The sequence below is a fragment of the Burkholderia sp. MS455 genome (assembly GCF_016899445.1).
GTDB lineage: Bacteria > Pseudomonadota > Gammaproteobacteria > Burkholderiales > Burkholderiaceae > Burkholderia > Burkholderia pyrrocinia_C.
Window position 1 is genome coordinate 2,038,209 of record NZ_CP041779.1, and the last position, 56,314, is coordinate 2,094,522.

Below are 56,314 nucleotides of genomic sequence, written 5' to 3' on the forward strand. Positions count from 1 at the left end.
CAGTTCAATGCAGCGTCGGCGGCGGGCCGTCCGGCGCCGAATCGGCGAGCGGGCGCACCGAGCCCTCGACGATGCGCGCACCGAAGTCGCGCACGAGCTGCTGGACGAACGGGTCGCCATGAATCTCCTGCTCGGCCTCGCGCTGGCGAGCCGCGCGCGCGGCCGCGTCGAGCGCCGCCGCCGTGCGTCGTGCAGGCCCGACCTCGACCGCCACTTCGACCGGCTTGCCGAGCGCATCGGCCAGCGCGGCCTTCAGCTTCGCGACCTGCGCGGCGTCCGCGTACTGCGGCACCGGCACGGAAAGTTTCAACGTGGTCGCATCGACAGCCGTCAGTTCGCTGTTGAACGCGAGCTGGTATGCGACGCCCTTGAGCGGCAGCCGCGCGGCCAGCGCCGGCCATTCGCCGTCGAAACCGACCGGATCGAGCGCGATCGCGGGCGGCAACGGACGCGTGTCGACCGGTGCGGCCGGACGCGCTTCCGCCGGCTGCGGCGCCACGCGCACATCGTCGGGACCGCTGTCGAACACGGGGACGAAGCCATCGTCGGGCCCGCCGAACATCTCGTCGGCGCTGAGCGGCACGTAGTCGTCCGGCGGGATGTCCTCCCACGGCGGCGAAGCCTGGCGCGAATCGGATGCTTGCGGCGCACGGGCGGCAGCGCGCGGCGTCGGCACCTGCACGGCAGGACGCGGCGCGGCCGGCTTCTCGGCGGCCGGCTGGACCGCCGGCTTCGGGGCGGCGCCTGCCCGCGCACGGTCGGACGACACACGCATCCCCGCGTTGCGCAGCACGTCGAGCGCGGCAGCGGCACCGCCTGCGCGCGATGCCGGACGCGCGGCGGGCTCGGGTGGCGCAGCACGCGGCACCGGTTCGGCCGGCGCAGCCGGTTCGTCGTTTCGTTGCGCAACGGCAGCAGCGGCAGGTGGCTCGGGTTCCTTGCGGGCCGGTGGCGGCATATCGCCGGCCGGCGCCGCTTGCGGCGCCGCATTCGCTTCCGGCTGCGGCGCCTCGACAACTTGTGCATCAACCGGAACCGGCGCGGACGCCTGGGCTGCAGCCGGCTTCACGGCCGGCCGGCTCGCTTCGGCGCCGGACTGCGCCGGCGCTGAACGCACAACCGGCGCAACGGGGGCAGCCGGTGCGGCAGCCTGCGGACGCACTGCGTCGGCGGCGGCAGCCAATACCGGCTTCGCCGCAGCGGCCGAAGCCGCGGCAGCGCGCGGGCCCGGCACTGCACGCGGCACGGACGGCTGGCCGCCCGGCGCACTGCCGGCGGCAACGGCCGGCTCGAACGCGAGCATCCGCAGCAGCGTCATCGTGAAACCGGCGTACTCGTCCGGCGCGAGGCCGAGCTCCGCGCGGCCGACCGTCGCGATCTGATAGAACAACTGCACCTGCTCGGGGCTCAGCGTCTCCGCGAAGCGGCGCAGGTCGGCCGCTTCCGGCCATTCGTCGAGCACCGAGCCCGGCGCGAACTGCGCCCATGCGATCCGGTGCAGCAGGCTCGCGAGATCCTGCAGCGCAGTCGAGAACGACAGGCTGCGCAGCGACATCTCGTCGGCAATCGCGAGGATTTCCGGGCCGCCGCCGGCCGCGAGCGCGTCGAGCAGGCGCACCATGTAAGTCTGGTCGAGCGCGCCGAGCATGCCCGACACGGCCGACTCGGTCACCTCGTTCGCCGAATAGGCGATCGCCTGGTCGGTGAGCGACAGCGCGTCGCGCATGCTGCCCTGCGCGGCACGCGCGAGCAGGCGCAGCGCCTGCGGCTCGAACGTGATCCGCTCTTCGCCGAGGATCCGTTCGAGATGCGACACGATGTGCCCGGCCGGCATCTGCTTCAGGTTGAACTGAAGGCAGCGCGACAGCACGGTGACGGGAATTTTCTGCGGATCGGTCGTCGCGAGGATGAACTTGACGTGTGGCGGCGGCTCTTCGAGCGTCTTCAGCATCGCGTTGAACGCGTGGTTCGTCAGCATGTGCACTTCGTCGATCATGTAGACCTTGAAGCGCGCATCGACGGGCGCGTACACCGCGCGCTCGAGCAGCGCGGCCATTTCGTCGACGCCGCGGTTGCTCGCGGCATCCATCTCCACGTAATCGACGAAACGCCCCTCGTCGATCTCGCGACAGGCACGGCACACGCCGCACGGCTGCGACGTGACGCCGGTTTCACAGTTGAGCGCCTTCGCGAAGATCCGCGACAGCGTCGTCTTGCCGACACCGCGGGTTCCGGTAAACAGATAGGCGTGATGGAGACGCCCGCCGTCGAGCGCGTGCGTGAGCGCCCTGACGACGTGCTCCTGGCCGACGAGCGAAGCGAAATCCTTCGGACGCCACTTGCGTGCGAGAACTTGATAGGTCATCGGGAAATTGTATCAGTAACGCTGCGTTGCGCCGACACGCGAAACGGTGCGAAAGACGGGCAAAGTGCAGGTAAAACGGAGTGTGACGCGGAAATAAAAAACGCCCTGCGAACGGGGCGAGAAGGAAGGTGACGAGCCCGACCCTCGGCACTGGCGGAAAACGATTGTGGCTGCTTCGTTCCCGACCTGACCAGGTTCACCGCCCCACCATGCGAGGAGGCCCGTCACGGCATATTCTATCACCGCTTCCGGACGAATGCGACCGTTTGTTCGCACCAATGCGAACAACCCTGCCAGCCGACGCGTGTTCAGTGCCCCAAATCGCTACATATATGCCACCCCCTTGTAATTCGCGAGCCGGCCTCCACCTGCGGGGCACAACGGTCGAACGTCGCGTCGTACCCCTACTCGCGTAGCGGCTACTATCGCCGCCCGCAGCAGATAGCAATTTAGGCTAATATGACGCCCGAACGACCCGCGAGCCGCGGCATGCAGCGCTTACGCCCCTCTTTCTTCCGGGGAGCGGAGTGACCTGCCGCGGCGGCCGGCAGCCTACGGCGGCCGGTACGCCGCAACGCGCAAGCAGGCAGTCCCCGAACCGTAAGAGGTATTGACCCAATGAGCGAACAGATCAAACACATCAGCGACGCATCGTTCGAACAGGACGTCGTCAAGTCCGACAAGCCCGTGCTCGTCGATTTCTGGGCCGAATGGTGCGGCCCGTGCAAAATGATCGCCCCGATCCTCGACGAAGTCGCAAAGGACTACGGCGACAAGCTGCAAATCGCGAAGATCAACGTCGACGACAACCAGGCCACGCCCGCGAAGTTCGGCGTGCGCGGCATCCCGACGCTGATCCTGTTCAAGAACGGCGCGGCCGCCGCGCAGAAGGTCGGCGCGCTGTCGAAGTCGCAGCTCACCGCATTCCTGGACAGCCACCTGTAATACCGGCAGTTCCGCGGACGTGTTGTCAACCGGCAACACGTCCGTCGTCAAGCCGCCGATCGGCCGCTCAAGCGCGAATCGGCCTATGCTAGAATTAAAAAACGTCTACAAGACGCATTTAAGTCTCTGAGCGCTTCCGCTCGCCCTCCTCCCTTATTTCTTTCGTCGCTTCTCCTCCCTGGCGGGTTCTCCGTATGCATTTATCCGAGCTCAAGTCTCTGCACGTGTCCGAACTGATCGAAATGGCCAATGGCCTCGAGATCGAAAACGCGAACCGCCTGCGCAAGCAGGAGTTGATGTTCGCCATTCTTAAAAAGCGCGCCAAGACGGGAGAGACGATCTTCGGCGACGGTACGCTCGAAGTGCTGCCGGACGGCTTCGGCTTCCTGCGCTCGCCGGAAATGTCGTACCTCGCGAGCACCGACGACATCTATATCAGCCCGTCGCAGATCCGCCGCTTCAACCTGCACACCGGCGACACCATCGAAGGTGAAGTCCGCACGCCGAAGGACGGCGAGCGCTACTTCGCGCTGGTGAAGGTCGACAAAGTCAACGGGCAGCCGCCCGAGGCCTCGAAACACAAGATCATGTTCGAGAACCTCACGCCGCTGCACCCGAACAAGCCGCTGGCGCTCGAACGCGAGATGCGCGGCGAAGAGAACGTCACGGGCCGCATCATCGACATGATCGCGCCGATCGGCAAGGGCCAGCGCGGCCTGCTGGTCGCGTCGCCGAAGTCGGGCAAGACCGTGATGCTCCAGCACATCGCACACGCGATCAAGCAGAACCACCCGGACGTCGTCCTGTTCGTGCTGCTGATCGACGAGCGCCCCGAAGAAGTGACCGAAATGCAGCGCTCGGTCGCCGGCGAAGTCATCGCGTCGACGTTCGACGAACCGGCCACGCGTCACGTGCAGGTCGCCGAAATGGTGATCGAGAAGGCCAAGCGCCTCGTCGAAATGAAGCACGACGTCGTGATTCTGCTCGACTCGATCACGCGTCTCGCACGCGCATACAACACCGTGATCCCGGCATCGGGCAAGGTGCTGACGGGCGGCGTCGACGCGAATGCACTGCAGCGTCCGAAGCGCTTCTTCGGCGCGGCGCGCAACATCGAGGAAGGCGGCTCGCTGACGATCATCGGCACCGCGCTGATCGAAACCGGCAGCCGCATGGACGACGTGATCTACGAAGAGTTCAAGGGCACCGGCAACATGGAAGTGCACCTCGAGCGCCGCCTCGCGGAAAAGCGCGTCTATCCGTCGATCAACCTGAACAAGTCGGGCACGCGTCGCGAGGAAATGCTGATCAAGCCCGAGATCCTTCAAAAGATCTGGGTGCTGCGCAAGTTCATCCACGACATGGACGAAGTCGAGGCAATGGAATTCCTGCTCGACAAGATTCGCCAGACGAAGAGCAACTCCGAGTTCTTCGACCTGATGCGTCGCGGCGGCTGATCGCCCCGCGCCGCAACGAACGGCCGCCCGCGCATCCTGCCCGGCGGCCGTTTTTTTGCCCCAACCTGAACGTGAACGTACAGGTTGATCTATAATCACGGCATCGCCCCGACCGAATCCCCCCCGATGCCGAACGACGCCTCCACCCCGCTGCTGACCGTGAGCGACGCCGCATCGCGGCTCGGCGTCACGCCGCGCACGCTGAAGTATTACGAAGAGCGCGGGCTCGTCACGCCGTCGCGCAGCGAAGGCCGCTACCGCCTCTACGACGAAGCCGATCTCGAACGCTTCGCGCGCATCCTGCGGCTGCGCGCGCTCGGCTTCTCGCTGCACGGCATCACCGAAATGCTGAAGCGCCCGCTGGAGGAAACGGGCGACGGCCGGCGCCGCTACTCGGACGCGTCGCTGCGCGACATCCGCACCGGCCTCGCCGAGCAGATCGACACGCTCGACCGGCGGATCGCGGCCGTCCAGCGCGAACTGAAGGAAGCCGTCGCGCTGCGCAAGGAACTGCAGCACGACATCGACTACGTCGAGCGGCGTCTCGCCGGCGAAAACCCCGATGCGCTGATCGCGCAGCGGCGGGCCGAAGCCGGCACGCGGCGCACTCGCAAGGATCGCGAATGAACGCGGTGCCCGGCCGCTCGCCGCTATGGAGCCGCGCGAACCTGCGCGCGGACCTGTTCCCGTGGGCGCTCGCGCTCGTCACCGGCATCGACTACTTCGACAATGCGGCCTTCTCGTTCTTCGCGAGCTACATCGCGGGCGGCATCAACGCATCGCCCGACGAACTCGTGTGGTCGTCGAGCGCGTACGCGGTCACGGCCGTGCTCGGCATCCTGCAGCAGCAATGGTGGGTCGACCGGCTCGGGCATCGCCGCTACGTCGCGGGCTGCATGCTGATGTTCTCGTTCGGCGCGATCGCGGCCGCGCTCGCCGACACGTCACTGGAACTCGCGTTCGCGCGAGGTTTCCAGGGCTACTTCATCGGCCCGATGATGGGCGCGTGCCGGATCCTGATCCAGATCAGCTTCAAGCCGCAGGAACGGCCGCCCGCGACGCGCGCGTTCCTGATCATGATCCTGCTCGGCAGCGCGCTCGCGCCGATCGTCGGCGGGCTGCTCGTCGCGCATTCGACGTGGCGCGCGCTGTTCGCGTGCACGGCGCCCGCCGGCATCGCGTTCGCGATCCTCGCGCTGCTCACGCTGCCCGATTCGGGCAGGACACCCGACGACGAACGCGGCTCCGGGCACTTCTGGCCGTATGTCGTGTTCGCGCTCGCGCAAGGTGCGCTGCAGATCGTGCTGCAGCAGGTGCATTACCAGCTCTACAGCGGCTCGCCGACGCTGATCCTGCTGACGATCCTGGGGATCGGCGCACTCGCATGGTTCGCGTATCACCAGTGGCATCACCCGACGCCGCTCGTGCGGCTGCATGCATTCCGCGAAAGGACGTTCCAGGTCGGGCTGCTGCTCTACATGTTCTATTACTACGAGACGACGGGTTTCAGTTACCTGACATCGCGGTTTCTCGAAGGCGGGCTCGGCTATCCGGTCGAGAACGCCGGGCGCCTGGTCGGCACGATGTCGCTGATCTCGGCCACCGCGCTGTTCGCGTACCTGCGCTACGCGAAATTCGTCACGCACAAGAAGTGGTTCGTCGTGCCGGGGTTCGCGATCGCCGTCACGGCCGCGCTGTGGATGACGCGGATGACGCCGCAGGTCGGCGAAGCCGCGCTGACCGTCCCGCTGCTGCTGCGCGGGCTGCTGCTGCTCTTCATCGTGCTGCCGGTGGCCAACCTGACGTTCCGGATCTTCGCGATCGACGAGTACACGCACGGCTACCGGCTGAAGAACATCGTCCGGCAACTGACGATCTCGTTCGCGACGTCGTCGGTGATCATCGTCGAGCAGCATCGCGTGGCCGTGCACCAGACGCGGCTCGTCGAACGTACGAACGTGTTCGACCCGATGTTCCAGCAGACCGTCGACGCCCTGACGCGCAGCTATGCGGCCGCCGGGCACGCGCTGAACGAAGCGCACGGCCTCGCGATCGCCGCCATCGCCCGCATGGTCGCGCAACAGGCGTCGTTCCTCGCGTCGCTCGACGGCTTTTACTTCCTGGCGGGCATCGCGCTCGTCGGCGGCCTCTTCGCGGCATGGCAAAAAGAGATCGATTGAGTTAAAAGACAGGCTTTGGATTTCCGTCCGCAGCCTCCATGCTCTCGAAACTCACCCGCTGGTTCGACGACCGCCGCCGCGACCGCGCGCTGCGCAGCCACCCGATCCCCGACGCGCTGTGGAAGGACACCGTCGAGCGCCTGCCGTTCCTCGCGACGCTGTCGCCCGACGCGCTCGGCCGGCTGCGCGAGCTGACGAGCCTGTTCATCGCGAAGAAATCGTTTTCGACCGCGCACGGGCTCGAACTGACCGACGCGATGATCGTCGCGATCGCCGCGCAAGCCTGCCTGCCGGTGCTGAATCTCGACCTGTCGCTGTACGACGGCTGGGTCGGCGTCGTCGTGTATCCGGGCGAATTCGTGATCCGCAAGACCGTGCAGGACGAGGACGGCGTCGTCCACGAAGTCGAGCAGGATGCGAGCGGCGAGGCATGGGAAGGCGGCCCCGTGATCCTGTCGTGGGAAGACGCGCAGATGACGGACGGCCATGACGCGTACAACGTCGTGATCCACGAGTTCGCGCACAAGATCGACATGGTCAACGGCGCGGCCGACGGCTATCCGCCCCTTTTTCGCCGCTGGCACGCGCCGCACCTCGACGCGCAGGCGTGGGCCGACGTGTTCGAGCATGCGTACGACCAGTTCTGCGCACGCGTCGACGCGGTGCCGGACCGCGCGTGGGCGCGCTTCGAGCGGGAATCGCTGATCGATCCGTATGCGGCCGACCATCCGTCGGAATTCTTCGCGGTGTGCAGCGAAGCGCTGTTCGTGCGGCCGAAAGCGTTCGAGTCCGAATTTCCGGAGCTGTACCGGCTGCTCGCCCGCTATTACCGGCAGGATCCGGCGGGCACCGGCGCGCTCGACGCACCGTGAAAATTATTCGTCAACCATCTGATTTTCTGGCATAATCGCCGTTTTTCGACCTTAGGCAAGTGGCTCGCGCCGGGCTTGGCGTCGTCTGGTATGCGCAATGTGCGCGCTCCAGCACGGCAAGCGGCGGGTTGGCTACCGCTCTCACCAAGGAAAGACCATGAAAGAAGGCATCCACCCGAACTACCGCGAAGTCGTCTTCCAAGACATGTCGAACGGCTTCAAGTTCATCACGCGCTCGACGATCCAGACGCGCGAAAACATCGAACTCGACGGCAAGACCTACCCGCTCGCCAAGATCGAAGTGTCGTCGGAATCGCACTCGTTCTACACGGGTCAGCAAAAGATCATGGACACGGCAGGCCGTGTCGAGAAGTTCAAGAACAAGTTCGGCGTACGCGCCAGCGGCAAGGCGAAGTAAGCTTCGCACCGCATCCGGTGGTTGCAACGCACCGGTATCGCACAAAAAGGGCAGCCCAGGCTGCCCTTTTTTGTCTCTGCTCGCCGGGAAAGCACCGGCCGGCACCCGGGCAACGACCTGACGCGCAACAGCCGGCGCGTCTACAATGCCGGATGCTCGAAACCGGCTCGACCGTGCGCACCCGCGCCGCCCGCCCGCCCATAACAAAACGCTCATCTGCATGAAGCCTGTCGTCCGTCTCACCGCCTCCGCCACGCGTGCGCTGCCGCGCTGGCTGCTGCTCACGCTCTGCTTCGTCTACGCCGCGTTCGGCCTGTTCGGCCGCGACCCGTGGAAAAACGAGGACGCGGCGGGCTTCGGCGTGATGTGGACGATGGCCAAGGGCGGCTGGCACGACTGGCTGCTGCCGAACCTGGTCGGCAAGTTCATCACGACCGACGGGCCGCTCGGCTACTGGCTCGGCGCGCTGTCGATCCGCGGCCTCGGCCCGTGGGTCGATGCAAGCAACGCGTCGCGCGTCGACACGGGCGTGCTGTTCTGCGTCGCGTGCGCGTTCGTCTGGTATGCGGCCTACCTGCTCGGCCGGCGCGCCGAGGTCCAGCCGTTCAAGTACGCGTTCGGCGGCGAGCCGGAGCCGCGCGACTACGGCCGCACGCTCGCCGACGGCGCGCTGCTGGTCCTCGTCGCGTGCTTCGGCCTCGCGGAACGCGGGCACGAAACAACGCCGCAGGTCGCGCAGTTCGCGTGGATCGCGATGCTCGTCTACGGGATCGTGCGCGGCATCGACAAGCCGATGCAGGGCGCGCTGTGGTGGGGCCTCGCGATCGGCCTCGTCGCGCTGTCCGGCAACCCGGTGCTGGTCGTCGCGCTGCTCGCCGGCACCGCCGCGCTGTGGCTCGTCACGCCCGAGATGCGCAACCTGCGCCTGCCGCTGGTCGGCGTGCCGCTCGCGGCCGCAATCTTCGCACTGTGGCCGCTTGCCGCGTTCGTCGCGGCGCCCGACGACGCCGCGTGGTTCTTCAACCAGTGGATCCACGGCAGCCTGATGCGCTTTTCGGGCCCGCCGACCGCCGTGCTCGCGTATGCGGCGAAGAACCTGCCGCTGTTCACGTGGCCCGCATGGCCGCTCGCGATCTGGGCATGGTGGAGCTGGGCCGGCATGCGCCGCCGCGCGCACATCGCGATTCCGCTGTCGGTCGCCGTGCCGCTCGTCGCGCTCGTGATCCTGCAGAGCCAGCAATCGAACCGCATGTACATGCTGTTGCTGCCGCCGCTCGCAGTGCTCGCGACGTTCGCGCTGCCGACCCTCAAGCGCGGTGCGATCAACGCGTTCGACTGGTTCGCGGTACTGAGCTTCACGATCCTCGGCACCTTCGTATGGCTCGTATGGCTCGCGTCGCTCACGGGTTTCCCGCATCCGCTCGCTCGCAACCTCGCGCGCCTCGTGCCGGGCTACGAACCGCATTTCAAGATCCTGTCGTTCATCTGCGCGGTGATCGTCACCGTGTGCTGGTGCGTGCTCGTGCGCTGGCGCGTCTCGCGGCAGCCGAAGGTGCTGTGGCGCAGCGTCGTGCTGTCGGGCGCCGGCACCACGCTCATGTGGGTGCTGCTGATGACGCTGTGGCTGCCGATCGTCAACTACGGCCGGACCTATCGCGATGTCGCGCAGCAGATCGCGCTGCACCTGCCGTCCGACTACGAGTGCATCTCGCCGGTGCGGCTTGGCGATGCGCAAATCGCGACCTTCGCGTACTTCGGCAACATGCACTTCGATTTCTCCGGCGACTGCGACGTGATCCTGCGCCAGGACCGTTCCGACTTCGGCGAACCGAGCGCGATGTCGCAATACGTGTGGCGTCTCGTGTGGGAAGGCCGCCGCGTCGCCGACCGCGATGAACGCTTCCGCCTGTACGAGCGCATCGAACGGCCGAAGACGCCCGTCAAGCGGCGCCCGCCGCGCCGCCGGGCAGCCGATTGACGATGTTCGGCGACATCCGCCGGATCGTCGGTCTCGCGTGGCCGGTGCTGGTCGGCCAGCTCGCGATCATCGCGTTCGGCGTGATCGACACCGCGATGGTCGGCCGCTACTCGGCCACCGATCTCGCCGCGCTCGGGCTCGGCTCGTCGATCTATGTGTCGATCTACATCGGCCTGACGGGCATCCTGTCCGCGCTGCAGCCGATCACCGGGCAACTGTACGGCGCGCGGCGCTATGCCGAGATCGGCGAGGAAGTCCGCCAGGCACTGTGGCTCGCGCTGCTGCTCGCGGTGCCCGGCTTCCTGCTGCTGCATTTTCCCGAGCCGCTGCTGCGCGTCGCGCACGCGCCCGCCGTGCTGCACGAGCGCACCGTCGACTACCTGCGCATCCTGTCGTACGGGCTGCCCGCCAGCCTCGTCTTCCGCATCTACAACGCGCTGACCAACGCGGCCGGCAAGCCGCGGCTTGCGATGATCCTGCAGATCGGTGCGTTGCTGCTCAAGTTTCCGCTCAACGTGTGGTTCATCTTCGGCGGGTTCGGCGTGCCGGCCCTCGGCGGCCCCGGCTGCGGGCTTGCCAGCACGCTGATCAACTGGGCGCTCGCGCTGATCGGCTATACGCTGCTCGCGAAGCTCGACGTGTTCGCGCCGCTCGCGATCTTCTCGCGCTTCTGCTGGCCCGTCTGGGAGCGCCAGAAGGCGATCCTGAAACTCGGCGTGCCGATGGGCCTGTCATACCTGATCGAGGTCACGTCGTACACGTGCATGGCGCTGTTCATCGCGCAGTTCGGCACGACGACGCTCGCCGGCCACCAGATCGCCGGCAACATCGGCGCGGTGCTGTACATGACGCCGCTGTCGATCGGCGTGGCGGCCTCGACGCTGGTCGCGCGCGCGCTCGGCGCCGGACGCCCCGAAGAAGCACGGCTGCTCGGCCGGCACAGCGTGATTTTCGCGTGCGGCGTTGCCGCGACATACGGCTTGCTCGTCTTTACGCTGCGCCCGCTGATCGTCGGCGGCTATACGCCGAACCCGGCCGTCGCCGCGGCCGCGATGCCGCTCGTCGCGATCGTCGCGTGCTACCACGTGTTCGATGCGCTGCAGGTCACGTCGGCGTTCGTGCTGCGCGCGTACAAGGTCGCGATCGTGCCGACCGTGATCTATGCGGTCGCGCTGTGGGGCGTCGGGCTCAGCGGCGGCTACGTGCTCGGCTTCGATGTGGGCGGCATCGCGCCCGCATGGCTGACCGGCGCGCGCGGCTTCTGGTTCGCGAACACGGTCAGCCTGATGCTCGCGGGCGCCGGGCTCGTGTTCTACCTGCGCCACGTAAGCCGCGCGCACGTATCGACTCAGCCGGCCTGACGCGCTGCCCGCTACGCATCCGCCAGCACGTCGGCCGCGTGATAGGACGAGCGCACGAGCGGACCGGCAACGACTTCCCTGAAACCGAGCGCCAGCGCCTCGTCGCGCCACGCGGCGAATGCGTCCGGGCTCACGTAGCGCCGCACCGGCAGATGGTGCTCGGACGGCGCCATATACTGGCCGAGCGTCAGCACGTCGACTTCGTGCGCGCGCAGGTCGCGCAGCGTGTCGCGCACCTCGTCGTCGCGCTCGCCGAGCCCGAGCATCAGCCCCGACTTCGTCACGAGCGTCGGCCGCGCGGCCTTCGCCTGCGCGAGCAGTGCGAGCGAGCCGCGATAGTCGGCGCCCGGCCGCGCCGCGCGATACAGCGACGGCACCGTCTCGATGTTGTGGTTGAACACGTCCGGCCAGGCCGACGACAGCGCGTCGAGCGCGCGCGCGACGCGGCCGCGGAAGTCCGGCGTCAGCACCTCGACGCCGATACCCGGCACGCTCGCGCGCACCGCCGCGATGCACGCGGCGAAATGCGCGGCGCCGCCGTCGCGCAGGTCGTCGCGGTCGACCGACGTGATCACGACGTAGCGCAGCCCGAGCGCCGCGACCGCATCGGCCAGCCGCGCGGGCTCGTCGGGATCGAGCGGCTCGGGACGGCCGTGCGCGACGTCGCAGAACGGGCAACGTCGCGTGCACAGCCCGCCCATGATCATGAAGGTCGCGGTGCGCTGCGCGAAGCATTCGCCGATGTTCGGGCACATCGCCTCCTCGCAGACGGAATGCAGCCGATGGTCGCGCAGCACGGCAGCCATGTCGGCCACCGCCGCGCTCATCATCGGCCGCGCGCGCAGCCACGGCGGCTTCGGCAGCGCCGCGCCGGCCGCGGGCTCGACGCGCACCGGAATGCGCGCGAGCTTGTCGCGGCTTCTCGCGCCCGGCTGGCCGAGCGCCGTGAGGCTGGGTCGTTCGAGCGCGGCGGCCATCGTCAGTCTCCGAGAAACGCGACGATCAGGCGGTTCACGTCGGCGGCCGCCTCCATCTGCACCATGTGCCCGCTGCCGGCGATCACCTCGGCGCGCACGCCGTCCGGCAAGCCCCGCGCGTGCTGCGCGGGGATCACCTGGTCGCGCTCGCCCCAGATCACGAGCGTGCGCGGCGCGAGCGACGCGAGCCGGTCGCGGAACACGCGCCGCTGCGCCGCGCCGTCGAACGCGGCGTTCGCGATTTTCTCCAGCGCGGCCTGTACGCCTTCGAGCCGCTTGTACTTGACGAGATCCTCGACGAGCTGCCGCGTCACGAGCGCGTTGTCCGCGAACAGCGCACCGAGGTGCGGCTTCAGCGTGTTGCGGCTGTTGCCGGCGACGAAGCCGTCGATATAGACGCGGTTGATGTCGGTGCCGAGCCCCGCGCTCGCGATCAGCGTCAGCGACGCGACGCGCTGCGGCGCGCGTTCGGCCGCGGCCATCGCGACCGCGCCGCCCATCGAATGGCCGATCAGGTGCGCGCGGTCGATGTGCTGCGCATCGAGCAGCGCGAGCACCGCGTCCGCCAACTCATCGAGACTGCCCGTGTCGACCGCCTTGCCCGACTCGCCATGACCGGGCAAGTCGAGCGCCCATACGGGCCGGTGCGCGGCGAGGTCCGCGTGATTGAACAGCCAGTTGTTCAGGTCGCCGCCGAAGCCGTGGATCAGCACGGCGGGCGTGCCCGCGCCGTCGCCGAGCTTCAGGAAGCGCACCGTACGGCCGCCGATCTGCGCCTTCTCGGGCTGCGGGCCCGCCGCTTCGTCCGATGCCGCGCTCGGCACGAAATCGCGCTGGAACTCGGCGATCGCCGCATCGATGTCGGCATCGCTCGCGTCGGCCGCTGCGACGACGCCGAGCAGCGCGCCGACCGGCAGCGTTTCGCCTTCCTGCGCGACCTGCCGGCGCAGCGTGCCGTCGAACGCACATTCGACGCCCGACGAGATCTTGTCGGTCTCGACGTCGAGCACTTCGTCGCCCTTCGTCACGCGTTCGCCGATCGCCTTCAGCCAGCCGTTGACCTGCCCCTGCTCCATCGACAGCCCCCACTTGGGCATCGTGATCATGTGAATCGACATCGTGTCAGCTCCTCGTCTTCAGGACCGCCTGCGCAATCGCATCGGCGGACGGGATATACAGGTCTTCCAGCACGCTCGCGAACGGCGCGGGCGTATGCGGCGCGGTCACGAGCTCGATCGGCGCCTTGAGCGTTCGGAACGCGCGCTGTGCGACGAGCGCGGCGATGTCGGTCGCGATCGAGCAGCGCGGGTTCGCTTCGTCGACGACCACCACGCGCCCGGTGCGCGCCGCGCTTTCGAGGATGGTTTCCTCGTCGAGCGGCGACGTCGTGCGCAGGTCGATCACGTCGACCTGGATACCGTCCTTCGCGAGCTTCGCGGCCGCATCCATCGCGAGATGCACCATCCTGCCGTACGTGACGATGGTCGCGTCGTCGCCGTCGCGCATCACGTTCGCCTCGCCGAACGGAATCGCATAGGACTCCTCCGGCACGTCGCCCTCGCGCGTGTAAAGCAGCTTGTGCTCGAGGAAGATCACGGGATCGTCGTCGCGGATCGCCTGGATCAGCAGCCCCTTCGCGTCGTACGGCGTCGACGGGCACACGACCTTCAGCCCCGGGATGTGCGTGAACAGCGACGTGAGCATCTGCGAGTGCTGCGCGGCCGCGCGCAGCCCGGCGCCGTACATCGCGCGGATCACGACCGGCGTCACCGCCTTGCCGCCGAACATGTAGCGGAATTTCGCGGCCTGGTTGAAGATCTGGTCGAAGCACACGCCCATGAAATCGATGAACATCAGTTCCGCGACGGGCCGCATCCCGCACGCGGCCGCGCCGACCGCCGCGCCGATGTAGCCGCCTTCGGACAGCGGCGTATCGAGCACGCGCCCCGGAAACTTGTGGAACAGCCCCTTCGTCACGCCGAGCACGCCGCCCCACGCGTCGTCCTCGCCCGGCGCGCCCGCGCCGCCCGCATTGTCCTCGCCCATCACGATCACGCTGTCGTCGCGCGCCATCTCCTGCGCGAGCGCCTCGTTGATCGCCTGCGAATAAGTGATCTTCCTTGCCATGTCTGTCTCCTGGTATGTTCGGTTCGCCGTGCCGGCTGCGGTGTCAGGCCGCGCTCACGGATACGACACGTAGACGTCGGTCAGCAGGTCGGCCGCGTCGGGCAGCGGCGCGGCCTTCGCCTGCGCGACCGCGTCGTCGATCAGCGCCTTCACCTGGGCGTCGACCGCGCGCAGATCGTCGGTCGTCAGCGCTTCGGCGCGCACGACACGCGTCTCGAAATGCTTCAGGCAGTCCTTCTCGTCGCGCAGCTTCTGCACCTCGCCGGGTGCGCGGTAGGTCTGCGCATCGCCTTCGAAATGGCCGAAATAGCGCGTGAACTTCACCTCGACGAGCGTCGGGCCGCCGCCGTTGCGCGCACGCTCGACGGCCTCGCCGAGCGCTTCGTGCACCGCGAAGAAGTCGAAGCCGTCGACGATCACGCCCGGCATCCCGAACCCGTTCGCGCGATCGGCGATGTTGTCGGTCGCGACCGACCAGCTCGACGACGTCGCTTCCGCATAACCGTTGTTTTCGGCGACGAAGATCGCGGGCAGCCGCCACACCGACGCGAGGTTCATCGATTCGAAGATCACGCCCTGGTTCGACGCACCGTCGCCGAAGAAGCACACGCCGACGCCGCCGGTCTTCCGGTGCTTCGCCGCGAGCGCCGCGCCGCACACGAGCGGGCCGCCCGCGCCGACGATCCCGTTCGCGCCGAGCATCCCCATCGACAGGTCGGCGATGTGCATCGAGCCGCCCTTGCCGTGGCAGACGCCGGTCTTCTTGCCATAGATCTCGGCCATCATCCCGCGCACGTCGACGCCCTTCGCGATGCAATGGCCGTGGCCGCGGTGCGTGGTCGCGACGTAGTCGGCGAGGCCGAGGTGCAGCATCGTACCGACCGCGGACGCTTCCTCGCCCGCGTACAGGTGAACGAAGCCGGGGATTTCTCCGGTCGCGAATTCGACGTGCAGGCGTTCCTCGAATTCGCGGATCGTGCGCATCAGCCGGTATGCGTCCAGCAGCTTGTCCCTGCTGAGCTGGGTCGAAACGGTCATGTGTGTCTCCTGGGTAGGTCTGACTGCGAATGCCGCCGCGGCCGTGCCGCGGCGACGGATTGCACGGCCTGCGGCCGTCAGTGGAACGTGAAGCCGCCGTCGATGTTCACGGCCTGGCCGGTCACGTTGTCCATCGGTGCCTCCTTGACGATCGTCATGGATGTCGAAATGTCGTTCGGAAAAACGGAGGCTCAGTTGCGCCATGCGCCGGCATCGCGCAGCAATTGCCGCGAAGACGCGTAGCGCAGCGTGCGGCCGACGTCGACCGTCAGCGGCCCGCGCCAGTCGAGCGAAATCTCGTAGCGATCGCCGCGCGCAACCTCGATCTCGCGCTCGCCGTCGAACGCGAGCGTGCCGCGCTCGAACGGGATCGTCTGCCACGCGCCCGGTTCGAGCCGCTCGCAGCTGCGCATCACGACGCGGTCGACGCGGCCCGGCGCAATCGGTGCGACGAGCGGCGTGCCGGCCGTCTTGCCTTCGTCCGCGAAGCGCATCGCGAGCCCGTGCGGCGCGCTGCGCTCGAGCGGTGCCCATGCGCCGCCGAGCGCGGACAGGCCGATGCCGTCCGGTTCCGCGAACGTCAGGTAGAGCGAGTCGATGTCGTCGGGCCCCGAAATCGCGCGGGCGCCGATGAAGCGCTGTCGCGCCGCGCACACGTCGACGAGCGCAATCTCTTCGCGCCCCGGCCGTGCACCCGCCACGCAGCGCACGACGAGCCGCTTGTTGCGCGTGAACGCAACCTCGGCCGGCACGGCGCCGGTCGCGACGAGTCCGGCCGCGACGCCTGCGACGGTCGCCTCGCGATGTTCGGGAAAGGCGTTGTTGGTGCCGGTGGACAGCGCGACGAGCGGCGTCGCGCCGCAATGCGCGGCCACCGCGCGATGGGTGCCGTCGCCGCCGAGCACGACGATCAGCGCGACTTCCATCCGGTGCAGGTACGCGGCGCCGGCGTGCGTATCGGCGACGGTATCCGTGATCGGCAGGTCGATGAACTCGACCTCGGGCCAGCGCTCGTGCGGCGCGACCGCGCGATGCGTATCGAGCGCGCGCAGCAGCAGCGTCGCGATGCCCGTCCGGTCGCGCAGCGTCAGCACGCGCTCGACGCCCATCGCGCCGAGGCCGGCCAGCAGGCGCACGATCATGTTCGCCTTCTCCGCCGTCGGAAACACGGATGCATGCGTCGTGAGGCGGCGGATGTCGCGCCCCGATGCGGGGTTCGCGATCACACCGACGGTAACGGGCGTCGTCACGGGTTTGTCTCCATCCAGTTGACCGGCAGCGGCGCATTGGCGCCCGCTCCGGCCCTGCCTGTTTCGTCCGCTGCCATCGACGGGCTGCGGATCGTCGTCGCCGACGCGACTGCGCCGGACTTGCCCGTGATCTCTGCAAGCGGCGTGCCATCGTGTGTGCAATGACCGCGAAACCCGCGCGCACGCTGGCGCGGCGGGCATGCACGTGTTCCGGGTTCGCGACCGTGACCACGCAGCACGTGGCGAATCCACCCGTGCGTCTCACGTCGTCGTTGCGACGACGCGCTCGTCGCGACGCCTGCGCAAGCGCGCCGCGCTGCCTGCAAACCCTGCGTCGATGCGGCGTGGCGCATGCCGCGACAAGCCGGACGACCGCTGCGCGCCACGCATGCGGGCGTCTCAACCGCGCGAGACCGGGCGAGAGACACGTGAGACGAACGTCTCACGCGTGCTGCGTGCTGCGATGCAATGTGATCCGCCGGACCGGATGTGCTACAAGAACATCGAATTCCCCGCCGTACGGAACCGGAGCCGACCATGCCCTACGCCGTCCCCCAGGCCCAGCACGCCGACCGTGTGCTCGGCGCGCTCGCCGGACGCCTGCCCGCGCCGGCCGATTCCGCGCGCCTCGTGTCGTCGTGGCAACGTTCGCTGGAGCGCTACTGCCTCGACCCCGCTTCGTCGATCGGCCCGCGCGTGCTGACCGCGTCCGAGCTGCGCGAAGTGCGCGACAAGGAGGAAGCCTTCCTGCGTGCGTCGGGCCAGTGCCTGACGCGGCTGCACGACATGATCCGCGTCGCCGACTACTGCGTGATGCTGACCGACGCGCACGGCGTGACGATCGACTACCGGATCGACCGCGAGCGCCGCAACGACTTCCGCCATGCGGGGCTGCACATCGGCTCGTGCTGGTCGGAAAGCGAGGAAGGAACGTGCGGCGTCGCGAGCGTGCTGACCGATCTCGCGCCGATCACCGTGCACAAGACCGATCACTTTCGCGCGGCGTTCACGACGCTCACCTGCAGCGCGGCGCCGATCTTCTCCCCGGGCGGCGAACTGATCGGCGTGCTCGACGCGTCGGCCGTCCATTCGCCCGACGGCCGCGACAGCCAGCGCCTCGTCTACCAGCTCGTGCGGCAAAGCGCGGCGCTGATCGAGGACGGCTACTTCGTGCACAGCACCGCGCAGCACTGGATATTGTTCGGGCATCCGAACCGTCACTACGTCGAAGCGCAACCCGAGTGGCTGATCGCGTTCGACGAATGCGGCAATATCGTCGCCGCGAACCGGCAGGCTCGCGACGCGCTGCCGGCGCTGCGCGAACCGCGCCATATCGACGAGATCTTCGACGCAACCGAGATGCCGCTGCGCGATGCCGCGCGGCTCGACACGATCGTCGCGCTGCGGCTGCGCGCGACCGGCGCACCGCTCTATGCGCGGCTGCGTGCGCCGCTACGACGCGCCGGCCGCGAGCCCGGCACGGTAGCGCGGCGCGCGGGCACCGCGCCACGCCACGTCGGCGCGCTGACGCCGTTCCTGCACAGCAGCGACGCGCACATCGCGCAACAGGCCGAGCTCGCGCTGCGGGTCGCGAGCAAGCGGCTGCCAATTCTCGTGCTCGGCGAGACCGGTGCGGGCAAGGAAGTATTCGCGCGCGCGATCCACGACGCCGGTGCGCGGCGCGCGCGGCCGTTCGTCGCCGTCAACTGCGGCGCGCTGCCGGAAGCATTGATCGAGAGCGAACTGTTCGGCTATGCGGCCGGCGCGTTCACCGGCGCACGCAAGCACGGCGCGCGCGGCAAGATCGCGCTTGCCGACGGCGGCACGCTGTTTCTCGACGAAATCGGCGACATGCCGCTCGCGCTGCAGACACGGCTGTTGCGCGTGCTCGCCGACGGCGAGGTCGTGCCGCTCGGCAGCGACACGCCCGTGCGCGTCGACCTCGACGTGATCTGCGCGACGCACCGCGATCTCGCGCGCATGGTGGCCGACGGCACGTTCCGCGAAGATCTGTATTACCGGCTGAGCGGCGCGACGTTCGAACTGCCGCCGCTGCGCGAGCGCGCAGACGTGCGCGACGTGATTGCCGCCGTGTTCGCCGAGGAAGCGCAGGCGACCGGCCACGTACTCACGCTCGACGCGACGCTCGCCGAACAGCTCGCCGCCTATCCGTGGCCCGGCAACGTACGGCAGCTGCGCAACGTGCTGCGCTATGCGTGCGCGGTGTGCGACACGGCGCGCGTGACGCGGCGCGACCTGCCGGCCGACCTCGCCGCACAGCTCGGCGGCGCCCCGGCCGGCGCACTGCCCGACGACGAGCGCGGCCGCATCGTCGCGGCGCTCACCGCGCACCGCTGGCGGCCCGACGCGGCCGCGCAGGCGCTCGGCATCTCGCGCGCGACGCTGTACCGGCGGATCGCTAAACACCGGATCGTCGCGCCGCACCGCGCTTGACGCGCGGGCGCGACCGGCATCATGCCGCGTGCGCGGCCGCTTCGCTTGCGTTCCCGGCCTCACCGGCCGCTTCGTCGCGCTGTGCGAACACCTCGTGCGCGGCGAACAGCGCGTTGAGCGCGGCCGGGAAACCGGCGTAGACGGCCATCTGCATGAACACCTCGACGATCTCGTCGCGCGTGCAGCCGACGTTCAGCGCGGCCTCGATATGCACCTTCAACTGCGGCTGCGCATTGCCGAGCGCGGCCAGCGCCGCGATCGTCGCGATCTCGCGCGCTTTCAGGTCGAGCTGCGGCCGGCTGTAGATGTCGCCGAAACCGAACTCGACCAGGAGCCGCCCGAAATCCGGCGCGATCGGTGCAAGCGCCGCAATCACGCGTTCGCCCACTTCGCCGTCGATTTCCTTCAGTTTGTTCCAGCCGCGCGTATAACGATCTTCAACGAGTTGTTCCATCGTGTCCGTCCTGTTCCGATTGAGAGTGAGAAGGTGTCGCCCGTCGTTCCATATCGCGTTCCCGCGCCTCGTAGTACGCGATCTTGTCGCCGATCGCGTCGAGGCTCGCCTGCAGCTCCGCGATATGCACCCGCACCGCGTCGCGATGCGCAACCAGCAACCGGCGCCGCGCACCGAACGTCGGCTCGCCTTGCGCGCGCAGCGCCGCGAACTGCTGCATCTGCGCGATCGGCATGCCGGTCGCCTTCAGGCGCATCACAAACGCCAGCCAGTCAAGGTCGGCCGGCGCATAGAGCCGGTGCCCGGCCGCCGTGCGCGAAATCGCGCGCAGCAGGCCGGCCTGCTCGTAATACCGCAGCGTATGCGTCGACACGCCGGTCAGCTCGGCGACTTGCCCGATCGTCAGCGGACCGGTGGCGGAAGGTTTGGATACGGTTTTCGACATGGCAGGAACAAGGTTAGGAGTTAGAGTTCACTCTAAGTCAAGCCCTGTCGAACAGCCAGCGTCGCGATAACCCGCGATCCCCCCCGATACCGTAAAGAATGGTCAAAAACGCCGCCCGGCGCGGCTTTCGGCCTTTACAGCGACGCAAGCCTTCAGCAAGATTCGGTCAGCCTGTCTTAAAAAGGGCACGCATTTGTCCTATGCTTAACGGCGACGCCCGGCCAGGCCTCGCCCCGCCGTCCGTTGCAACAGCCATTCATCCGTCAGAACCAGGGAGCCTTTGCCATGCTGAAAAAGCTGCTGATGCTGTTCGTCGCGCTATCGCTGTCGCTCGCCGCAGGCTTTGCCGCGGCCGTCGAAGTCAACACGGCCGACCAGGCCGCGCTCGAAGCCGTGAAGGGTCTCGGGCCCGTCAAGTCGAAGGCGATCATCGACGAACGCACCAAGAACGGCCCATTCAAGGACGCCGACGATCTCGCAAATCGGGTGAAGGGCCTCGGCACGAAATCGGTCGGGCATCTCGAGGAAAACGGCCTGACGATCGGCGGCTCGTCGACGCCGCCGAAAGGCGTGAAGCTGTCGAAGCCGGCCGCGACGACGTCGGCCACCACATCGGCAACGACGTCGGCAGGCACCGCATCGACGTCCACCACGGCGACGGCCGGCACGACGGCTACGGCGCCGGCCCCGGCGGCAAGCGCGCCGGAAGCGGCAACGAAGCCGGCGAAGACCAAGCGCGCGTCGAAGAAGGAAAAGGCGGCAGCGGCCGCAGCGGCATCCGCCGACGCGGGTGCGAGCGCACCGGCCGCAGCGTCGTCCGCGAAGGCGGCGAAGGGCTCGAAGAAAAAGAGCAAGAAGGACAAGGCAGCCTCCGCCGCCGCGGCGTCGGGCGCCTGATGTGCGCCGCGCGCGCGACGGCGTGCGCGCGGCATTCGTTCAACGGGCGCCCTTATTGCGGCGCCCTTATCGGTAAAGGTGAAGAACCATGGGTCTCCTCGACATCGTAGGCGGTCTGATCGGCGGCCAGGCCGGCGGCAACTCGCAAAGCGCGCTCATCGCGACCGCGCTCGAATTCATCAACAACCAGCCGGGCGGCCTGAACGGCCTGATCGAGAAGTTCCAGAAAGGCGGCGCCGGCGAGGTCATCGGCTCATGGGTCGGCACCGGCGAGAACCAGCCGATCTCGGCCGACATGCTGCAGAACGTGCTCGGCTCGGACGTCGTCGGTTCACTCGCGAGCAAGATCGGCATCGATCCGGGTCAGGCCTCGTCGATCCTCGCGCAGGTGCTGCCGCACGTCGTCAACAGCGCGACGCCGAACGGCGAAGTGCCGGCCGGCGGCCAGATCGATACGTCGAACGTGCTCGGCACGCTGACGCAGCTCGCCGGCATGTTCGGCGGCAACAAGCAGGCCTGAGCCCGCGCCGCTTCGCGGCCCCCGCTTCATGGCCCAATCGGGCCGCTCCATATGCAAACACCCCGCCGAGGCGGGGTGTTTGTTTTTGCGCGCCCGGCGCGAACCGGGCGTGCGGCCGGTGGCCGGCGTTCAGTGAACGACGCGGTCGAACACGAACTTGCCGTCGTTGACGTCGACCGGAATCACGTCCTTCGGACCGAAGCGGCCCGCGAGGATGAGCTTCGCGACCGGGTTCTCGATCTCCTGCTGGATCGCGCGCTTCAGCGGCCGCGCGCCGAACACCGGATCGTAGCCGACCTTCGCGATCTGCTCGAGCGCCGCTTCCGACACGTCGAGCGCCATGTCGAGCTTCGCGAGCCGGTCGTGCAGGCGCGCGAGCTGGATCTTCGCGATCGACTCGATGTTGCTGCGGTCGAGCGCATGGAACACGACGACGTCGTCGATCCGGTTCAGGAACTCGGGGCGGAAATGCTGCTTCACCTCGATCCACACCGCGTCCTTGATCTCGTCCTGCGGCGCACCGGTCATCGCCTGGATCACCTGCGAGCCGAGGTTCGACGTCATCACGATCACCGTGTTCTTGAAGTCGACCGTGCGCCCCTGCCCGTCCGTCATGCGGCCGTCGTCGAGCACCTGCAGCAGCACGTTGAACACGTCCGGATGCGCCTTCTCGATCTCGTCGAGCAGGATCACGCTGTACGGCTTGCGGCGCACGGCTTCCGTCAGGTAGCCGCCTTCCTCGTAGCCGACGTAGCCCGGCGGCGCGCCGATCAGCCGCGCGACGCTGTGCTTCTCCATGAACTCGCTCATGTCGATGCGGATCAGGTGCTCTTCCGAATCGAACAGGAACGACGCCAGCGCCTTGCACAGCTCGGTCTTGCCGACACCCGTCGGGCCGAGGAACAGGAACGAGCCGTACGGACGGTTCGGATCGGCGAGACCCGCGCGCGAACGGCGGATCGCGTCGGCCACCGCGCTGATCGCCTCGTCCTGGCCGACCACGCGCTCATGCAGCTTTTCCTCGATGTGCAGCAGCTTCTCGCGTTCGCCCTGCATCATCCGCGACACGGGAATTCCCGTCGAACGCGACACGACTTCCGCGATTTCCTCGGCGCCGACCTGCGTGCGCAGCAGGCGCGGACGCGTCGGGTTGTGCTGCTCCTGCTCTTCGGCCTGCGTGACCTGCTTCAGTTGTGCCTCGAGCTGCGGCAGCTTGCCGTACTGCAGCTCCGCGACCTTCTCCAGCTTGCCTTCACGCTGCAGCCGCGCGATGTCCGCCCGCGCCTTCTCGATCTCTTCCTTGAGCTGCGCGCTGCCCTGCACCGCGGCCTTCTCGGCGGTCCAGATTTCCTCGAGATCCGAATACTCGCGGCCGAGCCGCTCGATCTCTTCCTCGATCAGCTGCAGGCGCTTCTGCGACGCTTCGTCCTGCTCCTTCTTCACGGCTTCGCGCTCGATCTTCAGCTGGATCAGCCGGCGGTCGAGCTTGTCCATCTCTTCGGGCTTCGAATCGATTTCCATCTTGATCTTCGAAGCGGCTTCGTCGATCAGGTCGATCGCCTTGTCGGGCAGGAAGCGGTCGGTGATGTAGCGATGCGACAACTCGGCCGCGGCCACGATCGCCGGGTCGGTGATGTCGACGCCGTGGTGCAGTTCGTACTTCTCCTGCAGCCCGCGCAGGATCGCGATCGTCGCCTCGACGCTCGGCTCGTCGACGAGCACCTTCTGGAAGCGGCGCTCGAGCGCGGCATCCTTCTCGATGTACTTGCGGTATTCGTCGAGCGTGGTCGCGCCGATGCAATGCAGCTCGCCGCGCGACAGCGCCGGCTTCAGCATGTTGCCCGCATCCATCGCGCCTTCGGCCTTGCCCGCGCCGACCATCGTGTGGATCTCGTCGATGAAGACGATCGTCTGGCCTTCGTCCTTCGCGATGTCGTTGAGCACGGCCTTCAGGCGCTCCTCGAACTCGCCGCGGTACTTCGCGCCGGCGAGCAGCGCGGCCATGTCGAGCGACAGCACGCGCTTGCCCTTCAGCGTCTCGGGCACTTCGCCGTTGACGATCCGCTGCGCGAGCCCTTCGACGATCGCGGTCTTGCCGACGCCCGGCTCGCCGATCAGCACCGGGTTGTTCTTCGTGCGGCGCTGCAGGATCTGAATCGAGCGGCGGATTTCGTCGTCGCGGCCGATCACCGGATCGAGCTTGCCCGAACGGGCGCGCTCGGTCAGGTCGACCGTGTACTTCTTCAGCGCCTCACGCTGGCTTTCGGCATCCTGGCTGTGCACCTGCGAGCCGCCGCGCACCGCCGCGATCGCGGCTTCGAGCGCCTTGCGCGTGAGGCCGTGCTGACGCGCGAGCTTGCCGGCGTCGCCCTTGTCGTCGGACACGGCGAGCAGGAACATCTCGCTCGCGATGAACGTGTCGTTGAGCTTCTGCGCTTCCCTGTCGGCCTGGTTCAGCAGCCCGGCCAACTCGCGGCCGATCTGGATGTCGCCGCCCGTGCCCGTGACTTGCGGCAGGCGCGAGATCGCTTCGTTCAGCGCGCCTTGCAGCGCCTGCACGTGAACGCCCGCGCGCGACATCAGCGAACGGGCTGAACCGTCGTGCTGCGCGACCAGCGCCGCCAGTACGTGAACGGGTTCGATGTATTGATTGTCGCGGCCTGCCGCAAGGCTTTGCGCGTCCGCGAGTGCTTCCTGGAACTTGGTGGTGAGCTTGTCGATTCTCATTTTGTCGAGACCTCCAATTTTCGATTAACACCAAGATGAGGATGGTTATGCGGCTTTCAAGCGAAATTCGGGTTGATTCAGCGCAAAAAATCGCTGGATGGCAATGCCGCGGCCCAGAGGCGGGACGCGACCGGATCGCGGGACGCGGTGCTCGCGTGTCAGCCGGCCGTCGACGGCGGCTCGACGGGCGCAGGCGATTCGTCCGGTGACGGTGCGGCGCGCACGAGCGCGACCGGGCGGATGCCGAGCAACGCAGCAAGCGGCGACGCGGGTTCGACCAGTTCGCCGAGCGTGTGACGATCGAGCTCGGCGAAGAACGCATCGCGCGCGGCCGCCAGCACCCCCTTCAGGCGACACTGCGGCTCGATCACGCAACCGCGCGACTCGCTGCCGTCAGTCGAAAAGCAGCCGACCAGCGCGAAGTCGTTCTCGGTCGCGCGCACGACCTGGCCGACCGTCAGCAGCAGCGATTCGGGGAACAGCCGCAGCCCGCCGTTGCGGCCGCGGACTGTGTCGACCCATCCCAACTCGCCGAGCTGCTGCACGACTTTCATCAGATGGTTCTTCGAGATGCCGTAGGCATCCGATATCTCCTGGATCGTCGCGAGCCCCTCGCCGCGCACGGCAAGGTACAGCATCACGCGCAGCGAATAATCGGTGTAGTCGGTGAGTCTCATGGGCGAATACGGAAATGATCGATCGTGCCCCGATTGCGCGGGCCGGGCCGGCCGGAACGCGCGCCGGGCCGGGCCGGCTGACGGCCCCGTTCCGCGGCCCCGGGTTGCCCGGACGGCGCGCGCGCAATAAGATGCGTTACATCCGCACGTTTTACAGGGGTTGTTGGACGCTATTTTGCGTCAAAATCCTGCCGGCGTCCTGCGCGTTGCCCGCGCCGCCGCTTCGTCGTTGCCTCGATCTCCCGGCCCTTTTTGCCATGACCGCCCTGCCTGCCTCGCCTGAAACCGCCCCGGCCCGCCCTCGCGATGCCGAGCCGACCGAAGACAACATCCGCGATCTCGTCTACGCGTTTTACGACCGCGTGCGCGCCGATCCGCTGCTCGGGCCCGTGTTCGATGCGAAACTGGCCGGCCGCTGGGACGACCATCTGCCGAAGATGGTCACGTTCTGGTCGAGCCTCGTGCTTGGCACCAAGGGCTATCGCGGCAACGTGCAGCAGGCGCACCAGCCGCTCGACAGGATCGAGCCGGCCCATTTCAGCCGCTGGCTGTCGCTGTTCCTGAAGACCGTCGAGGCGCGCTACGCGCCGCCTGCGGCGATCCGCTTCATGGAACCCGCGCTGCGGATCGCGCAAAGCCTGCAGTTGAGCCGGTTCGGCTGGGATTACCGGATTCCGCCCGAGCAGCAGGCGCTGCTCGATGCGATCGCGCCGCGCCGCCGCGACGCGGGCGACGATCCGCACGCATTGCCGTCGCGTGCCCGCGGCGAACCGTTTCCGACGAAGATCATCGGGCGCAGCGCCGATCCGGACGCGTAACGCGTACACATCGCGCGCGACGTTTGCGCACGTGCGGCACATCGCCGCATCGCGCGGACGCCGCGCTCAGCGCGGCGTGTTGCCCGATTCGACGCCCCAGCGCGCGAGCGCCGCATCGTCGGTGCTGCGCGCATCGACCCAGCGCTCGCCGTCAGGCGTCGTTTCCTTCTTCCAGAACGGCGCTTCGGTCTTCAGGTAGTCCATCACGAACTCGCACGACGCGAACGCATCGCCGCGATGCGCGGCGACCGTCGCCACCATCACGATCTGGTCGAGCGGCAGGAGCCTGCCGACCCGATGCACGATCGCGACGTCGATGCCCGGCCAGCGCCGGCAGGCCTCGGCAGCGATCTTCTCGAGCGCCTTCTCGGTCATCCCCGGATAGTGCTCGAGCTCCATCGCGGCGACCGAATCGCCTTCGTTCAGGTCGCGCACGGTGCCGACGAAGCACGCGATCGCGCCGATCTTCGGATTGCGCGCGCGTAATGCCGCGACTTCGGCGTTCAGATCGAAGTCGTCGGTCTGGATTCGTATCGTTGCCATCACACGCCCCGGTCCCATGCCAAGCTCAACCGCCCGTCACCGGCGGAAAGAACGCGACCTCGCAGCCCTCGGTGAGCCGTGTGTCGGGATCGGTCATCTCGTGGTTGCACGCCATGCGCAATGCGCGCCCTTCGGCGAGCGTCTCGGCCCACGCACCGCCGCGCACGCGCAGCCACGCGCGCACGTCGCCGACGGTCGTTACGCTGTCCGGCACGTCGGCCTGCTCGTCGGCGACGCCCAGCGCTTCTCGTACGCTTGCAAAAAATTTCAGCTGAATCTTCATGGTTCGGGAAGCCGCCGCGTTACGACAGCAATTCGGAAAACGGAATGAAACGCACGGTCTCGCCTGCGCTGATCGCGTGCTGCGGCGGATTGTCGATCAGGCCGTCGCCCCAGACCGTCGACGTCAGCACCGCCGAGCTCTGGTTCGGGAACAGATCGAGGCCGCCGGCCGCATTGACGCGTGCGCGCAGGAATTCGTTGCGCCGGTCGCCCTTGCCTTGCGAAAAGTCGGCGCGCAGCGACAGCGCGCGCGGCGCGACGTCGCGCACGCCGGACAGGCGCAGCAGGAACGGCCGCACGAACAGCAGGAACGTGACGAAGCTCGATACGGGGTTGCCGGGCAGCCCGATGAAGTGCGCATCGGGGCGATCGTCGCCGCGCCGCACCGCGCCGTACGCGAGCGGCTTGCCGGGCTTCATCGCGATCTGCCACAGCGCGAGCCGCCCTTCGGACTCGACGGCCGGCTTCACGTGATCCTCGTCGCCGACCGATACGCCGCCGCTCGTCAGGATCACGTCGTGATCGCGCGCGGCCTCGCGCAGCGTGTCGCGCGTCGCGGCGAGCGAGTCGGGCACGATCCCGTAGTCGGTCACGTGGCAGCCGAGCCGCTCCAGCAGCCCGCGCAGCGTGAAGCGGTTCGAGTTGTAGATCGCGCCGGGCTTCAGCGGCTCGCCCGGCATCGTCAGCTCGTCGCCGGTGAAGAACACCGCGACGCGAATCCGCCGTGCGACCGACAGTTGCGCGCAGCCGACCGATGCGGCCAGGCCGAGCGCCTGCGGCGTGAGCCGCGTGCCGGCCGGCAGGATCACCGCGCCCTGCCGGATGTCCGCGCCCTGCGCGGTGATCCATTCACCGGCCTTCGGCGTATGCAGGATTTCGACCGCATCGCCGTCGGCCGACGTCTGCTCCTGCATCACGACGGCGTCGGCGCCCGGCGGCACCGTCGCGCCGGTGAAGATCCGCGCGGCCGTCCCGGCCGCGAGCGGCACGGCCGGATGACCGGCCGGAATCCGCTGCGACACCGGCAGACGCCGCTCGCCGTGCAGCAGGTCGGCGACGCGCACCGCATAACCGTCCATCGCGCTCGTATGCATCGGCGGCACGTCGAGCGGCGAGCTCACGTCGGCCGCCAGCACGCGGCCGAGCGCGTCGAGCGTGGCGACGGTTTCGGTGCCGGGCAGCGGCTTCGCGGCATCGAGCAGCGCGGCGAGCGCCTCGGCGGTCGACAGCATCGGCGCGCGCGGCGCCGCGGGATTCGGGTTCGACATCGATGGAATCGGGGAACGTTGGAGTCAATACGTCATTGTAGCGACGCCGTCGCGCGGGCGCGCGATATGGCGGACATGCGAGAACTGTGATCGTCGCGAACGCGCGGGTCTGGCACCCGTTTCGCGCGACGTTCGGCTGCAGACGCGCGGCGGGCTGCCGAACGCCTGCATATCGCAGTACCGCTGCACCGCATCGCCAAGCGAAACGGCCGGAACCCCGATCCGTTCGACGAATCGGCATTCCGGCCGTCCTGCGCAGCCGGGCCTGCAGGCCCGGCCGTGCGTCACGCGCCCGTATGCGCGGCGATGAAGTCCTTCACCTGCTGCGCGTCAGCCTTCACGACCTCGAAGCGCTGCGGCAGCGCCTCGAGCCCGTCGAATGCGGCCGGCCGCTCGGCTTCGCGCTCGAGCGCTTCACGGATCGTCTCGCCGAACTTGATCGGTTGCGCCGTTTCGAGCACGACCATCGGCACGCCCGCATCGAGATGCTCGCGCGCAACCTTCACGCCGTCGGCCGTGTGCGTATCGATCATCGTGTCGTAGCGCGAGAACACGTCGCGGATCGTCGCGATACGGTCCGTGTGGCTGCTGCGGCCCGACACGAAGCCGAACTCCGCGACGCGCGCGAAATCGCCGCTCGCCGCGAGGTCGAAGCCGCCCTTCTCCTCGACGTCGCGGAACAGCTGCATCACGCGCGCCGGATCGCGGCCGAGCAGGTCGAACACGAAGCGCTCGAAGTTCGACGCCTTCGAGATGTCCATGCTCGGGCTGCTCGTGTGATACGTGTTCTCGGCGCTGCGCACGCGATACGCGCCCGTGCGGAAGAACTCGTCGAGCACGTCGTTCTCGTTGGTCGCGACCACGAGCTTCGCGATCGGCAGCCCCATCATCCGCGCGATGTGGCCCGCGCATACGTTGCCGAAGTTGCCCGACGGCACCGTGAACGACACGCGCTCGTCGTTGGACTGCGTCGCCGCGAAGTAGCCTTTGAAGTAGTACACGACCTGTGCGACGACGCGCGCCCAGTTGATCGAGTTGACCGTGCCGATCTTCTGCTGCGCCTTGAACGCGTGATCGTTCGACACGGCCTTCACGATGTCCTGGCAGTCGTCGAACACGCCTTCGACCGCGAGGTTGAAGATGTTCGGATCCTGCAGGCTGAACATCTGGGCCGTCTGGAACGCGCTCATCTTCTTGTGCGGCGACAGCATGAACACGCGCACGCCGGCCTTGCCGCGCATCGCGTATTCGGCCGCGCTGCCCGTGTCGCCCGACGTCGCGCCGAGAATGTTCAGCGCCTCGCCGTGCTTCGCGAGCGTGTACTCGAACAGGTTGCCGAGCAGCTGCATCGCCATGTCCTTGAACGCGAGCGTCGGGCCGTTCGACAGTTCGAGCAGCGAGATCGGCGCGCCGTTCTCGGTGCCGAGCGTCTTCAGCGGCGTGATGTCGGCTGCGTTCTCGCCGTGGCGCGTGTTGCTGTACACGTCGGCCGTATACGTGCGGCGCGTGATCGCGCGCAGGTCGTCGGCCGGCACGTCGTCGCAGAACTTCGACAGGATCTCGAATGCGAGATCCGCGTACGGCAGCGCGCGCCAGCGCGCGAGCTCGTCGGCGGACACCTTCGGATACTCGGCCGGCAGGTAGAGCCCGCCGTCCTTCGCGAGACCGCCGAGCAGGATGTCGGAGAACGTATGGCGCTCGCCGATGCCGGCGCCGCGCGTGGAGATGTAGTTCATGTCTTCCGCCTCAGTTCAGCGCTTCCATGCGCAGCTTCGTCACCTTCGACACGACCGTCGCGAGGCTTTCGATTTGCGCGATCGCCGCGTTGACGTTCTTCTCGAGCGTCTCGTGCGTGATCAGGATGATGTCGGTTTCGCCGTTCGCGCCGTCGACCTGCTCCGATTCCTTCTGCAGCAGCGCGTCGATCGAAATGCCCGATTCGGCGAGGATCCGCGTGATGTTGGCGAGCACGCCGGTCTGGTCGGCCACCCGCAGGCGCAGGTAGTAGCCGCTCGTGACTTCCTCGATCGGCAAAATCGGCGTGTTCGACAGGCTGTCGGGCTGGAACGCGAGGTGCGGCACGCGATGCTCGGGGTCGGCCGTATGCAGGCGCGTGACGTCGACGAGATCCGCGACCACCGCCGACGCGGTCGGCTCCGCGCCCGCGCCCTTGCCGTAGTACAGCGTGGTACCCACCGCGTCGCCGTGCACGACGACCGCGTTCATCGCGCCTTCGACGTTCGCGAGCAGGCGCTTTTCCGGGATCAGCGTCGGGTGCACGCGCAGCTCGATGCCGTTTTCGGCGCGGCGCGCGATGCCGAGCAGCTTGATCCGGTAGCCGAGTTCTTCCGCGTAGCGGATGTCGGTTGCGTCGAGCTTGCTGATGCCCTCGACGTACGCGCGATCGAACTGCACCGGCACGCCGAACGCGATCGCGCTCATGATCGTCGCCTTGTGCGCGGCGTCGATGCCTTCGATGTCGAAGGTCGGATCGGCTTCCGCGTAGCCGAGCTCCTGCGCGGCCTTCAGCGCGGTCGCGAAGTCGAGCCCGCGGTCGCGCATTTCCGACAGGATGTAGTTCGTCGTGCCGTTGATGATGCCCGCGATGTACTGGATGCGGTTCGCGGTCAGGCCTTCGCGCAGCGCCTTGATGATCGGGATGCCGCCGGCGACGGCCGCCTCGAACGCGACCATCACGCCCTTCGCGCGCGCGGCCTCGAAGATCTCGGTGCCGTGCACCGCGAGCAGCGCCTTGTTCGCCGTCACGACGTGCTTGCCGTTCGCGATCGCGCGCAGCACGAGTTCGCGCGCGATGCCCGTGCCGCCGATCATCTCGGCGATGATCGCGATCGACGGATCGTCGACGACCGAATTGAAATCGTCGGTGATCTGCGCGGCGCCGGCGTCGCCGCCGAGCACAGCCTGCGCCTTGGCCGGGTTGCGCACGGCAATGCGCGTCACCTCGATGCCGCGCCCCGCGCGTCGCTTGATTTCTTCCTGGTTGCGGCGCAGCACCGTGAAGGTGCCGCTGCCCACCGTGCCGAAGCCCAACAGGCCAACTTTGATCGGTTCCATGCTGCGTGTGATCGATGAGTAAGAAGTAATGGGTTCCGTGTGGTCCTGTCCGCTCAGGCCGAATGGCGCTTGCGGTAGCCGTCGAGGAAGCGTGCGATCCGGTTGATCGAATCGGTCAGGTCGTCGAGGTTCGGCAGGAAGACCACGCGGAAGTGGTCCGGCGTCGCCCAGTTGAAACCCGTGCCCTGCACGAGCAGCACGCGCTCTTCGAGCAGCAGGTCGAGTATGAACTGCTGGTCGTTCTGGATCGGATAGATTTTCGGATCGAGGCGCGGAAACATGTACAGCGCGGCCTGCGGCTTCACGCAGGTCACGCCCGGAATCGACGTGAGCATGTCGTACGCGAGCTCGCGCTGCTTGTACAGGCGCCCGCTCGGCACGATCAGCTCGTTGATGCTCTGGTAGCCGCCGAGCGCCGTCTGGATCGCGAACTGCCCCGGCACGTTCGCGCACAGGCGCATCGACGACAGGATGCCGAGCCCCTCGAGGTAATCCTTCGCGCGCCGGCGGTTGTCGCCGCCGAGGCCCGACACGGCCATCCAGCCCGCGCGGTAGCCGCACGAACGATAGCTCTTCGACAGGCTGTTGAACGTGACGGTGATCACGTCCTCCGACAGCGAGCCCATCGCCGTGTGCTCGAGGCCGTCGTAGACGATCTTGTCGTAGACCTCGTCGGCAAACACGATCAGCCCGTGCTGGCGCGCGATCTCGAGCAGCTCCAGCAGCAATTCGTCGGAATAAAGCGCGCCCGTCGGGTTGTTCGGGTTGATCACGACGATCGCCTTCGTGTTCGGCGTGATCTTGCGGCGGATGTCGTCGAGATCGGGCATCCACGCGTTCTGCTCGTCGCACACGTAGTGCACGGGCGTGCCGCCCGACAGGCTCACCGCCGCCGTCCACAGCGGGTAGTCGGGCGCGGGCAGCAGCACTTCGTCGCCGTCGTTCAGCAACGCCTGGGTCGCCATCACGATCAGCTCGGACGCGCCGTTGCCGATGTAGATGTCGTCGAGGCCGACGCCCACGACGCCCTTTTCCTGCGTGTAGTGCATCACGGCCTTGCGGGCCGAGAACACGCCTTTCGAATCCGAATAGCCCGACGACGCCGGCAGGTTGCGGATCATGTCCTGGATGATCTCGTCCGGTGCGTCGAAGCCGAACGGCGCGAGGTTGCCGATGTTCAGCTTGATGATGCGGTGGCCTTCTTCCTCGAGGCGCTTGGCGTGCTCGAGCACCGGGCCACGGATGTCGTAGCAGACGTTGAGCAGCTTGTTCGACTTCTGAATCGGTTTCACGACGACACGGTTCCTGGGTTGGCCTTGCGGCCGGGGGGACGGGATCAAAACTGGAAAGCGGCCGGTCTGTGCGCGCTGTCTAGACTGGGAAAAAGCGGGCGATCGTGCGCGGCTTGTGGCAGCGCGCGATGCAAGTGGCGCCCGGGGGCGACCAAAAAGTTATAATTTAGCGGATTTTGGCCGACTTTCGCAATGCACCATAGCCGCGCCGGGCCCGCGCCGTCAGGCGTCCCGCGTGCACAGGCGCGCGAAACCGGCCGCCCGGGGCCCGTGTGGCCCTGCAACACATTCCCCTACGGAACCGCGGAATACCGATTTGAAACTGCACCAGGACGCGAGCGGCGCGCTCAACACCGTCACCGGCTACGGCCCCGATTATGTCGACGTCAATCTCGAACGCCATGAAACGAGCGTCATCGTGCTGCCCGGCGCGCCGGTCCAGGCATGGCCCGTGTCGTCGTTCGACGCGCTCGCGCCCGAGCATTTCGCGATGCTGCTCGACCCGACGCCCGAACTCGTGATCTTCGGCAGCGGCGCGCGGCTGCGCTTCCCGCACCCGCGGCTGGTTGCCGCGCTCACGGCCAGGCGGATCGGCGTCGAGACGATGGATTTCCAGGCCGCGTGCCGCACCTACAACATCCTGATGGCCGAGGGCCGCAAGGTCGCCGCTGCGCTCTTAATTGAACGTTAATCCCCGATGCGGTAAAACTCGGGCCGGCGCAGCGGGTCGATCCCCGGATCGGCCCGGCCAGGCCGCCCGCCCCCGGCGCAATCCGCCGGCGGCCCGTCACAACAACCAACAGGCTGAAAACCCATGAACGATACGCCGTCGAGGCTACCGCTCAATCGCATCACGCTCGTCCTCCTGCTCGTCGCGCTCGCGATCGTCTGGTTCGCGCCGCTCGGGCTGCGCCACCTGATCCCGAGCGACGAAGGCCGCTACGCGGAGATGGCACGCGAGATGTTCGTCACCGGCGACTGGATCACGCCGCGCTACAACGGCTACAAGTACTTCGAGAAGCCGCCGCTGCAGACCTGGCTGAACGCGCTGACGTTCGCGTGGTTCGGCATCGGCGAATGGCAGGCGCGCCTCTACACGGCCGTCGTGAGCTTCGCCGGCGTGCTGCTCGTCGGCTTCACCGGCGCGCGCCTGTTCAACCCGCTGTCGGGCTTCCTCGCGGCCGTCGTGCTCGCGAGCTCGCCGTACTGGAACCTGATGGGCCACTTCAACGCGCTCGACATGGGGCTCGCGTTCTGGATGGCGCTGTCGCTGTGCTCGCTGCTGCTCGCGCAGCGGCCCGGGCTGCGCCCGGCCGCGGTGCGCGGCTGGATGTGGGCGTGCTGGGCCGCAATGGCGTTCGCGGTGCTGTCGAAGGGCCTCGTCGGCCTGATCCTGCCCGGCGCCGTGCTCGTGCTCTACACGCTGATCGCGCGCGACTGGGCGCTGTGGAAGCGCCTGTATCTCGTCAGCGGCCTCGTGATCTTCTTCGCGATCGTCACGCCGTGGTTCGTGCTCGTCCAGCAGCGCAACCCCGAGTTCTTCAACTTCTTCTTCATCGTCCAGCAGTTCCGCCGCTACCTGACCCCGGAACAGAACCGCCCCGGGCCGCTGTACTACTTCGTGCCGGTGCTGCTGGTCGGCTTCCTGCCGTGGCTGTCGGTCGCGTGGCAAAGCATCCGCCATGCGCTGCGGATGCCGCGCCAGCCGAACGGCTTCTCGCCGATGCTCGTGCTGCTGATCTGGAGCGCGTTCATCTTCCTGTTCTTCAGCGCGTCGCATTCGAAGCTGATCTCGTACGTGCTGCCGATCGCGCCGGCGCTCGCGCTGATCGTCGGCGCGTACCTGCCGCTGGTGTCGGCCGACCGGTTCCGACGCCACCTGCTCGGCTACCTCGTGTTCTTCGTCGCCGCGGCATTCGGGATCATCTTCCTCGCGTACCAGGGCGATGCCCGCACGCCGAACGCGCTGTACCGCGCGTTCCAGATGTGGCTGTACGCGGGCCTCGCGATCGCGGCCGCGCTGACGCTCGCGGCCGCGTGGCTGAACCGCCGCGCGGGCGTGGCCGCCGCGATCGCCGCGTTCGGCGCCGCCTGGCTCGCGTTCGGCACGATCGGCGGCACCGGGCACGACGAGTTCGGCCGCTACAGCTCGGGCGCGCAACTCGCGCCCGCCGTGCGCGCCGAACTGGCGAAGCTGCCGCCCGACACGCCGTTCTACTCGATCGAGATGCTCGATCACACGTTCCCGTTCTACATGGGCCACACGACGATCATGGTGCAGCGCCGGGACGAGCTCGCGTTCGGGATCTCGGTGGAGCCGAACAAATGGATTCCGACCGTCGACGAATGGATCACGCGCTGGAAACAGGAAACCCATGCGCTCGCGATCATGCCGCCCGGCCAGTACGACGCGCTGGTCAAGCAAGGCGTGCCGATGCGCGTGATCGCGCGCGACAACCGCCGCGTGATCGTCGAGAAACCGCAATCGTAAGGACGCCCGCCGCATGAATCCCGTTTCGTTCGTCTGCATCATCACCGGCGTGATGCTCAACGCCTGTGCGCAACTTCTGCTGAAAGCCGGCGTCAACGCCGTTGGACACTTCGAATTCAGCCGTGCGAACATCATCCCGGTCGGCCTGAAGATCGCGACCCAGTTGCCGATCATCGGCGGCCTGAGCTGCTACGTGCTGAGCGTCGTCGTCTGGATCCTCGGGCTGTCGCGGGTCGACGTGTCGATCGCGTACCCGATGCTGTCGCTCGGCTACGTCGTCAACGCATTCGCGGCCTGGTACCTGTTCGGCGAGGTGTTGTCGGTCCAGCGGCTCGTCGGCATCGGCATCATTTTGATCGGGGTACTCGTGCTTGCACGAAGCTGAGCATGCCTCGTGGCGTTAAGCGTCCGCCTACAAAAAATCACGGTACGAATCCGCCAACCGGTGTTTAATGCCGGTTTCGGACGGGATTGCCCGACCCTTTTATTACACGCCATTACAGGCCAAAGCGTTCATGAGCCAGACTACCGCTCCGTTTCTGCCGTTCACCCGCCCCGAGATCGACGAGGAAACCATCCAGGGCGTCGTCGAAGTGCTGCGCTCGGGCTGGATCACCACCGGCCCGCAGTGCCAGAAATTCGAAGCGGCGCTGTCCGAATACTGCGGCGGCCGTCCGGTCCGCGCGTTCAACTCGGGCACCTGCACGCTCGAGATCGGCCTGCGCATCGCGGGCGTCGGCGCCGGCGACGAGGTGATCACGACGCCGGCGTCGTGGGTCTCGACCAGCAACGTGATCCTCGAGACGGGCGCGACGCCCGTGTTCGCCGACATCGATCCCGTCACGCGCAACATCGACCTCGACAAGCTCGAGCAGGCGATCACGCCGCGCACGAAGGCGATCATCCCCGTCTACCTGGCCGGCCTGCCGGTCGACATGGACCGCCTGTACGCGATCGCGCGCGCGCACAACCTGCGCGTGATCGAAGACGCGGCGCAGGCGCTCGGCTCGACGTGGAACGGCAAGCGCATCGGCGCGTTCGGCGACATCGTGTCGTTCAGCTTCCACGCGAACAAGAACCTGACGACGATCGAAGGCGGCGCGCTCGTGCTGAACAACGAGGACGAGGCGACGCTCGCGCAGAAGTACCGGCTGCAGGGCATCACGCGCACGGGCTTCGACGGGATGGACTGCGACGTGCTCGGCGGCAAGTACAACCTGACCGACGTCGCCGCGCGCGTCGGCCTCGGCCAGCTTCCGCACCTCGAGCGCTTCACCGCGCAGCGCCGTGCGCTCGCGCGCGCGTATTTCGCCGCGTTCGACGGTAGCCCGGCCGCGAAGCTCGGCGTCGGCCTGCCGGTCGCCGAATTCGAGAACGGCAACTGGCACATGTTCCAGATCACGCTGCCGCTCGAGCGGCTGTCGATCCCGCGCGCCGAGTTCATGGCGCAGATGAAGGAACGCGGCATCGGCACGGGCGTCCACTACCCGGCGATCCATCTTTTCACGCTGTACCGTGCGCGCGGCTTCAAGGAGGGCATGTTCCCCCACGCCGAACGGTACGGCGCGTCGACCGTCACGCTGCCGCTGTTCACGCAGATGACGGAGGGCGACGTGCGTCGCGTGGTCGACGCCATCAACCAGATTTGCGAACAATACGGAAAATAAGCGTACATGAGTCACCTTGAAGCACGCGCCGGGCATCCGGGCGCCGGGCAACCGGAAGTATCGGTCATCATCCCCGTGTACAACGAGGAAGACGGCCTCGCCGCGCTGTTCGCGCGGCTGTATCCGGCGCTCGACGCACTCGACACGTCATACGAAGTGATCCTGATCAACGACGGCAGCCGCGACCGCTCGGCCGCGATGCTCGCCGACCAGTTCCACGTGCGCCCCGACACGACGCGCGTCGTGCTGCTCAACGGCAACTACGGCCAGCACATGGCGATCCTCGCGGGCTTCGCGCAGTCGCGCGGCGAGATCGTCATCACGCTCGACGCCGACCTGCAGAACCCGCCCGAGGAAATCGGCAAGCTGATCGCGAAGATGCGCGAGGGCTACGACTACGTCGGCTCGATCCGCAAGCAGCGCCAGGACAGCCTGTGGCGACGCAAGGCGTCGCAGATGATGAACCGGCTGCGCGAGCGCATCACGCGCATCAAGATGACCGACCAGGGCTGCATGCTGCGCGCGTACAGCCGCCGCATCATCGACACGATCAACGTGTGCGGCGAAGTCAACACGTTCATCCCGGCGCTTGCCTATACGTTCGCGCAGAAGCCGACCGAAATCGAGGTCGCGCACGAGGAGCGCTTCGCGGGCGAGTCGAAGTACTCTCTGTACAGCCTGATCCGGCTGAACTTCGACCTCGTGACGGGCTTCTCGGTCGTGCCGCTGCAGTGGCTGTCGTTCATCGGCGTGATCCTGTCGCTCGGCTCCGCCGCACTGTTCGTGCTGCTGCTCGTGCGGCGCTTCATCGTCGGCGCGGAAGTGCAAGGCGTGTTCACGCTGTTCGCGATCACGTTCTTCCTGCTCGGCGTGATCATCTTCGCGCTCGGCCTGCTCGGCGAATACGTCGGCCGCATCTACCAGCAGGTGCGCGCACGGCCGCGCTACCTGATCCAGGCCGTGCTCGAGCAGCACGACGGCATGCCGGCGGTGCCGGCCGGCGAGAACCGCGCGGGAGCCGCGCAATGAAGCCGCGCGCGGTCGTCTTCGCGTATCACAACGTCGGCGTGCGGTGCCTGCAGGTGCTGCTCGCGCGCGGCGTCGACGTCGCGCTCGTCGTCACGCACGAGGACAACCCGAACGAGAACATCTGGTTCGGCAGCGTCGCGTCCGTCGCGGCCGAGCACGGCATTCCGGTCGTCACGCCGGCCGATCCCGCCGATCCGGCGCTGCGCCGCGCGGTATCGGACGCGCAGCCGGATTTCATCTTCTCGTTCTACTACCGGCACATGCTGCCGGTGGACCTGCTCGCGATCGCGCCGCGCGGCGCGTACAACATGCACGGTTCGCTGCTGCCGAAATACCGGGGTCGGGTACCGACCAACTGGGCCGTGCTGAACGGCGAGACCGAAACCGGCGCGACGCTGCACGAAATGGCCGCGAAGCCCGACGCGGGCGCGATCATCGGCCAGACCGCGGTGCCGATCCTGCCGGACGACACGGCCACGCAGGTGTTCGACAAGGTCACGGTGGCCGCCGAGCAGACGCTCTGGCGCGTGCTGCCCGCGCTGCTCGCGGGCGAGGCGGCGCACCTGCCGAACGATCTCGCGACCGGCAGCTACTTCGGCGGGCGCAAGCCCGAAGACGGCCGCGTCGACTGGTCGAAGCCGGCCGCGCAGGTCTACAACCTGGTGCGTGCGGTCGCGCCGCCGTATCCGGGCGCGTTCACGGACGTCGGCGGCACGCGTTTCGTGATCGCGCGCGCGCGCCTCGCGGCGCCCGGCAGCCCGGCAGCGGCCGCCGCGGCAGATTTGCCGCCCGGCCTGCACGTAAGCGATAATGCGCTATTCGGCGTCTGCGGCGACAGCCGCGCCCTATCCATTCTCGAGCTGTGGCAGCAGCGCGGCGGCAGCGAAACCGTCGTGACGCCCGCGGAATTCGCGCAGTTCATTCATTCTTCCCGTCATTCATGAAAGCAAAAAAAGTCCTGATCCTGGGTGTGAACGGCTTCATCGGCCATCACCTGTCGAAGCGCATTCTTGAAACCACCGATTGGGAAGTGTTCGGCATGGACATGCAGACCGATCGGCTTGGCGACCTCGTCAACCACGAGCGGATGCATTTCTTCGAAGGCGACATCACGATCAACAAGGAGTGGGTCGAGTATCACGTGAAGAAGTGCGACGTGATCCTGCCGCTCGTCGCGATCGCGACGCCCGCCACCTACGTCCAGCAGCCGCTGCGCGTGTTCGAGCTCGACTTCGAGGCGAACCTGCCGATCGTGCGTTCGGCCGTCAAGTACGGCAAGCACCTCGTGTTCCCGTCGACCTCCGAGGTCTACGGCATGTGCTCGGACGAGCAGTTCGACCCGGACGCATCGGCCCTCACCTACGGCCCGATCAACAAGCCGCGCTGGATCTACGCGTGCTCGAAGCAGCTGATGGACCGCGTGATCTGGGGTTACGGGATGGAAGGCCTGAACTTCACGCTGTTCCGCCCGTTCAACTGGATCGGCCCGGGCCTCGACTCGATCTACACGCCGAAGGAAGGCAGCTCGCGCGTCGTCACGCAGTTCCTCGGCCACATCGTGCGCGGCGAGAACATCAGCCTCGTCGACGGCGGCTCGCAGAAGCGCGCGTTCACCGACATCGGCGACGGCATCAGCGCGCTGATGAAGATCATCGAGAACAAGAACGGCGTCGCATCGGGCAAGATCTACAACATCGGGAATCCGAAGAACAACTTCTCGGTTCGCGAGCTCGCGCACAAGATGCTCGAACTGGCGGCGGAATTCCCCGAGTACGCCGATTCGGCCAAGCAGGTGAAGCTCGTCGAGACGACGTCGGGCGCCTACTACGGCAACGGCTACCAGGACGTGCAGAACCGCGTGCCGAAGATCGACAACACGATGCAGGAACTCGGCTGGGCGCCGCAGGCGACGTTCGACGACGCGCTGCGCAACATCTTCGAAGCGTATCGCGGCCACGTCGCCGACGCGCGCGCGCTCGTCGAACAGCAAGGCTGACCGGGACGCTCGCTTGGCTCGCATCGTCCTCAAGATCGACGTCGACACGCTGCGCGGCACGCGCGAAGGCGTGCCGAACCTCGCGCGCATCTTCGACCGCTTCAGTGCGCGCGCGACCTTCCTCTTCAGCCTCGGGCCCGATCACACGGGCTGGGCGCTGCGGCGCGTGTTCCGCCCCGGCTTCCTGAAGAAGGTGTCGCGCACGTCGGTGGTCGAGCACTACGGCGTGAAGCAGCTGATGTACGGCGTGCTGCTGCCGGGCCCCGACATCGGCCGCCGCGCGATCTCCGACATGCGCGCGATTCACGAGGCCGGCTTCGAATGCGGGATCCACACGTGGGATCACGTGTACTGGCAGGACAACGTCCGCGCGCGCGATCGCGACTGGACCGCGCGTGAAATGCAGAAGAGCCATGCGCGCTTCATCGAGATCTTCGGCGCGCCGCCCGTCACGCACGGCGCGGCCGGCTGGCAGATGAACGACTCCGCGTTCGAGCAGATCGACGCATGGGGGATGCGCTACGCATCCGACGGCCGCGGCCATTCGCCGTACCTGCCCGTCGTCGGCGGCCGCACGCTGTCGCACGTGCAGATGCCGACGACGCTGCCCACGCTCGACGAAGTGCTCGGCATCGACGGCGTCGACACGCACAACGTCGCCGCGCACATCCTCAGGTTCACCGAAACCAATCCGCACGACCAGGTGTTCACGCTGCACGCGGAACTGGAAGGCCAGAAGCTCGCGCCCGTGTTCGAGCAACTGCTCGCCGGCTGGCGCGCGCAAGGCCACACGTTTGCGACGATGGGCGACTACCACGCGACGCTGGACCGCGACTCGCTGCCATCGTACCCTGTCACGTGGGGCGAAATCCCCGGCCGCTCCGGCGAACTGATCGTCCAGCCCGACTGAGTTCGAGTTCGCGCGCGAGCCGGCGTCGCCCGCCGCGCCCTTGCGGCGCGCTGCCGCGGCGCCCCGCCGAACCGCGCCGCAGCGGCGCCTTTCCATAACAACAGGAGAAACACGTGTCTGTCGAAGTTGACCGTCAAGTTCCCGATTTCACCGCACCGGCCACAGGCGGCGACATTTCGCTGTCCGACCTGAAGGGCAAGAAGCTCGTGCTGTACTTCTATCCGAAGGACAACACGCCGGGCTGCACGACCGAAGGGCTGCAGTTCCGCGATCTTTATCCGAAGTTCAAGAAAGCCGGTGCGGAAGTCATCGGCGTGTCGCGCGACAGCCTGCGCTCGCATGACAATTTCAAGGCAAAGCTCGAACTGCCGTTCCCGCTGATCTCGGATGCCGACGAAGCGCTGTGCGCGCTGTTCGATGTCATCAAGATGAAGAAGATGTATGGCAAGGAAGTGCGCGGAATCGAGCGCTCGACGTTCCTGATCGACGCCGACGGCGTACTCCGTCAGGCATGGCGCGGCATCAAGGTGCCGGGTCATGTGGACGACGTGCTAAGTGCTGTACAAGCGCTTTGAGGCGCGTTATATTGGGCCGCAATGAATGCCAGTTCGCCCCATATTTCTCGTAGCTGCGCCGGTGCTCGATGCGATGCTTCCCGGCACCTGACGCGCATCACGACGGTATCAGCCGAGCCGCATGCCCCTGTCGACGGGGCAGCGGCTTTTTTTATGGATTGCGCGCCGGCCCTCGGTCCGGCCCTCACCCCGTCAAGGAGCTGATCGACATTTAGGCGAACCGGCTAGACGAAATTCCTGTGCGCCACCGCGCGCAAACTGCATGCGTCTACGTCAAGCAGGATGCGATCAGCGGCGCACGCCTTGCGACACGATTCCTCCCGAGGGACACCATGCCTTTGCCTACTCCCCCCAGCAAGCTCGGCAGCCTTCTGCCGCCCGACGAATACAAGGCGAAAGCGCGGCCCGCGAAAGCCGCGAAGAAATCCGCCGAAGGGGACGCATCCACAGCCGGTGATTATGGTCCGGCCAGCGTGGCCCAACCGATGATCGAAGCCGCGAACACGGCCGCGCCGCTGCGCGCCGTCGCGTCTTCGGCGCAAGATGCCGCGAGCGCACCCGCACGCGGCCGCAAGACCAGACAGACGGCCGCACTGTTGCAGCCGATGCCGGCGCCCGCCGCACCCGCGGCGCCGGTCGTCGCGCGCAACGACAAGCCGGCCGCCGACAAACCGGCCGCGGCTCCCGCGCGCGATGCCGGTACGGCGACGAAATCGCGCGGCCGCAAGCCCGCCGACGCCGAACTGCAGAAACTGTTCGTACTCGACACCAACGTGTTGATGCACGACCCGAGCAGCCTCTTCCGCTTCGAGGAACACGACGTCTATCTGCCGATGATGACGCTCGAGGAACTCGACAACCACAAGAAGGGGATGTCCGAAGTCGCGCGCAACGCACGCCAGGTCAGCCGCACGCTCGACGCGCTCGTCGCCGATGCGGGCGCGATCACGGCAGGCATCCCGCTGTCGCGCCTCGGCAGCCGCGAGGCGCTCGGCCGCCTGTACTTCCAGACGAAGCTCGCCGACATCGCGCCCGTCGAAGGCTTGCCCACCGGCAAGGCCGACAACCAGATCCTCGGCGTCGTGCGCGCGCTACAGCGCGACCGGCCCGACCGCCAGGTCGTGCTGGTGTCGAAAGACATCAACATGCGGATCAAGGCGCATGCGCTCGGCCTGCCCGCGGAAGACTACTTCAACGACCAGGTGCTGGAGGACTCGGATCTCCTCTACAACGGCGTGCGCGAACTGCCGCAGGACTTCTGGACCAAGCACGCGAAGGGCATGGAGAGCTGGCAGGACACGAAGACGGGCACCACGTACTACCGCGTGACGGGTCCGCTCGTCGCGTCGATGCTCGTCAACGAGTTCGTCTATCTCGAGCCGCAGAACGGCGAACCGACGTTCCACGCGATCGTCCGCGAGCTGAACGGCAAGACCGCGCTGCTGCAGACGCTGCGCGACTACAGCCACCACAAGAACAACGTGTGGGGCATCACCGCGCGCAATCGCGAGCAGAACTTCGCGCTGAACCTGCTGATGAACCCCGAGATCGACTTCGTCACGCTGCTCGGCCAGGCCGGCACCGGCAAGACGCTCGTCGCGCTCGCGGCCGGCCTCGCGCAGGTGCTCGACGACAAGCGCTACAACGAGATCATCGTGACGCGCGCGACCGTACCCGTCGGCGAGGACATCGGTTTCCTGCCCGGTACCGAGGAGGAGAAGATGCAGCCGTGGATGGGCGCATTCGACGACAACCTCGAAGTGCTGCAGAAGACCGACGATGCCGCCGGCGAATGGGGCCGTGCCGCGACGCAGGAACTGATCCGTTCGCGCCTGAAGGTGAAGAGCATGAACTTCATGCGCGGCCGTACGTTCGTCGACAAGTACCTGATCATCGACGAAGCGCAGAACCTGACGCCGAAACAGATGAAGACGCTCGTCACGCGCGCGGGCCCCGGCACGAAAATCGTGTGCCTCGGCAACATCGCGCAGATCGACACGCCTTACCTGACCGAAGGCAGTTCGGGCCTGACCTACGTCGTCGACCGCTTCAAGGGCTGGGGCCACAGCGGCCACGTGACGCTCGCGCGCGGCGAACGCTCGCGGCTCGCCGACTACGCGTCGGACATCCTGTAACACGGCGGGCCGTCCTCTCCGGCCGGCTTTCGACGCATTGCGGCGCTCCGTTTCCGGAGCGCCGTTTTTTATTTGGGGTCGAAAACGCTGTAACGCGTCGTCACGCAATAACCCCATTTACGCGCGAAACTTCAAGTAAATTCTCAAGAATGGTTGCTTAAGCCCCGCCGGAGCGTCTACCATCGGGTCTGTCTGTTGTCATACGATTCGCGAGTGCGCCGCGCTCGCCCGCCTTGCCATGCTTCGAATCTGGGTCCCCCTCGCCGTCGTTTCGCTGCTTGCGGCCTGCTCCAGCGTGCCGCCGCAGTCGGCATCGCGCGAGCCGGGAATGAAGATCACGACGCCGCGCGCATTCCCGGCTCCCGCCAATTTCCCGAAATTCGTCGATCACAGCGTCGGCCAGGAAGAAATCTCGATCCAGGCGATGAGCCTGGTCGGCGTCCCGTATCGCTGGGGCGGCAATACGCCGACGAGCGGTTTCGACTGCAGCGGGCTCGTGCGCTACGTGATCGGCCGCGCGGCCGACGTGAACCTGCCGCGCACGACCGCCGACATGAGCGACCGCGGCGTGTCGATCGAGCCCGACCAGGTCGCGCCGGGCGACCTGATCTTCTTCAATACGACCGGGCGGCCGCATTCGCACGTCGGCATCTATGTCGGCAAGCTGCGCTTCGTCAACGCGCCGTCGACGGGCGGCACCGTGCGGCTCGACTACCTGACGAACCCGTACTGGGCCAAGCGTTTCGACGGCATTCGCCGCGTCGCGCCACCGCGCGCGACGCCCGCGCCGTTCGATGCGCCGACCTACGAGGCGAAGCGCGACGAGCCGCGCAACCCGCCGGCGGTTGCGCCCGCCCCCGTCATGACTGCCGCCGCGGCGCGGCAGCCTGCCTATGCGTCGTCGCAAGCCAGAGCGACGCAGTCGCCCGCTCCGGTCATGCCGGCCGTGACGACCGCGGCAGTGGCGCCTGCGGCCGCACCCGCCGATCCGTACGAACCGCCGCCGACGCGCGTGCAGGCAGCCCGGCAGCAGGCAACATCGGCGATTGGCGATGGCGGCCTGACCGCAATGACGGCGAACGCAGCGCCGGCCGGCCCGGTAGAAGCCGGCACGCAGATTCCGACGACGGCACTGACGGCCGCCCAGGCTGCCGCATTCGATGCGGAGCCGCCACCGGCAGCAGCCGCGACGTCGCCGCGCGGCACCGAGCCCGCGGCCGTGCAGGTGCTGCGTGCGTCGACGCAATCCGCGCCCGTTAGCCCGCGCACCGGCACCGCAGACGATCCGATTGCCCGGTTCGCGAACGGAAGCTACTAGCCCGTTGCTCAAACGCCGACGGTAACCTCGGCGGCATCCGCCGCAGCCCCGCCGTTCGTCGCAAACTTCCTCGCCCCCAAAGAAAATGCGCCGCAGCCTTTCGGCTTGCGGCGCATTTCATGTCGATCCCGCAGCGTCGGCGATCAGAAAATCCGGTGTCCGAGCCACCATCCGCCGGCCGCGATCAACGCGGATGCCGGAATCGTCAGCACCCACGCCCACACGATGTTGCCGGCAACGCCCCAACGCACGGCCGACAGCTTCTGCGTCGCGCCGACGCCGACGATCGCGCCGGTGATCGTATGCGTGGTCGATACGGGGATGCCGAGGAACGACGCGATGAACAGCGTGATCGCGCCGCCGCTTTCGGCACAGAAACCGCCGACCGGCTTGAGCTTCGTGATCTTCTGGCCCATCGTGCGCACGATGCGCCAACCGCCGAACAGCGTGCCGAGGCCCATCGACAGGTAGCACGCGCCGATCACCCACGCGGGCGGCGCATCGGACGTCGCCGACGCATAGCCCGACGCGATCAGCAGCATCCAGATGATGCCGATCGTCTTCTGCGCGTCGTTGCCGCCGTGGCCGAGGCTGTACAGGCCGGCCGATAGCAGCTGGAGCCTGCGGAACCGCCGGTCGACCTTGCTGGGTGCGGTACGGAAATACAGCCACGACACGCCGAGCATGAACAGCGAACCGAGGATGAAGCCGAGCAGCGGCGAAATGAAGATGAACGCGACGGTCTTCATCAGCCCGTCGATGTTCAGCGAGCTCCAGCCCGACTTCGCGAGTGCCGAGCCGACGAGGCCGCCGATCAGCGCGTGCGACGAGCTCGACGGAATCCCGTAGTACCAGGTGATCACGTTCCAGCCGATCGCGCCGACCAGCGCGCCGAACACGACGTAGTGGTCGACGATCTCGGGATCGATCGTGCCTTTACCGACGGTCTGCGCGACTTTAAGGTGGAAGATGAAATACGCGATGACGTTGAACGCCGCCGCGAACACCACGGCCTGCTGGGGTTTCAGCACCCCGGTGGACACGACGGTGGCGATCGAGTTCGCCGCGTCGTGGAAGCCGTTCATGAAGTCGAATACGAGCGCGACGAGCACCAGCGTCGCGACCATCCATAGGGCGAGTTGTATCGAATGCATCGTGGTCCGCTCAGGCGTTTTCCAGCACGATGCCTTCGATGATGTTCGCGACGTCCTCGCACTTGTCGGTGATCTCTTCGAGCAGCTCGTAGATCGCCTTCAGCTTGATGAGCGTCTTCACGTCGTCTTCTTCGCGGAACAGCTTCGACATCGCGGCGCGCAGCACGCGATCGGCCTCCGACTCCCAGCGGTCGATCTCCTCGCACTGCTTGAGGATCTGCGCCGACTGCTTCATGTCGGACAGCATCCCGACCGCCTGCTGCACGTGCTGCGCCGACTGCGTGACGATGTGCGCGAGCTGGCTCGCCTCGGACGTGACGGCCCGCACGTCGTACAGCGACACCGCCGTCGCGACGTCTTCCATCAGGTCGAGGATGTCGTCCATCGTCGTGATCAGCTTGTGGATCTCGTCGCGATCGAGCGGCGTGATGAAAGTCTTGTGCAGCAGATCGATCGCTTCGTGCGTGAGCTTGTCGGCGGCCTTCTCGGCCGTCTGCACGTTTTGCTTGTGAATCTCGGCGTCGGCGAGATTGTCGATCAGCAGTTCGAGTTCGCGTCCGCCGGCAACGATGTGCTTTGCGTGCGCGTTGAAGAGTTCAAAGAACTTGCCCTCGGTGGGCATGAATCGACCGAACATGGGATTCCTGAGAGATTGTCAAACTACTGTCACGAAAACGGGCGACATTGTACCGTTTTCGGTCGCGCCGCGACGCGCGCATATGCGCACGCCGGGATTGGATACAACGCTTGGCGAAATAAGGGTTTACATCCGGCGCTACTCGCCGTAGAAGTTCTGCGCTCCGGCAAAGTTGTCGAACTTCGTGTATTGACCCAGGAACGTGAGCCGAACGGGACCGATCGGGCCGTTACGCTGCTTGCCGATGATGATTTCGGCCGTGCCCTTGTCCGGGCTGTCCGGGTTGTAAACTTCGTCGCGATAAATGAACAGGATCACGTCCGCGTCCTGTTCGATTGCGCCCGATTCGCGCAAATCGGACATCACCGGACGCTTGTTCGGACGCTGTTCGAGGCCGCGGTTCAGCTGCGACAGCGCGATCACCGGCACGTCGAGTTCCTTCGCCAGGCTCTTCAGCGATCGCGAGATTTCCGAGATTTCGGTCGCGCGGTTCTCGCCCTGCGACGAACCCGACATCAGCTGCAGGTAGTCGACGATGATCAGGCCGAGCTTGCCGCATTGCCGCGAGAGACGCCGCGCGCGCGAGCGCAATTCCATCGGGTTCAGGCCGCCCGTCTCGTCGATGAAGATTTGCGCCTCGCTCATCTTCTGCACCGCGTGCGTCAGTTTCGGCCAATCCTCGTCCGTCAGGCGGCCCGTACGCATCCGGTGCTGGTCAAGCCGGCCGATCGAGCCGAGCATACGCATCACGAGCTGGGTGCCCGGCATTTCCATCGAGAACACCGCGACCGGCAGCCCGTACTCGACCGCGACGTACTCGCCGATGTTCATCGAGAAGGCGGTGTTGTGGGTCACGACGTAATCGTCGGTCACGTACAGCCGCGACGGATGCGAGACCGAAATGCATTGCGTGGCCGTTCGGCGCGTCGGCTCGATGCCGGTGATAACCGGCATCTTGCGGCGCATCCGTCCGCCCGCGAGCCGCTCGCGCTTGCCCTCGAACAGGAACAGGCTCTGCGGATCCGGATGACTGATCGTGCAAACATAGGCCGTCGCGCCGGTCTTGCGTTCGCCGTCGACCGTGAAGCTCGTCGCCTTTTCGGCAATCTGGCACCACGCGCCGAGCGAACGCGCCAGTTCGCGCACATCGTTCGCCAGTTGCGCACTGGCGGTCGAATAACGCACCGTGCCCCACGACTCGACCCAGCCGTCAGTGTCGAGCAGCCCGCGCAGCAGATCGAGCCGCGTGTCCTTGTCCGCATCGAGGTAACTGCGCGGGATGAACTTGTCGTAGCTCGTCCTCCCCCATACACCGAGCTGCTCGAGGGCGGCCTTGAGCGGGTTGGCGGACGGCCGGGTTTCGCCGGCCGTGGATGGACGGCGCTTGATGCGCCAGTCGTACTGGCCCGCGTGTTCGAGCTCGAGCGACGCGTCGACGCGCGCACGCATCCGGTTCAGCGTTTCCTCGGCCTTCACGCTGAAACGCACGGCAGTACCGCCGATAGCACCGTCGCCCAGCAGCGCGCCGAGCACCCACGGGTCGACCGGCAGCGCTTCCCGATGGCCGAACTCGCCGCTCGGCATGTCGATCCACAACCGGTTCCGGTAACGTTCGCGCGCCAGCAACGTGCGAATCTCCCCGGTCGACAGCACGCGCGGCTTGCCCCACCCGCGAAAATGGACGCACCACAGGTGCTCGTCGCAGCATTCGGCCGAGCGGCCGTCCGAGAAACGGACCCGATACACCTGGCGTTCACCCTGCGGGTAAATGCCGGTCACGACCGACGGTGCGCCGTCAACCGAAGCGAGCGCTTCGCCGACCGCCAACTCGCCCATCGGCTTCCAGCCCGCCAGCGTCCTGACGCGTGCGTCGAGCGGCTGGGCCTTACCCATCGACGGGCGCCCCGCCACGATGATCAGTTCGCCGCCGTGCATCCCGGACGTCATCCGGTCAAGGTCGACGAAGCCCGTCGGCGTACCGGTGACGTCGCTCGGGTTCGCGGTGTGGTACAGCGTGTCGATGCGCTCGACGACCTGCGTGAGCAGCGGGCCGATCTCGAGGAAGCCCTGGTTGCCGCGCGCGCCCTCTTCGGCGATCGAGAATACCTTCGACTCGGCTTCGTCGAGCAGCTGGCGGACTTCCTTGCCCTGCGGATTGAACGCGTCGGCCGAGATTTCGTCGGCGACCGACACGAGCCGGCGCAGCACCGCACGGTCGCGCACGATTTCCGCATAACGACGGATGTTCGCCGCGCTCGGCGTGTTCTGCGCGAGTGCGTTCAGGTACGCGAGCCCGCCGACGTCGTCGGCCTTGCCGGACGTGGTCATCGCTTCGTACACGGTGACGACGTCGGCCGGGCGCGTCGACGCGATCAGCCGGCCGATGTGCTCGTAGATGATCCGGTGGTCGTAGCGATAGAAATCGCCCTGCGACAGGAAGTCGGCAATCCGGTCCCATGCCGCGTTGTCGAGCAACAGGCCGCCGAGCACCGACTGTTCGGCTTCGACCGAATGCGGCGGGACTTTCAGCGATTCGATTTGAGGATCTTGCGGCGCGTTCATGGGTTGGGATTATCGCGAATTACACCGGACGACGCCATACCGGCCGCCAGTGATGCGGCAATAAAAAAGGCAGGCCCCGGTTGCCCGGGCGCCTGCCCTTGTCCGGACAGCGGAGGCCGCCCGGAAAGCTCGCGTACGCTTACGCGTGGTCGCCGATCACGTTGACCGTGACGTCGACGACGACGTCCGTGTGCAGCGCGACCTGGACGTTGTGCTCGCCGATCATCTTCAGCGGGCCTTCCGGCATGCGAACTTGCAGCTTCTCGACTTCGAAACCTGCCTTCTTCAGCAGTTCCGCGACGTCGCCGTTCGTGACCGAGCCGAACAGACGGCCGTCAACGCCCGACTTCTGCGTGATTTCGAACGACTGGCCGTTCAGCTTCTCGCCGACTGCCTGCGAGGCTGCCAGCTTTTCAGCGGCGATCTTTTCGAGTTCAGCGCGGCGCACTTCGAATTCGGCGATCGCTTCCTTCGTTGCACGGCGAGCCTTGCGGTTCGGGATCAGGAAGTTGCGAGCGTAACCGTCCTTGACCTTGACGATGTCGCCGAGGTTACCCAGATTGGCGACTTTTTCCAACAGAATGATTTGCATTCGAATTCTCCTTATGGCGTCGCCGAGTTACGCCTTGTGCTGATCGGTGTACGGCAGCAGCGCGAGGAAACGCGCACGCTTGATTGCCGTGTCGAGCTGACGCTGATAGTGCGACTTCGTACCCGTCAGACGAGCCGGCGTGATCTTGCCGTTTTCGCCGATGAAGTCCTTCAGCGTTTCCGTGTCCTTGTAGTCGATCTGATCGACGCCGGCGGCCGTGAAACGGCAGAACTTCTTGCGCTTGAAGAGCGGGTTTTGTTGCTGACGACGCTTGTCGAATTTTTTACCAGTCGGGCGGGCCATGATTTCAGTCCTTTCCAATGTCCTGCAATGCAGTGATGTGAAACACCAAGGTTCTCGCGTTGCGGCTTTTCTTTGCCAGGAAGCCCGTGAACAGCGTCTCGACGCCCATTTCACGGCTTTCCAGCCTGCCGCTCGCCTCACCGGCCGCCACCGCCTCGATCGTCATTTCGACCTGACGGGGAATGCCTGCTTCGACGACTTCCGTGCGGTGATGCAATGTGGCGCTTGCGATCGGAACGCCTGCCGGCGTATATCGCACCGGTGCGCGTTCGACGACGCTCGCCGTCAATTGCAACCTGTTCACGTGAGTGGCGCGCTCCTTGATGGCTTAATGAATGACGAACTTAAGCCTGCGCTTCGGTCGGCTGAGCTGCAGCCGCCTTCTTGGCTTCTTCGCGCTGAACTTCCTTCATCATCGGCGACGGGCCGGTTTCGGCCTTCTTCATCTTGACGATGAGGTGGCGCAGCACGGCGTCGTTGAACTTGAACGCGTGTTCGAGTTCGTCGAGCGTCGTCTGGTCGCACTCGATGTTCATGCAGACGTAGTGAGCCTTCGCGAGTTTCTCGATCATGTAGGCCAGTTGGCGACGGCCCCAGTCTTCGACGCGGTGGATCTGACCGCCGTGCGACGTGATCGTGGACTTGTAACGCTCGATCATCGCGGGCACTTGCTCGCTTTGATCGGGGTGCACGATGAATACGATTTCGTAATGACGCATTACACACTCCTTGTGGATTAAAGCCACCCGGGCGTCTGAACCGGTGTGGCAAGTGAGAAGCCGAAGATTCTAACCCGGATACGGGGCGCATGCAAGGCCAATCAACGATTCGCAGCCGGATTCGGCCGTGTTTTCAAAGACTTGAAGGGCTGGGCCTGCGTAATCGGCCGCCCGTCGCCCTTTTTTCGATCGGGGTCGGGACACAAGTGCACGGGCCGCGGCCCGTGCGTCGTCACTCGCTGCGCGTGCCGGCGAGCCGCGCGTCGAGCGCCGTCCTGAACGCCGCGAGCGCCGACGGCTCCGCGTCCGTCACGGCCCACCACGTCATCCCGGCCGCGTCCCAGCGGTCGAGCGCGTAGCCCTGCGACACGGTCGCGTACGGGGCCGCCGGCCCTTCACCCGCCGGCCGCACGTAGACGTCGATCACGTGCTGCCGGTAACGGTAGACGAGCACCGCGACGCGACGCCGCCCGACATAGTCGAGCCGGCCGCCGACCAGTGCGAAGCCGCTCGCCGCGAGATCCTCGACCGGCGGCGCATAGTCGAGCCGGCCGTTGAACCACGGCTTGACCGTATGCCGGTCGGTCGAGATCACGTCGATGGCGCGCGCCGACAGGTCGGCCCGCACGTGGCTCGCGACGAGTTCGTCGACCGTGCGGTCGGTGTCGGCGTGGCGCGCGGACAGCGCCATCCCGGCCGCCGCGGCAAGCGCGACCATCAGCGCCACGCCCCAGCCGAGCCCGGGCAGCGCGGCGACGCGCGGCCCCGGACCCGCCGGCGCCGGGCGTGCCGATACGCCGCCGCCCAGCCAGGAAAACCAGCGACGGCCGCGCGGCCGCGGCTGCGATCGCCGCTCGGGCTCGGGTTCCGCCCGGGATTGCCCGCGGGCGCGCCCGTCCCCGGCTGCCGGCAGGCTCGCAAGGATGCTCGCCCGCAGCGCATCCGGCGCGCGGTGATAGTCGGCCTGCCGCACGGCCTGCACCAGCGTGACGATCCGCGCGCGATCGCGGCGGCACGCGTCGCACCCGTCGACATGCTGCTGGACGCGCAACGCATCGGGCGCCGACAGCTCGCGGTCGACGTCCGCGTCCAGCAATGCTCGCGCTTCGTTACAGTCCATCGATAGCCTCCGATGCGGTTCCGCCTGCCGGCGTATGGCCCGGCCTGCCTTTGGCCGCCGGCGTGGTGTCGCCGCCCAGCAGCACGGCGAGCCTGCGACGGCCGCGCGCGAGCCGCGACATCACCGTGCCGACCGGCACGTCCGCGATCGCCGCGATCTCGCGGTAACTCAGGTCCTCCATCTCGCGCAGCACGAGCACCTCGCGGTATTCGGGCGGCAGCTTCGCAAGCGCCGCATTCACGAGCCGTACGTTCTCGCCGCGCAGCAATTGCGCGAGCGGATCCTCGGTCGCCGGTTGCCAGTCGTCGGGAACGTCGGTGTCGTCGAGCGTGTCGGGCAGCGCGACCTCGTGCGCGTGCGTACGGCGCCGCCATTCGGTGTACCAGGTGTGGCGCACAATCGTCAGCAGCCACGGCCGCGCGTTGTCGCCGCGACACGAATCGATGAAGCGCAGCGCGCGCATGCACGCGTCCTGGACGACGTCGTCCGCATCGCCGGCGCTGCCGCTCAGCCAGCGCGCGAGGTTGTACGCGGCGTCGAGATGCGGCAGCACGAGCGTACGAAACCGCTCGCCGCGCGCTATCGCATCGCCCTCCGCCCGCTCATCGACCGCCTGTCCGGCTTGCCCCACATGGCCTCCCTGGTCCCGGCGGCCGAAACCGCGCCCGTTCCGCGCATGGCGCCCGGACAGACCGGCAACGTGCGCGCTCGATGACCTTACCGTCGCTGCGTCGAGTTTATTCCCGCGCAACGCACACGAAGCGTAAAAAATCCATGGTCAGCCCTGTGGCCGGGCCGCCCGCCGCCGTTACGGCGTGGTGCTCCAGTAGCCGGGGCGCGCGTACGCGTCGCGCAGGTAGTCGATGAAATAGCGCACGCGCGCCGGCACGTAGCGCTGTTGCGGGTAGACGGCGAGGATGTCGTAGTCGGGCAGCGCATACTCGTCGAGCACGGTCTCGAGCTCGCCCGTTTCGAGCTGCGCGGCGATTTCCCACGTCGAGCGCCAGCCGAGCCCGAGGCCTTCGGCCACCCAGCGGTGCAGCAACTCACCGTCGTTGCAGTCGAGATTGCCCGCGACGCGCATCGTCGCGATCTTGCCGTGGCGCTGGAAATACCAGCCGCGGTTCTGCCCGCCCTGCAGGTTGAACGCGAGGCAGTTGTGCTTCAGCAGGTCGTCGAGCGACTTCGGTCGGCCGTGCCGGCGGAAATAGTCGGGCGTGCCGCACACGACGCGCCGGTTCGACGCGAGCTTCACCGCGACGAAGTTCGGATCGACGGCGCCACCAATCCGGATCGACAGGTCGTAGCCTTCGCGCACGAGATCGACGACACGGTCGGTCAGGTTGAACGACAGCTGCATCTCGGGCTTGTCGGCCAGGAAGCCCGGCGCGTGCGGCGCGACGTGCTTGCGCCCGAACGCGGCCGGCGCGGACACGATCAGGTGCCCGCTGACCGCGCGCCGCCCGGCGGCCAGCTCGTTCTCGGCCTGGTCCCATTCGGACAGCAGCCCGCGGCAGCGTTCGAGGAACGCGGCGCCGTCCTCGCTGACCACCAGCCGCCGCGTCGAGCGGTACATCAGCTTCACGCCGAGGCGCTTCTCGAGCGCATCGATGCGCCGCCCGAGCACCACCGGCGACACGCCCTCCTCGAGCGCCGCCGCCGCGAGGCTGCCGGCATCGGCAACCCGCACGAACGTCTCGATCTGCTTGAAGCGATCCATCTGCCGTCTCCGTTCCGACACCGGCGGGAAGCCCCGTCCGGCCGTCATTCCATACTTTTAGTTTCGAAATAAGCGACTCCGGCTGATCTTATCAAACCTTTCCTGCATCCCTAAAGTGTCCCCAACAGACCGATTCGCACGATCCGCCACATTCAAGGAGACATTCATGGCCAAGATGAGAGCCGTCGACGCAGCAGTGCTCGTGCTCGAGAAGGAAGGCATCCAGACCGCGTTCGGCGTGCCGGGTGCAGCCATCAACCCGTTCTACTCCGCCATGCGCAAGTCGGGTGGCATCAGCCACGTGCTGGCCCGCCACGTCGAGGGCGCCTCGCACATGGCCGAAGGCTTCACGCGTGCCGCCCCGGGCAACATCGGCGTGTGCATCGGCACGTCGGGCCCCGCCGGCACCGACATGATCACGGGCCTCTACTCCGCATCGGCCGACTCGATTCCGATCCTCGCGATCACGGGCCAGGCACCGCGTGCACGCTTGTACAAGGAAGACTTCCAGGCCGTCGACATCGAGTCGATCGCGAAGCCGGTCACCAAGTGGGCCGTCACCGTGCGCGAGCCGGCGCTCGTGCCGCGCGTGTTCCAGCAGGCATTCCACCTGATGCGCTCGGGCCGTCCGGGCCCGGTGCTGGTCGACCTGCCGATCGACGTGCAGCTCGCCGAAATCGAGTTCGACATCGACACGTACGAACCGCTGCCGGTCTACAAGCCCGCGGCCACCCGCGCGCAGATCGAGAAGGCGCTCGCGATGCTCAACGACGCGAACAAGCCGCTGATCGTGTCGGGCGGCGGCGTGCTCAACGCGGCGGCCGAAGACCTGCTCGTCCGGTTCGCCGAAACGATCGGCGTGCCGGTGATCCCGACGCTGATGTCGTGGGGTGCGATTCCGGACGACCACCCGCTGATGGCCGGCATGGTCGGCCTGCAGACGTCGCACCGCTACGGCAACGCGACGATGCTCGCGTCCGACTTCGTGCTCGGCATCGGCAACCGCTGGGCGAACCGCCACACGGGCAGCGTCGAGGTCTACACGAAGGGTCGCAAGTTCGTGCACGTCGACATCGAGCCGACGCAGATCGGCCGCGTGTTCGGCCCGGATCTCGGCATCGTGTCGGATGCGAAGGCCGCGCTGGAGCTGTTCGTCGCCGTCGCGCAGGAATGGAAGGCCGCCGGCAAGCTGAAGGACCGCAGCGCATGGGTCGCGGATTGCCAGCAACGCAAGCGCACGCTGCAGCGCAAGACGCACTTCGACAACGTGCCGGTCAAGCCGCAGCGCGTGTACGAAGAGATGAACAAGGTGTTCGGCCGGGATACGTGCTACGTCAGTACGATCGGCCTGTCGCAGATCGCCGCCGCGCAGTTCCTGCACGTGTTCAAGGCTCGCAACTGGATCAACTGCGGCCAGGCCGGCCCGCTCGGCTGGACGATCCCCGCCGCGCTCGGCGTGCGTGCGGCCGACCCGAGCCGCCCGATCGTCGCGCTGTCCGGCGACTACGACTTCCAGTTCATGATCGAGGAACTGGCGGCCGGCGCGCAATTCAAGCTGCCGTACGTGCACGTCGTCGTGAACAACTCGTACCTCGGGCTGATCCGCCAGGCACAGCGTGCGTTCGACATGGACTACTGCGTGCAGCTCGCGTTCGACAACGTGAACGCACCGGAACTGAACGGCTATGGCGTCGATCACGTGGCAGTCGCCGAAGGCCTCGGCTGCAAGGCGCTGCGCGTGTTCAAGCCGGAAGAGATCGAGCCGGCGCTGCGGCAGGCGCAATCGCTCGCGGAAGAGTTCAGCGTGCCGGTGGTCGTCGAAGTGATCCTCGAGCGCGTGACGAACATCTCGATGGGCACCGAAATCGACGCGATCAACGAATTCGAGGATCTCGCCGAAAAGGCCGAGCACGCACCGACCGCAATCTCGATGCTCGACTGATCCGCAGGACATTTTTGACTGACCGACCGAAGAGGCTTAGCTCATGCCGAAGTTTGCTGCAAACCTGACCATGCTGTTCAACGAAGTGCCGTTCCTCGACCGCTTCAAGGCGGCCGCGGACGCGGGCTTCGACGCCGTCGAGTTCCTGTTCCCGTATCCGTACGCAAAAGAGGAACTCGCCGAGCGGCTCGAAACGCACCGCCTGCGCCTCGTGCTGCACAACCTGCCCGCCGGCAACTGGGACCAGGGCGAGCGCGGCATCGCGTGCCTGCCCGATCGCGTCGGCGAGTTCCAGGAAGGCGTCGGCCGTGCGATCGAGTATGCGAAGGCACTGAAGGTGCCGCAACTGAACTGCCTCGTCGGCATCCCGTCGGCGAGCACGGCGCGCGACAAGACGTTCGTCACGATCGTCGACAACCTGCGCTTTGCGGCCGACGCGCTGAAGCGCGAAGGCATCCGCCTGCTCGTCGAGCCGTGCAACAGCTTCGACATCCCGGGCTTCGCGCTGAACCGTTCGGCCGAAGGGCTCGACGTGATCCGCGCGGTCGGCTCGGACAACCTGTTCCTGCAGTACGACATCTATCACATGCAGCGCATGGAAGGCGAACTGGCCGCGACGATCGAACGCAACCTCGCATCGATCGGCCACGTCCAGCTCGCGGACAACCCGGGCCGCAACGAGCCGGGCACGGGCGAGATCAACTACGCGTTCCTGTTCGCACTGCTCGACCGGCTCGGCTACAACGGCCACGTCGGCTGCGAATACAAGCCCCGTACCACCACGACGGAAGGCCTCGGCTGGCTGCAAAGCGTCGCCGGCTGCGCGCCGGGCTCGGCGCGCCGCGCCGCCTGAGATCCGCCCTTCCCGCTTTCGCCACTCCAGGAGACTTTCACATGGCAACCATCGGTTTCATCGGCCTCGGCATCATGGGCGCGCACATGGCGCGCAACCTGCTCAAGGGCGATCATCAGCTCGTCGTGAACGGTGCGTTCCCGATCCCGGACGACCTGCGCGCGAGCGCCA

The 56,314-nt window shown here is 67.0% G+C and carries 52 protein-coding genes, 1 other RNA gene and 1 pseudogene (1 of these 54 running past the window's edge); 26 read left to right on the plus strand and 28 right to left on the minus strand.

Annotation, left to right across the window (positions count from 1 at the left end):
- Window positions 1-4: 4 nt before the first annotated feature.
- Window positions 5-2,365, minus strand: a complete 2,361-nt coding sequence (locus tag FPJ27_RS28470; protein WP_204423509.1) for a DNA polymerase III subunit gamma/tau — start codon at window positions 2,363-2,365, stop codon at window positions 5-7.
- 127 nt (window positions 2,366-2,492) lie between these two features.
- Window positions 2,493-2,591, minus strand: an RNA gene (gene ffs, locus FPJ27_RS28475) — signal recognition particle sRNA small type.
- A gap of 392 nt (window positions 2,592-2,983) precedes the next feature.
- On the opposite strand from ffs, the gene trxA reads away from it, so the two are divergent.
- From trxA to FPJ27_RS28515, 8 genes are all read left to right on the plus strand, one after another.
- Window positions 2,984-3,310, plus strand: a complete 327-nt coding sequence (gene trxA, locus FPJ27_RS28480; RefSeq protein WP_006402348.1) for a thioredoxin TrxA — start codon at window positions 2,984-2,986, stop codon at window positions 3,308-3,310.
- A 194-nt stretch (window positions 3,311-3,504) separates the two neighbouring features.
- Window positions 3,505-4,767, plus strand: a complete 1,263-nt coding sequence (rho, locus tag FPJ27_RS28485) for a transcription termination factor Rho (RefSeq protein ID WP_006753675.1) — start codon at window positions 3,505-3,507, stop codon at window positions 4,765-4,767.
- 126 nt (window positions 4,768-4,893) lie between these two features.
- A complete protein-coding gene (locus FPJ27_RS28490) occupies window positions 4,894-5,394 on the plus strand; it encodes a MerR family transcriptional regulator (protein ID WP_204423510.1) in 501 nt (166 codons plus the stop codon).
- The gene (locus FPJ27_RS28495) at window positions 5,391-6,947 is read left to right on the plus strand and encodes an MFS transporter (protein ID WP_204423511.1); all 1,557 of its coding nucleotides are present in this window, start codon (window positions 5,391-5,393) and stop codon (window positions 6,945-6,947) included. Before FPJ27_RS28490 ends, FPJ27_RS28495 begins: the two co-directional genes overlap by 4 nt.
- A 38-nt stretch (window positions 6,948-6,985) precedes the next feature.
- On the plus strand, window positions 6,986-7,819 hold the full coding sequence (locus FPJ27_RS28500) for a M90 family metallopeptidase (protein WP_204423513.1): 834 nt from the start codon (window positions 6,986-6,988) through the stop codon (window positions 7,817-7,819).
- Between the two features lie 157 nt (window positions 7,820-7,976).
- Window positions 7,977-8,237, plus strand: coding sequence for a type B 50S ribosomal protein L31 (locus tag FPJ27_RS28505; protein ID WP_006753671.1), 261 nt, complete (start codon window positions 7,977-7,979; stop codon window positions 8,235-8,237).
- A 145-nt stretch (window positions 8,238-8,382) separates the two neighbouring features.
- Window positions 8,383-10,215 carry a glycosyltransferase family 39 protein gene (locus tag FPJ27_RS28510; protein ID WP_110281333.1) on the plus strand — a complete coding sequence of 611 codons (1,833 nt, stop codon included), beginning with the start codon at window positions 8,383-8,385 and terminating at the stop codon, window positions 10,213-10,215.
- A gap of 2 nt (window positions 10,216-10,217) precedes the next feature.
- Window positions 10,218-11,576: an MATE family efflux transporter gene (locus tag FPJ27_RS28515; RefSeq protein ID WP_204423516.1), complete on the plus strand. Its 1,359-nt coding sequence runs from the start codon at window positions 10,218-10,220 to the stop codon at window positions 11,574-11,576.
- A gap of 11 nt (window positions 11,577-11,587) precedes the next feature.
- Here FPJ27_RS28515 and lipA read toward each other — a convergent pair whose 3' ends face one another.
- From lipA to FPJ27_RS28540, 5 genes are all read right to left on the minus strand, one after another.
- Entirely contained in the window at window positions 11,588-12,553 is a 966-nt protein-coding gene (gene lipA, locus FPJ27_RS28520; RefSeq protein ID WP_204423519.1) for a lipoyl synthase, read from the minus strand.
- A gap of 2 nt (window positions 12,554-12,555) precedes the next feature.
- On the minus strand, window positions 12,556-13,671 hold the full coding sequence (locus FPJ27_RS28525; protein WP_175960920.1) for an acetoin dehydrogenase dihydrolipoyllysine-residue acetyltransferase subunit: 1,116 nt from the start codon (window positions 13,669-13,671) through the stop codon (window positions 12,556-12,558).
- Between the two features lie 4 nt (window positions 13,672-13,675).
- Window positions 13,676-14,680 carry an alpha-ketoacid dehydrogenase subunit beta gene (locus FPJ27_RS28530; protein WP_072437216.1) on the minus strand — a complete coding sequence of 335 codons (1,005 nt, stop codon included), beginning with the start codon at window positions 14,678-14,680 and terminating at the stop codon, window positions 13,676-13,678.
- 54 nt (window positions 14,681-14,734) lie between these two features.
- Window positions 14,735-15,718 carry a thiamine pyrophosphate-dependent dehydrogenase E1 component subunit alpha gene (locus FPJ27_RS28535; protein WP_072437215.1) on the minus strand — a complete coding sequence of 328 codons (984 nt, stop codon included), beginning with the start codon at window positions 15,716-15,718 and terminating at the stop codon, window positions 14,735-14,737.
- Between the two features lie 191 nt (window positions 15,719-15,909).
- Window positions 15,910-16,968 (minus strand): NAD(+)/NADH kinase, encoded by a 1,059-nt coding sequence (locus tag FPJ27_RS28540; protein WP_204423521.1) that lies wholly within the window; start codon window positions 16,966-16,968, stop codon window positions 15,910-15,912.
- Window positions 16,969-17,505: 537 nt separating this feature from the next.
- Between FPJ27_RS28540 and FPJ27_RS28545 the strand changes: the two genes are divergently transcribed.
- A complete protein-coding gene (locus tag FPJ27_RS28545) occupies window positions 17,506-19,422 on the plus strand; it encodes a sigma-54-dependent Fis family transcriptional regulator (RefSeq protein WP_204423523.1) in 1,917 nt (638 codons plus the stop codon).
- Window positions 19,423-19,441: 19 nt separating this feature from the next.
- Here FPJ27_RS28545 and FPJ27_RS28550 read toward each other — a convergent pair whose 3' ends face one another.
- Together FPJ27_RS28550 and FPJ27_RS28555 are read right to left on the minus strand one after the other, a co-directional pair.
- Entirely contained in the window at window positions 19,442-19,876 is a 435-nt protein-coding gene (locus tag FPJ27_RS28550; protein ID WP_204423526.1) for a carboxymuconolactone decarboxylase family protein, read from the minus strand.
- Window positions 19,860-20,321, minus strand: a complete 462-nt coding sequence (locus tag FPJ27_RS28555; protein ID WP_204423528.1) for a MerR family transcriptional regulator — start codon at window positions 20,319-20,321, stop codon at window positions 19,860-19,862. The genes FPJ27_RS28550 and FPJ27_RS28555 overlap by 17 nt, the downstream gene beginning before the upstream one ends.
- Before the next feature lie 285 nt (window positions 20,322-20,606).
- On the opposite strand from FPJ27_RS28555, the gene FPJ27_RS28560 reads away from it, so the two are divergent.
- Both FPJ27_RS28560 and FPJ27_RS28565 read left to right on the plus strand, forming a co-directional pair.
- Complete coding sequence (locus FPJ27_RS28560) at window positions 20,607-21,218, plus strand: helix-hairpin-helix domain-containing protein (RefSeq protein WP_072437210.1); 612 nt, start codon at window positions 20,607-20,609, stop codon at window positions 21,216-21,218.
- Window positions 21,219-21,306: 88 nt separating this feature from the next.
- Entirely contained in the window at window positions 21,307-21,738 is a 432-nt protein-coding gene (locus FPJ27_RS28565) for a YidB family protein (RefSeq protein ID WP_204423530.1), read from the plus strand.
- 129 nt (window positions 21,739-21,867) lie between these two features.
- On the opposite strand, the gene clpB is transcribed toward FPJ27_RS28565, so the two are convergent.
- Window positions 21,868-24,465 carry an ATP-dependent chaperone ClpB gene (gene clpB, locus FPJ27_RS28570; RefSeq protein ID WP_072437208.1) on the minus strand — a complete coding sequence of 866 codons (2,598 nt, stop codon included), beginning with the start codon at window positions 24,463-24,465 and terminating at the stop codon, window positions 21,868-21,870.
- A 158-nt stretch (window positions 24,466-24,623) separates the two neighbouring features.
- A complete protein-coding gene (locus FPJ27_RS28575; protein ID WP_034181254.1) occupies window positions 24,624-25,142 on the minus strand; it encodes an Rrf2 family transcriptional regulator in 519 nt (172 codons plus the stop codon).
- Between the two features lie 257 nt (window positions 25,143-25,399).
- Here FPJ27_RS28575 and FPJ27_RS28580 point away from each other — a divergent pair, with 257 nt between their 5' ends.
- Window positions 25,400-25,960: a group III truncated hemoglobin gene (locus FPJ27_RS28580; protein WP_204423534.1), complete on the plus strand. Its 561-nt coding sequence runs from the start codon at window positions 25,400-25,402 to the stop codon at window positions 25,958-25,960.
- Between the two features lie 66 nt (window positions 25,961-26,026).
- Here the strand turns inward: FPJ27_RS28580 and FPJ27_RS28585 are convergent, their stop codons facing one another.
- From FPJ27_RS28585 to FPJ27_RS28610, 6 genes are all read right to left on the minus strand, one after another.
- Window positions 26,027-26,503, minus strand: coding sequence for a molybdenum cofactor biosynthesis protein MoaE (locus FPJ27_RS28585; protein ID WP_072437206.1), 477 nt, complete (start codon window positions 26,501-26,503; stop codon window positions 26,027-26,029).
- Window positions 26,504-26,528: 25 nt separating this feature from the next.
- The gene (gene moaD, locus FPJ27_RS28590) at window positions 26,529-26,786 is read right to left on the minus strand and encodes a molybdopterin converting factor subunit 1 (protein WP_011352296.1); all 258 of its coding nucleotides are present in this window, start codon (window positions 26,784-26,786) and stop codon (window positions 26,529-26,531) included.
- 19 nt (window positions 26,787-26,805) lie between these two features.
- On the minus strand, window positions 26,806-28,053 hold the full coding sequence (gene glp / locus FPJ27_RS28595; protein WP_105392289.1) for a gephyrin-like molybdotransferase Glp: 1,248 nt from the start codon (window positions 28,051-28,053) through the stop codon (window positions 26,806-26,808).
- Between the two features lie 284 nt (window positions 28,054-28,337).
- Window positions 28,338-29,789 carry a threonine synthase gene (thrC, locus tag FPJ27_RS28600; RefSeq protein WP_204423537.1) on the minus strand — a complete coding sequence of 484 codons (1,452 nt, stop codon included), beginning with the start codon at window positions 29,787-29,789 and terminating at the stop codon, window positions 28,338-28,340.
- Between the two features lie 10 nt (window positions 29,790-29,799).
- Window positions 29,800-31,128 carry a homoserine dehydrogenase gene (locus FPJ27_RS28605; RefSeq protein WP_072437203.1) on the minus strand — a complete coding sequence of 443 codons (1,329 nt, stop codon included), beginning with the start codon at window positions 31,126-31,128 and terminating at the stop codon, window positions 29,800-29,802.
- A gap of 53 nt (window positions 31,129-31,181) precedes the next feature.
- Window positions 31,182-32,420 carry a pyridoxal phosphate-dependent aminotransferase gene (locus FPJ27_RS28610; protein WP_034181248.1) on the minus strand — a complete coding sequence of 413 codons (1,239 nt, stop codon included), beginning with the start codon at window positions 32,418-32,420 and terminating at the stop codon, window positions 31,182-31,184.
- A gap of 316 nt (window positions 32,421-32,736) precedes the next feature.
- Between FPJ27_RS28610 and FPJ27_RS28615 the strand changes: the two genes are divergently transcribed.
- The 9 genes from FPJ27_RS28615 (at window position 32,737) to FPJ27_RS28655 (ending at window position 41,088) form a co-directional block, all read left to right on the plus strand.
- Entirely contained in the window at window positions 32,737-33,111 is a 375-nt protein-coding gene (locus FPJ27_RS28615) for an Mth938-like domain-containing protein (protein WP_034181247.1), read from the plus strand.
- Window positions 33,112-33,234: 123 nt separating this feature from the next.
- Complete coding sequence (locus FPJ27_RS28620; RefSeq protein WP_204423541.1) at window positions 33,235-34,911, plus strand: glycosyltransferase family 39 protein; 1,677 nt, start codon at window positions 33,235-33,237, stop codon at window positions 34,909-34,911.
- Between the two features lie 13 nt (window positions 34,912-34,924).
- Window positions 34,925-35,296, plus strand: a complete 372-nt coding sequence (locus tag FPJ27_RS28625) for an SMR family transporter (protein ID WP_034181245.1) — start codon at window positions 34,925-34,927, stop codon at window positions 35,294-35,296.
- A gap of 130 nt (window positions 35,297-35,426) precedes the next feature.
- Window positions 35,427-36,578, plus strand: coding sequence for a DegT/DnrJ/EryC1/StrS aminotransferase family protein (locus FPJ27_RS28630; protein WP_204423544.1), 1,152 nt, complete (start codon window positions 35,427-35,429; stop codon window positions 36,576-36,578).
- A 6-nt stretch (window positions 36,579-36,584) separates the two neighbouring features.
- The gene (locus FPJ27_RS28635; RefSeq protein WP_072437199.1) at window positions 36,585-37,607 is read left to right on the plus strand and encodes a glycosyltransferase; all 1,023 of its coding nucleotides are present in this window, start codon (window positions 36,585-36,587) and stop codon (window positions 37,605-37,607) included.
- A complete protein-coding gene (locus FPJ27_RS28640) occupies window positions 37,604-38,551 on the plus strand; it encodes a formyltransferase (protein ID WP_204423547.1) in 948 nt (315 codons plus the stop codon). The genes FPJ27_RS28635 and FPJ27_RS28640 overlap by 4 nt, the downstream gene beginning before the upstream one ends.
- Window positions 38,548-39,603 carry a bifunctional UDP-4-keto-pentose/UDP-xylose synthase gene (locus FPJ27_RS28645; protein WP_051983717.1) on the plus strand — a complete coding sequence of 352 codons (1,056 nt, stop codon included), beginning with the start codon at window positions 38,548-38,550 and terminating at the stop codon, window positions 39,601-39,603. The genes FPJ27_RS28640 and FPJ27_RS28645 overlap by 4 nt, the downstream gene beginning before the upstream one ends.
- Window positions 39,604-39,616: 13 nt before the next feature.
- A complete protein-coding gene (locus FPJ27_RS28650) occupies window positions 39,617-40,513 on the plus strand; it encodes a polysaccharide deacetylase family protein (protein ID WP_204423548.1) in 897 nt (298 codons plus the stop codon).
- Window positions 40,514-40,626: 113 nt separating this feature from the next.
- Entirely contained in the window at window positions 40,627-41,088 is a 462-nt protein-coding gene (locus tag FPJ27_RS28655) for a peroxiredoxin (RefSeq protein WP_006756046.1), read from the plus strand.
- Window positions 41,089-41,280: 192 nt separating this feature from the next.
- Here the strand turns inward: FPJ27_RS28655 and FPJ27_RS36645 are convergent.
- A pseudogene (locus tag FPJ27_RS36645) lies at window positions 41,281-41,519 on the minus strand (hypothetical protein); the annotation flags it as partial.
- On the opposite strand from FPJ27_RS36645, the gene FPJ27_RS28660 reads away from it, so the two are divergent.
- On the plus strand, window positions 41,421-43,223 hold the full coding sequence (locus FPJ27_RS28660; protein WP_204423549.1) for a PhoH family protein: 1,803 nt from the start codon (window positions 41,421-41,423) through the stop codon (window positions 43,221-43,223). The pseudogene FPJ27_RS36645 and the gene FPJ27_RS28660 overlap by 99 nt on opposite strands.
- Before the next feature lie 238 nt (window positions 43,224-43,461).
- Entirely contained in the window at window positions 43,462-44,541 is a 1,080-nt protein-coding gene (locus tag FPJ27_RS28665; RefSeq protein ID WP_204423550.1) for a C40 family peptidase, read from the plus strand.
- A 143-nt stretch (window positions 44,542-44,684) separates the two neighbouring features.
- Here the strand turns inward: FPJ27_RS28665 and FPJ27_RS28670 are convergent, their stop codons facing one another.
- The 10 genes from FPJ27_RS28670 to FPJ27_RS28715 form a co-directional block, all read right to left on the minus strand.
- Entirely contained in the window at window positions 44,685-45,695 is a 1,011-nt protein-coding gene (locus tag FPJ27_RS28670; RefSeq protein ID WP_072437194.1) for an inorganic phosphate transporter, read from the minus strand.
- A gap of 10 nt (window positions 45,696-45,705) precedes the next feature.
- The gene (locus FPJ27_RS28675; RefSeq protein WP_204423553.1) at window positions 45,706-46,332 is read right to left on the minus strand and encodes a DUF47 domain-containing protein; all 627 of its coding nucleotides are present in this window, start codon (window positions 46,330-46,332) and stop codon (window positions 45,706-45,708) included.
- A 138-nt stretch (window positions 46,333-46,470) separates the two neighbouring features.
- Window positions 46,471-48,894 (minus strand): replicative DNA helicase, encoded by a 2,424-nt coding sequence (dnaB, locus tag FPJ27_RS28680; RefSeq protein ID WP_204423556.1) that lies wholly within the window; start codon window positions 48,892-48,894, stop codon window positions 46,471-46,473.
- A 139-nt stretch (window positions 48,895-49,033) separates the two neighbouring features.
- Entirely contained in the window at window positions 49,034-49,486 is a 453-nt protein-coding gene (rplI, locus tag FPJ27_RS28685) for a 50S ribosomal protein L9 (protein WP_047900882.1), read from the minus strand.
- A gap of 27 nt (window positions 49,487-49,513) precedes the next feature.
- Window positions 49,514-49,789, minus strand: a complete 276-nt coding sequence (rpsR, locus tag FPJ27_RS28690) for a 30S ribosomal protein S18 (protein ID WP_034181234.1) — start codon at window positions 49,787-49,789, stop codon at window positions 49,514-49,516.
- Between the two features lie 4 nt (window positions 49,790-49,793).
- Complete coding sequence (gene priB / locus FPJ27_RS28695; protein ID WP_011657069.1) at window positions 49,794-50,093, minus strand: primosomal replication protein N; 300 nt, start codon at window positions 50,091-50,093, stop codon at window positions 49,794-49,796.
- 40 nt (window positions 50,094-50,133) lie between these two features.
- On the minus strand, window positions 50,134-50,508 hold the full coding sequence (gene rpsF / locus FPJ27_RS28700) for a 30S ribosomal protein S6 (protein WP_004193673.1): 375 nt from the start codon (window positions 50,506-50,508) through the stop codon (window positions 50,134-50,136).
- Window positions 50,509-50,740: 232 nt separating this feature from the next.
- Window positions 50,741-51,628, minus strand: coding sequence for a zf-HC2 domain-containing protein (locus FPJ27_RS28705; protein ID WP_204423557.1), 888 nt, complete (start codon window positions 51,626-51,628; stop codon window positions 50,741-50,743).
- A complete protein-coding gene (locus FPJ27_RS28710) occupies window positions 51,618-52,259 on the minus strand; it encodes an RNA polymerase sigma factor (protein ID WP_204423558.1) in 642 nt (213 codons plus the stop codon). The genes FPJ27_RS28705 and FPJ27_RS28710 overlap by 11 nt, the downstream gene beginning before the upstream one ends.
- 177 nt (window positions 52,260-52,436) lie before the next feature.
- A complete protein-coding gene (locus FPJ27_RS28715) occupies window positions 52,437-53,348 on the minus strand; it encodes a LysR family transcriptional regulator (RefSeq protein WP_152857503.1) in 912 nt (303 codons plus the stop codon).
- Window positions 53,349-53,514: 166 nt separating this feature from the next.
- On the opposite strand from FPJ27_RS28715, the gene gcl reads away from it, so the two are divergent.
- The 3 genes in view from gcl to FPJ27_RS28730 are tightly spaced (at most 43 nt apart) and all read left to right on the plus strand, a layout consistent with a single transcriptional unit that may run on beyond the window.
- Complete coding sequence (gene gcl, locus FPJ27_RS28720) at window positions 53,515-55,290, plus strand: glyoxylate carboligase (RefSeq protein ID WP_204423559.1); 1,776 nt, start codon at window positions 53,515-53,517, stop codon at window positions 55,288-55,290.
- 43 nt (window positions 55,291-55,333) lie between these two features.
- Entirely contained in the window at window positions 55,334-56,143 is an 810-nt protein-coding gene (gene hyi / locus FPJ27_RS28725) for a hydroxypyruvate isomerase (RefSeq protein ID WP_204423560.1), read from the plus strand.
- A 41-nt stretch (window positions 56,144-56,184) separates the two neighbouring features.
- Window positions 56,185-56,314 carry the 5' end (the start) of a 2-hydroxy-3-oxopropionate reductase gene (locus FPJ27_RS28730; RefSeq protein WP_204423561.1) on the plus strand. The gene runs 764 nt beyond the window's last position, so 130 of the gene's 894 nt are visible here — the first part of the coding sequence; it begins with the start codon at window positions 56,185-56,187; the stop codon falls past the right edge of the window.

Excerpts from the sequence above, each read along its gene's own strand:
- FPJ27_RS28625 (WP_034181245.1), top strand. The coding sequence starts at position 34,925 with ATGAATCCCGTTTCGTTCGTCTGCATCATCACCGGCGTGATGCTCAAC.
- FPJ27_RS28640 (WP_204423547.1), top strand. The coding sequence starts at position 37,604 with ATGAAGCCGCGCGCGGTCGTCTTCGCGTATCACAACGTCGGCGTGCGG.
- FPJ27_RS28635 (WP_072437199.1), top strand. The coding sequence starts at position 36,585 with ATGAGTCACCTTGAAGCACGCGCCGGGCATCCGGGCGCCGGGCAACCG.
- FPJ27_RS28670 (WP_072437194.1), bottom strand. The coding sequence starts at position 45,695 with ATGCATTCGATACAACTCGCCCTATGGATGGTCGCGACGCTGGTGCTC.
- FPJ27_RS28470 (WP_204423509.1), bottom strand. The coding sequence starts at position 2,365 with ATGACCTATCAAGTTCTCGCACGCAAGTGGCGTCCGAAGGATTTCGCT.
- rplI (WP_047900882.1), bottom strand. The coding sequence starts at position 49,486 with ATGCAAATCATTCTGTTGGAAAAAGTCGCCAATCTGGGTAACCTCGGC.
- FPJ27_RS28580 (WP_204423534.1), top strand. The coding sequence starts at position 25,400 with ATGACCGCCCTGCCTGCCTCGCCTGAAACCGCCCCGGCCCGCCCTCGC.
- rho (WP_006753675.1), top strand. The coding sequence starts at position 3,505 with ATGCATTTATCCGAGCTCAAGTCTCTGCACGTGTCCGAACTGATCGAA.
- glp (WP_105392289.1), bottom strand. The coding sequence starts at position 28,053 with ATGTCGAACCCGAATCCCGCGGCGCCGCGCGCGCCGATGCTGTCGACC.
- thrC (WP_204423537.1), bottom strand. The coding sequence starts at position 29,789 with ATGAACTACATCTCCACGCGCGGCGCCGGCATCGGCGAGCGCCATACG.
- FPJ27_RS28715 (WP_152857503.1), bottom strand. The coding sequence starts at position 53,348 with ATGGATCGCTTCAAGCAGATCGAGACGTTCGTGCGGGTTGCCGATGCC.
- FPJ27_RS28585 (WP_072437206.1), bottom strand. The coding sequence starts at position 26,503 with ATGGCAACGATACGAATCCAGACCGACGACTTCGATCTGAACGCCGAA.
- FPJ27_RS28505 (WP_006753671.1), top strand. The coding sequence starts at position 7,977 with ATGAAAGAAGGCATCCACCCGAACTACCGCGAAGTCGTCTTCCAAGAC.
- FPJ27_RS28550 (WP_204423526.1), bottom strand. The coding sequence starts at position 19,876 with ATGGAACAACTCGTTGAAGATCGTTATACGCGCGGCTGGAACAAACTG.
- FPJ27_RS28565 (WP_204423530.1), top strand. The coding sequence starts at position 21,307 with ATGGGTCTCCTCGACATCGTAGGCGGTCTGATCGGCGGCCAGGCCGGC.
- hyi (WP_204423560.1), top strand. The coding sequence starts at position 55,334 with ATGCCGAAGTTTGCTGCAAACCTGACCATGCTGTTCAACGAAGTGCCG.
- rpsR (WP_034181234.1), bottom strand. The coding sequence starts at position 49,789 with ATGGCCCGCCCGACTGGTAAAAAATTCGACAAGCGTCGTCAGCAACAA.
- gcl (WP_204423559.1), top strand. The coding sequence starts at position 53,515 with ATGGCCAAGATGAGAGCCGTCGACGCAGCAGTGCTCGTGCTCGAGAAG.
- FPJ27_RS28525 (WP_175960920.1), bottom strand. The coding sequence starts at position 13,671 with ATGTCGATTCACATGATCACGATGCCCAAGTGGGGGCTGTCGATGGAG.
- FPJ27_RS28535 (WP_072437215.1), bottom strand. The coding sequence starts at position 15,718 with ATGACCGTTTCGACCCAGCTCAGCAGGGACAAGCTGCTGGACGCATAC.
- FPJ27_RS28490 (WP_204423510.1), top strand. The coding sequence starts at position 4,894 with ATGCCGAACGACGCCTCCACCCCGCTGCTGACCGTGAGCGACGCCGCA.
- FPJ27_RS28705 (WP_204423557.1), bottom strand. The coding sequence starts at position 51,628 with ATGGACTGTAACGAAGCGCGAGCATTGCTGGACGCGGACGTCGACCGC.
- FPJ27_RS28660 (WP_204423549.1), top strand. The coding sequence starts at position 41,421 with ATGCCTTTGCCTACTCCCCCCAGCAAGCTCGGCAGCCTTCTGCCGCCC.
- FPJ27_RS28500 (WP_204423513.1), top strand. The coding sequence starts at position 6,986 with ATGCTCTCGAAACTCACCCGCTGGTTCGACGACCGCCGCCGCGACCGC.
- FPJ27_RS28495 (WP_204423511.1), top strand. The coding sequence starts at position 5,391 with ATGAACGCGGTGCCCGGCCGCTCGCCGCTATGGAGCCGCGCGAACCTG.
- FPJ27_RS28515 (WP_204423516.1), top strand. The coding sequence starts at position 10,218 with ATGTTCGGCGACATCCGCCGGATCGTCGGTCTCGCGTGGCCGGTGCTG.
- moaD (WP_011352296.1), bottom strand. The coding sequence starts at position 26,786 with ATGAAGATTCAGCTGAAATTTTTTGCAAGCGTACGAGAAGCGCTGGGC.
- FPJ27_RS28605 (WP_072437203.1), bottom strand. The coding sequence starts at position 31,128 with ATGGAACCGATCAAAGTTGGCCTGTTGGGCTTCGGCACGGTGGGCAGC.
- FPJ27_RS28675 (WP_204423553.1), bottom strand. The coding sequence starts at position 46,332 with ATGTTCGGTCGATTCATGCCCACCGAGGGCAAGTTCTTTGAACTCTTC.
- FPJ27_RS28555 (WP_204423528.1), bottom strand. The coding sequence starts at position 20,321 with ATGTCGAAAACCGTATCCAAACCTTCCGCCACCGGTCCGCTGACGATC.
- trxA (WP_006402348.1), top strand. The coding sequence starts at position 2,984 with ATGAGCGAACAGATCAAACACATCAGCGACGCATCGTTCGAACAGGAC.
- FPJ27_RS28545 (WP_204423523.1), top strand. The coding sequence starts at position 17,506 with ATGCCCTACGCCGTCCCCCAGGCCCAGCACGCCGACCGTGTGCTCGGC.
- FPJ27_RS28575 (WP_034181254.1), bottom strand. The coding sequence starts at position 25,142 with ATGAGACTCACCGACTACACCGATTATTCGCTGCGCGTGATGCTGTAC.
- FPJ27_RS28665 (WP_204423550.1), top strand. The coding sequence starts at position 43,462 with ATGCTTCGAATCTGGGTCCCCCTCGCCGTCGTTTCGCTGCTTGCGGCC.
- clpB (WP_072437208.1), bottom strand. The coding sequence starts at position 24,465 with ATGAGAATCGACAAGCTCACCACCAAGTTCCAGGAAGCACTCGCGGAC.
- FPJ27_RS28560 (WP_072437210.1), top strand. The coding sequence starts at position 20,607 with ATGCTGAAAAAGCTGCTGATGCTGTTCGTCGCGCTATCGCTGTCGCTC.
- FPJ27_RS28630 (WP_204423544.1), top strand. The coding sequence starts at position 35,427 with ATGAGCCAGACTACCGCTCCGTTTCTGCCGTTCACCCGCCCCGAGATC.
- dnaB (WP_204423556.1), bottom strand. The coding sequence starts at position 48,894 with ATGAACGCGCCGCAAGATCCTCAAATCGAATCGCTGAAAGTCCCGCCG.
- FPJ27_RS28510 (WP_110281333.1), top strand. The coding sequence starts at position 8,383 with ATGCCGGATGCTCGAAACCGGCTCGACCGTGCGCACCCGCGCCGCCCG.
- FPJ27_RS28645 (WP_051983717.1), top strand. The coding sequence starts at position 38,548 with ATGAAAGCAAAAAAAGTCCTGATCCTGGGTGTGAACGGCTTCATCGGC.
- FPJ27_RS28530 (WP_072437216.1), bottom strand. The coding sequence starts at position 14,680 with ATGGCAAGGAAGATCACTTATTCGCAGGCGATCAACGAGGCGCTCGCG.
- rpsF (WP_004193673.1), bottom strand. The coding sequence starts at position 50,508 with ATGCGTCATTACGAAATCGTATTCATCGTGCACCCCGATCAAAGCGAG.
- lipA (WP_204423519.1), bottom strand. The coding sequence starts at position 12,553 with ATGGCCGCCGCGCTCGAACGACCCAGCCTCACGGCGCTCGGCCAGCCG.
- FPJ27_RS28620 (WP_204423541.1), top strand. The coding sequence starts at position 33,235 with ATGAACGATACGCCGTCGAGGCTACCGCTCAATCGCATCACGCTCGTC.